Source organism: Ornithinimicrobium sp. F0845 (assembly GCF_023015765.1).
Classification (GTDB): Bacteria; Actinomycetota; Actinomycetes; order Actinomycetales; family Dermatophilaceae; genus Ornithinicoccus.
Window position 1 is genome coordinate 1 of sequence record NZ_JALKAL010000005.1, and the last position, 57,671, is coordinate 57,671.

Annotated in this window: 46 protein-coding genes (1 of these 46 running past the window's edge); 24 read left to right on the top strand and 22 right to left on the bottom strand. The window is 71.8% G+C overall.

Annotated features, from left to right (window positions below; genetic code table 11):
• From MWU75_RS08900 to MWU75_RS08930, 7 genes are all read right to left on the bottom strand, one after another.
• Positions 1-925 (bottom strand): hypothetical protein (locus MWU75_RS08900; protein WP_247089779.1); only part of this gene is annotated, 925 nt, incomplete at its 3' end.
• Between the two features lie 289 nt (positions 926-1,214).
• Positions 1,215-2,438 (bottom strand): acetyl-CoA C-acetyltransferase, encoded by a 1,224-nt coding sequence (locus MWU75_RS08905; protein WP_247089781.1) that lies wholly within the window; start codon positions 2,436-2,438, stop codon positions 1,215-1,217.
• Between the two features lie 77 nt (positions 2,439-2,515).
• Positions 2,516-3,169 carry a hypothetical protein gene (locus MWU75_RS08910; protein ID WP_247089782.1) on the bottom strand — a complete coding sequence of 218 codons (654 nt, stop codon included), beginning with the start codon at positions 3,167-3,169 and terminating at the stop codon, positions 2,516-2,518.
• On the bottom strand, positions 3,166-4,365 hold the full coding sequence (locus MWU75_RS08915) for an SGNH/GDSL hydrolase family protein (protein WP_247089784.1): 1,200 nt from the start codon (positions 4,363-4,365) through the stop codon (positions 3,166-3,168). Before MWU75_RS08915 ends, MWU75_RS08910 begins: the two co-directional genes overlap by 4 nt.
• A gap of 101 nt (positions 4,366-4,466) precedes the next feature.
• The gene (locus tag MWU75_RS08920) at positions 4,467-5,462 is read right to left on the bottom strand and encodes an NAD-dependent epimerase/dehydratase family protein (RefSeq protein ID WP_247089786.1); all 996 of its coding nucleotides are present in this window, start codon (positions 5,460-5,462) and stop codon (positions 4,467-4,469) included.
• A 33-nt stretch (positions 5,463-5,495) separates the two neighbouring features.
• On the bottom strand, positions 5,496-8,219 hold the full coding sequence (locus MWU75_RS08925) for an alpha/beta fold hydrolase (protein ID WP_247089788.1): 2,724 nt from the start codon (positions 8,217-8,219) through the stop codon (positions 5,496-5,498).
• Complete coding sequence (locus MWU75_RS08930) at positions 8,216-9,238, bottom strand: 3-oxoacyl-ACP synthase III (RefSeq protein WP_247089790.1); 1,023 nt, start codon at positions 9,236-9,238, stop codon at positions 8,216-8,218. The genes MWU75_RS08925 and MWU75_RS08930 overlap by 4 nt, the downstream gene beginning before the upstream one ends.
• 120 nt (positions 9,239-9,358) lie before the next feature.
• Between MWU75_RS08930 and MWU75_RS08935 the strand changes: the two genes are divergently transcribed.
• Both MWU75_RS08935 and MWU75_RS08940 read left to right on the top strand, forming a co-directional pair.
• Positions 9,359-10,249, top strand: a complete 891-nt coding sequence (locus MWU75_RS08935; protein WP_247089792.1) for a hypothetical protein — start codon at positions 9,359-9,361, stop codon at positions 10,247-10,249.
• Between the two features lie 322 nt (positions 10,250-10,571).
• Complete coding sequence (locus MWU75_RS08940; RefSeq protein WP_247089794.1) at positions 10,572-16,205, top strand: carboxyl transferase domain-containing protein; 5,634 nt, start codon at positions 10,572-10,574, stop codon at positions 16,203-16,205.
• A gap of 177 nt (positions 16,206-16,382) precedes the next feature.
• On the opposite strand, the gene MWU75_RS08945 is transcribed toward MWU75_RS08940, so the two are convergent.
• A complete protein-coding gene (locus MWU75_RS08945) occupies positions 16,383-17,270 on the bottom strand; it encodes a fructosamine kinase family protein (protein ID WP_247089796.1) in 888 nt (295 codons plus the stop codon).
• Between the two features lie 124 nt (positions 17,271-17,394).
• On the opposite strand from MWU75_RS08945, the gene MWU75_RS08950 reads away from it, so the two are divergent.
• From MWU75_RS08950 to hrpB, 3 genes are read left to right on the top strand one after another with little or no spacing between them, the layout of a single operon-like run.
• Entirely contained in the window at positions 17,395-18,384 is a 990-nt protein-coding gene (locus MWU75_RS08950; protein WP_247089798.1) for a DUF3387 domain-containing protein, read from the top strand.
• A gap of 12 nt (positions 18,385-18,396) precedes the next feature.
• Positions 18,397-19,026: a class I SAM-dependent methyltransferase gene (locus MWU75_RS08955; RefSeq protein WP_247089800.1), complete on the top strand. Its 630-nt coding sequence runs from the start codon at positions 18,397-18,399 to the stop codon at positions 19,024-19,026.
• Positions 19,023-21,728 carry an ATP-dependent helicase HrpB gene (gene hrpB / locus MWU75_RS08960; protein WP_247089802.1) on the top strand — a complete coding sequence of 902 codons (2,706 nt, stop codon included), beginning with the start codon at positions 19,023-19,025 and terminating at the stop codon, positions 21,726-21,728. The genes MWU75_RS08955 and hrpB overlap by 4 nt, the downstream gene beginning before the upstream one ends.
• Positions 21,729-21,746: 18 nt before the next feature.
• On the opposite strand, the gene msrA is transcribed toward hrpB, so the two are convergent.
• Entirely contained in the window at positions 21,747-22,433 is a 687-nt protein-coding gene (gene msrA / locus MWU75_RS08965; protein ID WP_247089804.1) for a peptide-methionine (S)-S-oxide reductase MsrA, read from the bottom strand.
• Positions 22,434-22,572: 139 nt separating this feature from the next.
• On the opposite strand from msrA, the gene MWU75_RS08970 reads away from it, so the two are divergent.
• Entirely contained in the window at positions 22,573-22,863 is a 291-nt protein-coding gene (locus MWU75_RS08970; RefSeq protein ID WP_247089806.1) for a hypothetical protein, read from the top strand.
• A gap of 586 nt (positions 22,864-23,449) precedes the next feature.
• On the opposite strand, the gene MWU75_RS08975 is transcribed toward MWU75_RS08970, so the two are convergent.
• Positions 23,450-24,889: a helix-turn-helix transcriptional regulator gene (locus MWU75_RS08975; RefSeq protein ID WP_247089808.1), complete on the bottom strand. Its 1,440-nt coding sequence runs from the start codon at positions 24,887-24,889 to the stop codon at positions 23,450-23,452.
• A gap of 137 nt (positions 24,890-25,026) precedes the next feature.
• Here MWU75_RS08975 and aceA point away from each other — a divergent pair, with 137 nt between their 5' ends.
• The 3 genes from aceA (at position 25,027) to ilvA (ending at position 29,625) form a co-directional block, all read left to right on the top strand.
• The gene (aceA, locus tag MWU75_RS08980) at positions 25,027-26,346 is read left to right on the top strand and encodes an isocitrate lyase (RefSeq protein ID WP_247089810.1); all 1,320 of its coding nucleotides are present in this window, start codon (positions 25,027-25,029) and stop codon (positions 26,344-26,346) included.
• Between the two features lie 118 nt (positions 26,347-26,464).
• Positions 26,465-28,168, top strand: a complete 1,704-nt coding sequence (gene aceB, locus MWU75_RS08985) for a malate synthase A (protein WP_247089812.1) — start codon at positions 26,465-26,467, stop codon at positions 28,166-28,168.
• A 212-nt stretch (positions 28,169-28,380) separates the two neighbouring features.
• Positions 28,381-29,625 (top strand): threonine ammonia-lyase, encoded by a 1,245-nt coding sequence (gene ilvA / locus MWU75_RS08990; RefSeq protein WP_247089814.1) that lies wholly within the window; start codon positions 28,381-28,383, stop codon positions 29,623-29,625.
• A gap of 68 nt (positions 29,626-29,693) precedes the next feature.
• Here the strand turns inward: ilvA and greA are convergent, their stop codons facing one another.
• Positions 29,694-30,194: a transcription elongation factor GreA gene (gene greA / locus MWU75_RS08995; RefSeq protein ID WP_247089816.1), complete on the bottom strand. Its 501-nt coding sequence runs from the start codon at positions 30,192-30,194 to the stop codon at positions 29,694-29,696.
• Positions 30,195-30,451: 257 nt separating this feature from the next.
• Positions 30,452-30,823, bottom strand: coding sequence for a DUF4307 domain-containing protein (locus MWU75_RS20275; RefSeq protein WP_247089817.1), 372 nt, complete (start codon positions 30,821-30,823; stop codon positions 30,452-30,454).
• A gap of 114 nt (positions 30,824-30,937) precedes the next feature.
• Here MWU75_RS20275 and mca point away from each other — a divergent pair, with 114 nt between their 5' ends.
• Together mca and MWU75_RS09010 are read left to right on the top strand one after the other, a co-directional pair.
• Positions 30,938-31,996 (top strand): mycothiol conjugate amidase Mca, encoded by a 1,059-nt coding sequence (mca, locus tag MWU75_RS09005; RefSeq protein ID WP_247089819.1) that lies wholly within the window; start codon positions 30,938-30,940, stop codon positions 31,994-31,996.
• The gene (locus tag MWU75_RS09010) at positions 31,993-32,241 is read left to right on the top strand and encodes a hypothetical protein (protein WP_247089820.1); all 249 of its coding nucleotides are present in this window, start codon (positions 31,993-31,995) and stop codon (positions 32,239-32,241) included. Before mca ends, MWU75_RS09010 begins: the two co-directional genes overlap by 4 nt.
• 31 nt (positions 32,242-32,272) lie before the next feature.
• On the opposite strand, the gene MWU75_RS09015 is transcribed toward MWU75_RS09010, so the two are convergent.
• On the bottom strand, positions 32,273-33,049 hold the full coding sequence (locus MWU75_RS09015) for a hemolysin III family protein (protein WP_247089821.1): 777 nt from the start codon (positions 33,047-33,049) through the stop codon (positions 32,273-32,275).
• Between the two features lie 104 nt (positions 33,050-33,153).
• Here MWU75_RS09015 and MWU75_RS09020 point away from each other — a divergent pair, with 104 nt between their 5' ends.
• The 4 genes from MWU75_RS09020 to MWU75_RS09035 all read left to right on the top strand — a co-directional run bounded on the left by MWU75_RS09020 (position 33,154) and on the right by MWU75_RS09035 (position 38,429).
• Entirely contained in the window at positions 33,154-33,918 is a 765-nt protein-coding gene (locus MWU75_RS09020) for an isoprenyl transferase (protein WP_247089822.1), read from the top strand.
• A gap of 353 nt (positions 33,919-34,271) precedes the next feature.
• Entirely contained in the window at positions 34,272-35,630 is a 1,359-nt protein-coding gene (locus tag MWU75_RS09025) for a PhoH family protein (RefSeq protein WP_247089823.1), read from the top strand.
• A gap of 300 nt (positions 35,631-35,930) precedes the next feature.
• A complete protein-coding gene (locus MWU75_RS09030) occupies positions 35,931-36,812 on the top strand; it encodes a lytic transglycosylase domain-containing protein (RefSeq protein ID WP_247089824.1) in 882 nt (293 codons plus the stop codon).
• A 186-nt stretch (positions 36,813-36,998) separates the two neighbouring features.
• Entirely contained in the window at positions 36,999-38,429 is a 1,431-nt protein-coding gene (locus MWU75_RS09035; RefSeq protein ID WP_247089825.1) for a class II fumarate hydratase, read from the top strand.
• A 117-nt stretch (positions 38,430-38,546) separates the two neighbouring features.
• Here the strand turns inward: MWU75_RS09035 and coaA are convergent, their stop codons facing one another.
• Positions 38,547-39,500, bottom strand: a complete 954-nt coding sequence (gene coaA, locus MWU75_RS09040) for a type I pantothenate kinase (protein ID WP_247089826.1) — start codon at positions 39,498-39,500, stop codon at positions 38,547-38,549.
• A 75-nt stretch (positions 39,501-39,575) separates the two neighbouring features.
• Here coaA and glmS point away from each other — a divergent pair, with 75 nt between their 5' ends.
• Genes glmS through MWU75_RS09060 form a run of 4 tightly spaced genes read left to right on the top strand, consistent with a single transcriptional unit; the run spans position 39,576 to position 43,769 of the window.
• Positions 39,576-41,432 carry a glutamine--fructose-6-phosphate transaminase (isomerizing) gene (gene glmS / locus MWU75_RS09045; RefSeq protein ID WP_247089828.1) on the top strand — a complete coding sequence of 619 codons (1,857 nt, stop codon included), beginning with the start codon at positions 39,576-39,578 and terminating at the stop codon, positions 41,430-41,432.
• A 33-nt stretch (positions 41,433-41,465) separates the two neighbouring features.
• Complete coding sequence (locus MWU75_RS09050) at positions 41,466-41,816, top strand: holo-ACP synthase (RefSeq protein WP_247089829.1); 351 nt, start codon at positions 41,466-41,468, stop codon at positions 41,814-41,816.
• Positions 41,813-43,288, top strand: coding sequence for a bifunctional ADP-dependent NAD(P)H-hydrate dehydratase/NAD(P)H-hydrate epimerase (locus tag MWU75_RS09055; protein ID WP_247089830.1), 1,476 nt, complete (start codon positions 41,813-41,815; stop codon positions 43,286-43,288). The genes MWU75_RS09050 and MWU75_RS09055 overlap by 4 nt, the downstream gene beginning before the upstream one ends.
• 52 nt (positions 43,289-43,340) lie before the next feature.
• Positions 43,341-43,769 (top strand): VOC family protein, encoded by a 429-nt coding sequence (locus tag MWU75_RS09060; RefSeq protein WP_247089831.1) that lies wholly within the window; start codon positions 43,341-43,343, stop codon positions 43,767-43,769.
• Between the two features lie 95 nt (positions 43,770-43,864).
• Here MWU75_RS09060 and panB read toward each other — a convergent pair whose 3' ends face one another.
• The 4 genes from panB to MWU75_RS09080 form a co-directional block, all read right to left on the bottom strand.
• Positions 43,865-44,749 (bottom strand): 3-methyl-2-oxobutanoate hydroxymethyltransferase, encoded by an 885-nt coding sequence (gene panB / locus MWU75_RS09065; RefSeq protein ID WP_247089832.1) that lies wholly within the window; start codon positions 44,747-44,749, stop codon positions 43,865-43,867.
• A 16-nt stretch (positions 44,750-44,765) separates the two neighbouring features.
• A complete protein-coding gene (gene panC, locus MWU75_RS09070) occupies positions 44,766-45,635 on the bottom strand; it encodes a pantoate--beta-alanine ligase (protein WP_247090155.1) in 870 nt (289 codons plus the stop codon).
• Positions 45,635-46,390, bottom strand: a complete 756-nt coding sequence (locus tag MWU75_RS09075; RefSeq protein WP_247089833.1) for a Rossmann-like and DUF2520 domain-containing protein — start codon at positions 46,388-46,390, stop codon at positions 45,635-45,637. Before MWU75_RS09075 ends, panC begins: the two co-directional genes overlap by 1 nt.
• A gap of 133 nt (positions 46,391-46,523) precedes the next feature.
• Entirely contained in the window at positions 46,524-47,828 is a 1,305-nt protein-coding gene (locus MWU75_RS09080) for an MFS transporter (RefSeq protein ID WP_247089834.1), read from the bottom strand.
• Positions 47,829-47,899: 71 nt separating this feature from the next.
• Between MWU75_RS09080 and MWU75_RS09085 the strand changes: the two genes are divergently transcribed.
• On the top strand, positions 47,900-48,928 hold the full coding sequence (locus MWU75_RS09085; protein WP_247089835.1) for a helix-turn-helix domain-containing protein: 1,029 nt from the start codon (positions 47,900-47,902) through the stop codon (positions 48,926-48,928).
• On the opposite strand, the gene MWU75_RS09090 is transcribed toward MWU75_RS09085, so the two are convergent.
• Positions 48,891-49,871 (bottom strand): hypothetical protein, encoded by a 981-nt coding sequence (locus MWU75_RS09090; RefSeq protein WP_247089836.1) that lies wholly within the window; start codon positions 49,869-49,871, stop codon positions 48,891-48,893. The genes MWU75_RS09085 and MWU75_RS09090 overlap by 38 nt on opposite strands.
• The gene (leuA, locus tag MWU75_RS09095; protein ID WP_247090157.1) at positions 49,868-51,550 is read right to left on the bottom strand and encodes a 2-isopropylmalate synthase; all 1,683 of its coding nucleotides are present in this window, start codon (positions 51,548-51,550) and stop codon (positions 49,868-49,870) included. The genes MWU75_RS09090 and leuA overlap by 4 nt, the downstream gene beginning before the upstream one ends.
• A gap of 554 nt (positions 51,551-52,104) precedes the next feature.
• Here leuA and MWU75_RS09100 point away from each other — a divergent pair.
• Positions 52,105-53,058, top strand: coding sequence for a hypothetical protein (locus tag MWU75_RS09100; RefSeq protein WP_247089837.1), 954 nt, complete (start codon positions 52,105-52,107; stop codon positions 53,056-53,058).
• 195 nt (positions 53,059-53,253) lie between these two features.
• On the opposite strand, the gene leuD is transcribed toward MWU75_RS09100, so the two are convergent.
• Positions 53,254-53,853 (bottom strand): 3-isopropylmalate dehydratase small subunit, encoded by a 600-nt coding sequence (leuD, locus tag MWU75_RS09105; protein WP_247089839.1) that lies wholly within the window; start codon positions 53,851-53,853, stop codon positions 53,254-53,256.
• Complete coding sequence (gene leuC / locus MWU75_RS09110; RefSeq protein WP_247089841.1) at positions 53,853-55,319, bottom strand: 3-isopropylmalate dehydratase large subunit; 1,467 nt, start codon at positions 55,317-55,319, stop codon at positions 53,853-53,855. Before leuC ends, leuD begins: the two co-directional genes overlap by 1 nt.
• A 118-nt stretch (positions 55,320-55,437) precedes the next feature.
• On the opposite strand from leuC, the gene MWU75_RS20280 reads away from it, so the two are divergent.
• The 3 genes in view from MWU75_RS20280 to alr are tightly spaced (at most 46 nt apart) and all read left to right on the top strand, a layout consistent with a single transcriptional unit that may run on beyond the window.
• Positions 55,438-56,325 carry a peptidoglycan-binding domain-containing protein gene (locus tag MWU75_RS20280; RefSeq protein ID WP_247089843.1) on the top strand — a complete coding sequence of 296 codons (888 nt, stop codon included), beginning with the start codon at positions 55,438-55,440 and terminating at the stop codon, positions 56,323-56,325.
• Between the two features lie 24 nt (positions 56,326-56,349).
• Positions 56,350-57,519 (top strand): 3-isopropylmalate dehydrogenase, encoded by a 1,170-nt coding sequence (locus tag MWU75_RS09120; protein WP_247089844.1) that lies wholly within the window; start codon positions 56,350-56,352, stop codon positions 57,517-57,519.
• Between the two features lie 46 nt (positions 57,520-57,565).
• On the top strand, positions 57,566-57,671 hold the beginning of the coding sequence (alr, locus tag MWU75_RS09125) for an alanine racemase (protein WP_247089845.1). The gene runs 1,097 nt beyond the window's last position; only the first 106 of its 1,203 coding nucleotides appear in the window; it begins with the start codon at positions 57,566-57,568; its stop codon lies beyond the right edge, outside the window.

A 57,671-nucleotide genomic window follows, 5' to 3' on the forward strand; every position in this document is an offset into this window, starting at 1 on the left:
TGTCCAGGTCGGCGCAGGCGCGGTGGTAGCGGCGCACCAGCGTCCAGCCCGCTTCCCCGGCGGCCATCGCACGCTCGACCGGGCCGGTCACCGCGGCCGGGGCGGTGGCCAGGGACACCAGGTCGGTGATCTCGCCGGTGGCCCGCCCGGTCGCAGCCATCAACTCGGCCCGGGTGCGGGACTTGGCCTTGGCCCTCCACTCCTCCCGGGCGGTGGCCGACAGCTCCTGGGGGTCGGCCACGCCCTTGTCGACCAGCAGCACCCGCCCCACCGCCATCGTCAACAACGTCGTCCCGGCCACCGCGACCGCCTCCAGCTTCGCGGTCGCGGCCAGCAGTGTCTCCACACTGGACAGCAGCACCCGGCCCCGGGCCACCGCGGCACCGACCTCACCGGGCCCCTCCTCCTCCTCGTCGGCCGGCGCCCCGGACTGACCGCTGGAACTGTCCCTGCCGGCCTCCAGGTCGGTCCCCGTGACCTCGTGCGCGGCCCGTGCCGCCCGGACCTGCGGGTTGGTCACCGTCGCACACGCGAGAGCGACCTGGCTCAGTGCCTCGACCATCCCCTCGGCCACACCGACCTCGGCCAGGACCGCCCGCAACCGGGCCGCCACGTCCCGCTCGTCCACGGGAGAGTCAGCGGCGCAGGGACCGGTGCCGCAGGAGTCGGTGCCAGCAGGGTCGTTGGCTTGGGCGTCGGTGGCGGCGGCGTCCTGGCCCCGGGCGGTGGCGCCGGGCCCGTCCAGGACCACCCGGACCGGGACCTCGGGAGAGTACCGGTGCACCCGGACCCAACGGGCCACGTCCTGACCAGGGGCCGGCACGATCCGCCCCGAAGGAGCCACGTTCGGGTCGGAAATCCCCAGAGAGGCCAGGTGGTGGCTCAACCGGGTCTCCAGACCACGCTCCAGCGCCCGAACGGTCATTGACCCCACACCCCTTCCCCGGTGTTGTCCCTTCGTTGTCGGTCTCGCTGACCAACAACCCCAGTCTAGAACAGATGTACGACAATCGGCGGGCGACACGCCCACCACTGTGGAAAAGCCACTGCTCTCAACCAGTGGTCCCCACCCTGACACCCACCGCCGACAGCGGGTTCGCGCTGTCCACAGAGCAGCGAGCCGAGAGCAGGACTGGCCGACCCGGCATACTGCCCGAGACAGCGAAGCGCCGGCACCCACCCGGGGTGCCGGCGCTCGTCGCGTCAGGAGAGCGTCAGCTGAGACGCTCCAGGATGACGGCCATGCCCTGGCCGCCGCCCACGCACATCGTCTCCAGGCCGAACTGGCCGTCCCGGGTCTGCAGCGCGTTGATCAGCGTGGTGCTGATGCGGGCGCCGGTGGAGCCGAACGGGTGGCCCAGGGCGATCGCGCCGCCGTGGACGTTGAGCTTGTCGAAGTCCATGCCGAGGTCGTCGGCGCTGGGCAGCACCTGCGCGGCGAAGGCCTCGTTGATCTCATACAGGTCCATGTCCCCGATCGACATGCCCGCCCGGGCCAGCGCCTGGCGCGATGCCTCGACCGGCCCCAGGCCCATGACCTCGGGGGAGAGCGCGGAGACGCCGGTGGACACGACACGGGCCAGCGGGGTCAACCCCAGCTCCTTGGCCTTTGTGTCGCTCATGATCACCAGGGCAGCGGCCCCATCATTGAGGGCGCAGCAGTTGCCGGCGGTGATGGTGCCGTCCTCGCGGAAGACCGGCTGCAGCTGGGAGACCTTCTCCAGCGTCACACCGGGGCGGGGACCGTCGTCGGTGCTCACGACCGTGCCGTCGGCCAGGGTGACCGGGGCGATCTCCCGCTCGAAGACCCCGGATGCGATGGCGGCCTCGGCGCGGTTCTGGCTGGTGACACCCCACTCGTCCTGGCGCTCCCGGGAGACCCCGCGGGACGTGGCGACGTTCTCGGCGGTCTGGCCCATCGCGAGATAGATGTCGGGCAGCAGCCCCTCCTCGCGCGGGTCGGTCCAGGTCTGGTTGGTCTCGGCGATCTTCGCGCTGCGCTCGATCGCGTCGGCGAACTTCGGGTTCTGCCACTCCGCCTTGCTGCCGCCGGCTCCGGAGAAGTCGGCATAGCGCGACACCGCCTCGACACCCGCGCTGACGAAGATGTCGCCCTCACCGGCGCGGATCGCGTGCAGGGCCATCCGGGTGGTCTGCACGGAGGAGGCGCAGAACCGGTTGATGGTGGAGCCGGGCAGGGTGTCATAACCGAGGAGCACCGACACCACGCGGGCCATGTTGCTGCCGTGCTCGCCCCACGGCTCGGCGCACCCCAGGTAGAGGTCGTCGATGGTGGTCGGGTCGAGCGCGGGCACCTGGTCCAGGGCCGCGCGGATCACGCCGGCGGCGAGGTCGTCGGGACGCACGGTGGTCAGGGACCCCTTGAAGGCGCGGCCGATCGGGGTGCGGGCGGCTGCGACGATGACGGCCTCGGGCATGTTTCCTCCTGTGGTTCGGTGTCACCGAGTCTAGGAGCACCGCCCGACCAGATCACCGTCGGTGTCCCCCGTGACGCTCAGCGCGCCAGCCGTGCCAGCCACGGATGGGCGGGCTCGGTGGTGAGTATGGCCTGCGCCAGCCAGTCCCGCTGGGGTCCGGAGAGGTGGGGGAGAGCGACCTCGAGATCCTGCTCGTCCTTGGGTCGCCGGCCGCTGGCCTTGTAGAACAGCTGCACCTCCGGCGCGAGGAAGGGGATACCGTCGGCGGCAGTATGCCGGAGCTCACCGAGCGGACGCCTCACCTGAGAGTTGCGCCGGGAGACCCAGGTCTGGCAGTCGGCCTCGTCCAGCATGAACTGCACCCGCCACGGCTCGTCGGCGGACGGTCGGCACCAGATGTCGTGCACGCCGGCGGGCAGGGTTTCGCCGGCCAGCCAGGTCCGCAGGTGACCGGGTGGGTCCGCGGCGTAGATCTCCCACCCCGGGAGGGACTCGTGGACCACCTGCTGGTCCCGGCGCAGGAGGAAGACGTCGAGGTCGGCGTGCTCCCGGGTCCGTCGACCCACGAACAGGTCGATGGCGAAGCCGCCGGCGATCAGCCACGGACGGCCGGTCGCGTCCAGCAGGGGTGCCACCTGCTCCGGCTCCCAGGGTCTCCACGGATGGCTGAGCAGGCCACCTTGGTCCAGATCCTGCGGGGCCGGGTCTCCCGCCGCGCGCTCCCTCGTCATCCGGAGCCGTGCTCCGCTGCACCTGCGTCCACGTCATCTGAGGTGGGTGTGTCTGCCCTGACTTGCCCAGATGCGTTGGCATCGCTCGCGCCCGGTCTGGCTGCCCCGGAATCGTCGGCATCGATCGCGCCCGGTCTGGCTGCCCCGGAATCGTCGGCGTCGCTCGAGTCGTGGCTAGCTGTGTCGGCGCTCCCGGGGCTGTCGTCCGCGGTCTCGTCAGGTGCCGGATGGCGATGGCGTCGCAGCAGTTGTGCCCAGCGGCCCCGCTCGCCGCGCGACCGCCCGTCCACGTCGACCGCGCTGACCTCGCTGCCGGGGTCGAGGACCGCGCGCTGGGCGGCCTCCGGGAGCGGCTCGACGTGCTCGCCTCGCCGGTGGTCCGGGATGCGCCCGGTGTCCAGGGTGTGGAGGCCGAGGGCGTCCACGACGCTGGGCAGCAGGGCCGCTGCGGCCCGGGCGTAGCCGGCCGACGAGGGGTGCAGACCGTCGGCGCTGAACATCTGGGTGGGGGACTCCCGGAAGGTCGGGCCCAGCAGGTCGCCGGTCGACACGGTGCGCCCGCCGGCCTCGACCACGGCCACCGTCTGTGCCGCGGCCAGGTCGCGGCTCCACCGCTGGACCAGGGCCCGTAGCGGCTGGGGGATGGGTCGGACGGTGCCCAGGTCGGGGCAGGTGCCGACGACGACCCCGACGCCCAACTCCACCAGCCGGGTCACTGTCTCGCTCAGGGCGCGGACCGACGCGGCACGGTCGAGTCGTTCCTTGACGTCGTTGGCCCCGATCATGATGATCGCCACATCCGGCTCGGGCATCTGGGTCAGGCCGTGCTCCAGCTGGCCGAGCAGCTGCGGTGAGGTGGCTCCGCTGCGCGAGGCGTTGCAGAGCTCGACCGGGTGACCGGTCAGGGCGGCGACGCCCGTGGCGACGATCGCGCCGATGGTCTCCTCGGACCGGGTGGCGCCCACCCCGGCGGCGGTGCTGTCGCCGAGCATCAGGATCCGGTGGGCCTCCCCGAAGCCCGCGCCGTAGGTGCCGTCCGCTGGTCGGGGTGTCCCCGCACCCTCACCGATGATTCGCTTGGCGATCAGCACCTCGGCGCGCAATAGGGCGAGACCGGCCAGGCCGGCTGCGGCCATGCCTCCGCCGCCGTACGCCGCGGCAGCGGCCACCCGGCGCGCTCGTGATGCCCTACTCATGCTCCCTCGACCCCAGTTCCTCGTGTCCTGCGACGTCTGTCACCACGTCACGGGAGCGCCTGCGCAGTCGTCTGTGCCGACGCCCTTCGTCAGGGACAACGCTAGCCGTCCGCAGAGTGTGCCGCAGCCAGTTCTCTCAGTCCCTCGTCCAGGGTCACGGCCGGGGTCCAGTCCAGCACCGCGCGGGTGTGCCGCTGGTCGAACCAGTGGGCGGTCGACAACTGCTCGGCGAGGAACCGGGTCAGCGGGGGCTCGGTGATCTCCGGTAGCCCGGGGACCGTGGTCGAGAGTGCCATCGCACCCTCGACCGCTGCGCCCGCGACCCAGGCCACACGGGCCGGGATGCGCAGCCGCGGTGGCGGCGCCCCGCCCGCCCGACAGATGTCGCCGATCAGCTCACCGATCGGTCGCGGCTCCCCGTTGGTCACGACCAGCGCCTGCCCACGCGCGACGTCGGCGCGGTCGAGCGCGGCCACCAGAGCGTCCGCGGCGTTGGTGACGTAGGTGGTGTCCACCAGGCTGGTGCCCCGCCCGAGCAGCGGCAGGCGTCCGGACCGGGCGCGTGCCAGGATGCGGCCGATCAGCTGGGTGTCGCCCGGGCCCCACACCAGGTGCGGCCGGACCGCGGTCACCGTGAGGTCGTCCCCGTCGGCGTCCAGCGCGATCAGCTCCGCGGCCGCCTTGCTCCGGGCGTAGTTGCCGCGGGCGCGCTCCGGGTCGGCCGGACCGGCGCCGACGCCGGCCAGCGAGCTGCCGGCGTGCGCCACCGAGGGCGAGGACACCTGCACGAAGCGCGCGACGCTGCCCGCCCGGGCCGCCTCGACCAGGGTCCGGGTGCCGTCGATGTTGGTGCGGCGGTAGTCCTCCCACGCCCCGACCACGTCCACCTTGGCGGCCAGGTGGATCACCGCGTCCTGCCCGGCGAGGGCGTCCGACACGGCCACCGGGTCGGCGACGTCCCCGAGCACCTCGCGGTGGGGGCTGCCGGAGGGGCGACGCTGGAGCACGGTCACCTCGTCGCCCCGCGCGGCCAGGGTGTCCGCGACGGCACGGCCCAGCATCCCGCTCGCTCCGGTGACGAGGACTCTGCTGCGCATCAACGACTCCCGCGCATCAACGACTCCCGCGCATCAACGACTCCTGCGGCTCGGCGCCTTCGGGTGGCGACGGAAGGCCTCCCGCGCGGCGGCCCGACCGTGCAGGAGCGCGGTCGCCCAGCGGGCGAGCTCGGTGCGGTCGACCTTGGCGGCGTGCCGGATGTCGACCGGCAGCCAGTCGCGCCGCAGCACCGCGGCGACGGGCACCCTCGCGGCGGCCCGCACCTGGCGCGCGATGTCCGGTGGCACGCTGGTGTCCGTCCGGGACGTCCTGGCCAGGCGACGGTCCGGCCGCGCGCCCTGCGGCACGACGACCGCCACGACCTGCTGCGTCCCGACCGGCCCGACCCCGACGACGGCCGCGCGCCGCACCCCGGGGACGGACTCGATGGCCTGCTCCACGGCATACGGGGGGAGGGGGCCCTCGGGAGTGGTCAGGACGTGCGCGAGCCGCCCCTCGACCCACAGCCGGCCGCGGTCGTCCAGGTGCCCGACGTCGCCGGTGCGGTGCCAGCCCGCCGGCCGGGCGCTGGCCCGCTGGGTGGCCCACAGACGGTCGTAGCGCTCCTTGACGTGCGGCGCACGGACGACGATCTCGCCGGTCACGCCGGGATCGCCCGTGAGCTCCTCCACCGCGGTCCCGTCGGGCCGCAGGGCGGCGAGGCGCACGGTGACCCCGGGCAGGGGCAGGCCGACGCAGACGCCGCGGTCGCGGTCCGCGGGGTCGGCCGGATCGAGGGTGGTCGGGTCCAGGGTCGCCACGGGGAGGGCCTCGGTCATGCCGTAGGGCGTGTGCGTCGCCGCGCCAGGCAGGAGCTCCTTGAGGCGGCGGAGCAGCGCCGCGGGCACCGGGGCACCGGCCGACAGGATGAGGCGGGGTCGCCGCAGCTGCTCGAGCTGGGCGCGCGACAGCTGGTCGGCGGTCGCCACGACGTTGTCCAGCGCTGCGGGGGAGGCAAAGACGACCGTGGCGTCGATCGCCGCCACCGCGTCGGCCAGGGCGCCGGCGCTCAGCGTGTCCGGTGCCGTCACGTCCATGTCGGGCACGGCCGAGGCCATCCCAAGCGCCGGGCCGTAGAGCGCGAACGGCGCGAAGGCCGCGACGAACCGTGCCCCGGGCCGGAAGCCGAAGGTGTCGCGCAGCAGCGCCACCTGGGCGCCGACCTGGCGCCGGGTGTAGACCACGCCCTTGGGTGGTCCGGTGGCGCCGGAGGTGAAGAGTACGGCGCCGTCCTGGTCGAGGGCGGAGGTGGCGCTCACCAGGTCGTGGGCGGGGACCTGGTGGGCTGCGCCCTCGGCGATGAGCGCCGCGACGTCACCCTCGCCCAGCCGGATCCACTGCCCCGGCACCCCTGCGGCCACGACGATCGCGCGCGCTGTGGGGAAACCGATGACGTGCTCCGGGGCCGCGCCCCGCAGGGCGGCCCCGAGCCGCCGCAGACCCAGCCCCGCGTCAGCGACGACGGCGACAGCACCCAGCCGCCACACGGCATACAGCACGCTGGTCAGGTCGATGCCCGGGCGGACCAGCAGCGCGACCCGCTGACCGGGGCGCACCCCGCGGGCGTGCAGGCCGCGGGCCAGGCCCTCCACCCGCCGGTGTAGGGCACCGAAGCTGATCTCGCCGCCGGTGCCGGTGAGCTCCACGATCGCGGTGTCGTCGGGAGCGGTCGTGTCCACCCGGATCGGCACGACCGGGGCCGGCGCGTCCGCGACCGGGGGCTGCCGGGAGGTGAGCCAGTCCCAGATCACGGCGACCCCCTCGGGCCGGTCCTCGAGCACCAGGTGCGAGGCGTCCGGGTAGGCGTGCACGTCGGCGTGCGGGAGGCGGCGCTGCAGGTCGGCCAGGTAGCGGCCGCAGAACACCGGGTCACGCATGCCCCAGACCATGAGCGTCGGCACCTCGGCCAGCGAGTCCAGGCCGCGCGCGATCCGGTCCAGCTCGGCATGGCTGGGGTGGTCCGGCGTGGTCGGGATGTCCTGCACGAAGTCGCCGATCGCCTCCCGGCGGGCCGTCGTGGAGTATGGCGCGGCGAACGCCCGGCGCACCGGTGCCGGGAGGGCGGGGCGCACGGTGGCGGTGGCGGCGAGCACGAAGCCGGGGGTGCGGCGGCACACCAGGTCCAGCAGCGGGGGCGTGCGGACCGCGGCGATCGCCGCGGGCCACGGGGAGCCCTCGGGCTGGTGGACGGCGGTGTTGGTGAGCGCGACCTGCGTGAGCTGGTCGCGGTGGGCCAGCGCCCAGCCCAGGCTGATCGGGCCGCCCCAGTCGTGCGCGAGCGTCGCGACCGGGCCGTCGAGGCCCAGTGCGTCGGTCAGCCGGGACAGGTCCTCGACGCGCTGGGCGAGCGTGCGGGGGGCCTCGGTGCGCTCGGAGTAGCCCATGCCGAGGTGGTCCACGGCGACCACGCGCCAGCCGGGGGGAGCGGTCTGCAGGACGCGGCGCCACAGGTAGGACCAGGTCGGGTTGCCGTGCACGCACAGCAGGGTGTGCTCGACGGGGACGCCGGTCGCCTCGAGCAGGGGCCCGTTGTCGAGCACGTGCCAGGTGCGGGTGACGCCCTCGGCGTCGGGAGCCTCGACGATGCGGGACCAGGCGGGGTCGACCCCAGGGAGAGTCTCGACGGTGCGGGACCAGGTGGGGTCGACCCCCGGGGGCGTCTCGACGGTGCGGGACCAGGCCGGGTCCACCCCCGGGAGGGCCGCGCCGGTGCGGGGGCCGGCCTGGTCCTGGGCCGGGGGCGCCCCGGCGGTCACCAGGCCAGTTCCAGGCAGGTCATGTTGAGCCCGGAGCCGATGCCCATCATCAGCACCCGGTCGCCCGGGGTCAGGTGCTCGACCTGCTTGGCCAGCGTCACCGCCACCGCGGCCGGGCCGATGTTGCCGAACGTCGGGAAGGTCAGCGGGATGCGGTCCTCGGGCAGGCCCAGGACCCTGGCGGTGCGTCCGGTGTGGACCGTCGAGACCTGGTGCACGACGTAGCAGTCCATGTCGGCCCAGTCGAAGTCGTCGGCGGCGTCCCTCCACAGGTCGCCGGCCAGCTGCATGCCCGCGACCAGCAGCCCCTTGGTGTCGGTGCTCATCTTCTCGTAGTCGCCGATGCACAGCTCGTGGTGCTGGGTCGCGGCGCGGGAGGCACCACCGATGATCCGGTGACCCTCCGGGTGCTCGCTGGCCCGCCCCAGGACCATCGCGGCGGCACCCGACCCGAGGGTGAGGGTGGCGAACTCGCTCTGCAGGTCCTCTGCCGTGGCCTCCGGGCTGGACAGCCGCTGCAGCGCGCTCTCCTGCGCGGGACGCGAGCCCTCTCCGTCGACGATCACGGCGTAGTCGATCTGGCCGGCGTCGATCATCGTCGCGGCCAGCTGCATCCCGTTGACGAACCCGAGGCAGGCGTTGGTCAGGTCGAAGTTGAGGCAGCTGGACGGCAGCCCCAGCTCGGCGTGGATCTTGACCGCGATCGAGGGCTCCAGGTGCTCCCGCGAGACCGAGGTGTTGATCATCAGGCCCACCCGGGCCGGGTCGACCCCGGCCTCGGCGATCGCCTTGGCGCCGGCCTCGATGGCACCGTCGACGAAGGTCGTGCCGTCGGGCCACCAGCGACGCTCACGGATCCCGGCCAGCTTGGTGAGCATGCCGGGGCGCATGTTGGTGCGCTGGTAGGTCTCCGCCAGGCGCTCGTCGAACTCGGCCGAGGTGACCACCACCGGCGCGTCGACTGCCGTGACGGACAGCACAGCGGTGTCGTGGTGCCGGAAGATGGTGTTGCCGTTCATGGAACCTCTGGGCTCTGCGAGTCGTCTGTCAAGTGAATCAATGAGAACACAGCCCGCCTCGAGGTTGTGAAACGATGGGGTGCTGACAGCACCACGACCGCACTCAGGGAGAAGGTCATTATGCGCAGGAACACCACGACGTGGGGGATGATTGCAGCGAGCGGGGCCCTTGTGCTGACGCTGGCCGCATGTGGGGATGACTCACCGGAGGTTGAGGAGCCGGAGACCACCAGCGCCGAGGACACCGGCAGCGACGAGGGGGCTGAGACCGAGGGCACCGACGAGGGCACGGACACCGGCGAGGAGACCGAGGCCGCCGACGGTGGCGAGCAGACCGAGGGTGGCGACACCGGCGGCGAGGCCGCGGCGGGTGAGGAGATCGACCCGGCCGACTTCGTCGCGCAGCTGAAGAGCCCCGGCATGGAGAACATGACCACGTTCACCATGAACATGGACATGCAGGTCGAGGGCCAGGCGGTCACCATGGCAGGCAAGGCCGACCTGAGCGGCGACGCCCCGGCTATGGACATCACCATGGAGATGCCCGGCATGGGCAATATCCACATGATCATGGTCGACGGTAGCGCCTACATCGCGATGCCGGGCCTGACCGAGGAGGGGCAGTTCATCCAGATGCCTCTCGAGGAGGTCATGGGCGAGGACGCCGAGGAGTTCACCAACCAGGTGGACATGACCTCGCAGTGGGACGAGTGGGAGGCGGGCGCCCAGACCGTCACCTTCGTCGGCCCGGAGGACGTCGACGGCGAGACGCTCAACAAGTACGAGCTGCTGCTGGACACGACCGCGATCGAGACCGAGGACATGGCCGGTATGCCCTCCGAGCTCACCTACAACGTGTGGCTGGACGACCAGAACTTCATGCGTCAGGTCACCTTCGACCTCGCGGGAGCCGAGACCGTCATGAAGATGGAGGGATGGGGCGAGCCGGTGGACATCACCGCTCCGACCAACGTCATGGAGATGCCCGGCGGGATGCCGACCAGCCCGTGACGAGCAACCTGTGACGACCAGCCTCTGACGTGAGGTCCGGGGAGACCCGGCCCGTCGACATACTGCCTCCGCAGCCCCCGTGGCCGCGGGGGCAGTATGTCGTGGGGGAGGGTGCCGCGCCGCCTGCGGCCAGGCGCGGGCCCGGGTGTGCGGTGCGTGGAGGGTGCCGCGTGGCGGGCGCGGGAGTACGGTTGGCGTCCAGTGGCCACGGACCCAGTTGCCCGGTCAGCGGGGCGTCGACTAGCGAGTAGTCGCCCGGACATGGCAACGTCAGGAGGCACCCCCACCGCCGGCCCCCGCCGCACGACACAGTTGGAGACGGATGTTCTCTCGTATCGCCATTGTCAACCGTGGTGAGGCCGCGGTCCGGCTGATCCACGCCGTGCGGGACCACAACGCCAGCGGCGGCCCACGGCTGCACACGATCGCTCTCTACACCGACGTCGACCGGACCGCGATGTTCGTCCGGGAGGCGCACAGCACCTACCTGCTCGGACCCGCCTCGGCGCGCCCGTATCTCGACCTCGCCGTCCTGGAGCGGGCGCTCGTGGAGACCCGTGCCGACGCCGTGTGGGTCGGGTGGGGGTTCGTCGCCGAGGACCCGGCCTTCGTCGAGCTGTGCGACCGGTTGGGCGTGACCTTCATCGGGCCGAGCGCCGAGGCCATGCGCAAGCTCGGCGACAAGATCGGCTCCAAGCTGATCGCCGAGGAGGTCGGGGTCCCCGTCGCGCCGTGGAGCCGTGGCGGCCTGGACACCCTCGAGGACGCCGTGGCGTCCGCGGCCGACATCGGCTATCCGCTGATGCTCAAGGCCAGCGCCGGCGGGGGAGGGCGCGGCATCCGCAAGGTGGCCGACGAGGCCGAGTTGCGCGAGGTCTACCAGCGGACCCGGGACGAGGCCGAGCGGGCCTTCGGCAGCGGCGTCGTGTTCCTGGAGAGCCTGGTCACCGGTGCCCGGCACGTCGAGGTGCAGGTGATCGCGGACGGTCACGGCACGGCCTGGGCGATCGGCGTCCGGGACTGCTCGGTGCAGCGCCGCAACCAGAAGATCATCGAGGAGTCGGCCTCGCCGCTGCTGACGCCCGAGCAGGCCGAGGACCTCAAGGCCTCGGCGGAGCGGCTCGTCCTCGCGGTCGGCTACCAGGGCGCGGGCACCGTCGAGTTCCTGTATCACCCGGGAAGCAGGCAGTTCGCCTTCCTGGAGGTCAACACGCGACTACAGGTGGAGCACCCCATCACCGAGGCCACCACCGGCGTGGACCTGGTGCGGGCGCAGCTGCACGTCGCAGCCGGTGGCCGGCTCGAGGGGGAGCGGCCGGTCGAGACCGGGCACGCCGTCGAGGCGCGGCTCAACGCCGAGGACCCGGACCGCGACTTCGCGCCCGCCCCCGGTCGCATCACGCTGCTGGAGTTTCCGACAGGCCCGGGCATCCGTGTCGACACCGGCGTCGGGGAGGGCGACAGCATCCCGGCCGACTTCGACTCGATGATCGCCAAGATCATCGCCCACGGCCGGGACCGTGGCGAGGCCCTCGCCCGGCTGCGGCGGGCCGTGGCCGAGACGACGGTGGTCATCGAGGGCGGTGCCACCAACAAGAGCTTCGTCCTGCAGCTGCTGCGGGAGCCCGAGGTCGTCGGCCCGGATGGCGGGACTGCCGCCCCTGAGGGTGTGAGCAGCACCCCCGAGTGGGGAGAGGTGCAGGGGGGTCTGGGGGCGGAGCCCCCAGCGGGGGTGCACGGGGGCAGCGCCACCGTGTGGGCGGACACGGGGTGGATCGACCGGGTGCGCGCCGAGGGCCGCCTGGTCAGCCACCAGCACTCCGGGGTGGCCCTGGTCGCGGCCGGCATCGACGCCTACGTCGACGAGCTGCAGGTCGAGGTCTCTCGCCTCATGGAGACCGCACGGGGTGGCCGCCCGCAGGTGCAGCACCAGGTCGGGCGCCCGGTCGACCTCAAGCTGCGCGGCGTCCCGTGGCAGGTGACCACGGTGCAGACCGGGCCGCACCGCTTCCGGGTCACCGTCGCCGGTGCCGGGCAGGAGCAGACCGTCGACGCCGAGGTCGAGCGGCTCGGTGAGTTCCACGGCCGCCTGACCGTCAACGGCCGCCGGCACCGCATCGTCAGCGCCATCCACGGCCCGACCCACCTGGTCGAGGTCGACGAGGTCATCCACCGGGTGAGCCGCGACGAGGGCGGCGTGCTGCGTGCACCGTCCCCGGCCCTGGTCGTCGCCACCCCGGTCGCCGTCGGTGACGAGGTGGCCTCCGGAGCCCAGATCCTGGTGCTCGAGGCCATGAAGATGGAGACGGTGCTGCACGCCCCGTTCGCCGGGCGCGTGCGCGAGCTGATGGTCCGCACCGGCAGCCAGGTCGAGACGGGGGCGCCGCTGGTGCGGCTGGAGCCCACCGCGGAGGCCGGGGCGGCCGAGGGCGCGGCCGCGGAGGCGGAGTCCGGTCCCGACCTGGACCTGCCCAGCGAGTCCGCGGCGGCCTCCCCGCAGAGCCGCGCGGACAGTCTGCGCGCCGCCCTCGTTTCGCGGGTGCTCGGCTATGACCTGCCGCCGGAAGACGACCGTGACCTGCTGGCCTCCTACCTCGGGGTGCGCGCGGAGTTGCGTGCCCAGGGCGTCGACCCGCTCGAGGGCGAGATGGAGATGTTGGCGACCTTCGCCGACCTCGCCGAGCTGAGCCGTAACCGCCCGAGCGAGGCCGAGGTGCGGACCGAGCTGCGGGTGCACAGCCCCCGGGAGCACTTCCACACCTACCTGCAGAGCCTGGACGTGGAGCGCGACGCGCTGCCCGAGGCGTTCAGCGAGCGGCTGCGCACAGTCCTGTCCCACTATGGCGTGACCGAGCTGGAGCGCACCGAGGCCCTGGAGGAGGCCGTCTTCCGGGTCTTCCTGGCGCAGCAGCGCAGCAGCAAGGACCTCCAGGTCGTCACCGCGCTCCTGCAGGCCTGGCTCGCGGACCCCCCGCCACCCAACGGCCGCGCGACCGAGGCGCGCGCTGTGCTCGAGCACCTGGTGCGGGCCACCCAGTTGCGGCACCCGGCGATCAGCGACATGGCCCGGAGCATCCGGTTCCGGTGGTTCGACGAGCAGATGGTCGACGCCGTCCGTGAGGCCGCCCTGGCGGGGCTCGCCGAGGAGGTGGCCGAGCTCGCCGCCGCGGAGGACGTCCCCGACCGACCGGCGCGGATCGAGGCCATCGTGGCGATCCCCGTGCAGATCGCCGGGATCCTGGCCGACCGCCTGGAGCAGGGCGTGCCGAGGTGGGAACCGCTGCTGGAGGTCCTGGTGCGTCGGCACTATCGCGAGTTCGACCTGCACGACGTGCAGCGGGTGAGCGTCGCGGACCGCGAGCTGGTGACCGCCGACTACGTCCTGGACGACCGGCCCACGCGGCTGATCACCACGGTCGGGCGGCTCGACGAGCTCCGGGACCCGGGCTCGGCCCTCGTCGCAGCCCTGACCGAGCAGGTCGCGCGAGGCCGAGAGCTGGGCGAGGTCGTCATGGACCTCTACCTGCACTGGCCGGGCATGCCGGAGAGCTCGGACCGCGCCAGCGAGGAGCTGGCCGCCGTCCTCGCCGGCCTGGGATTCCCGCCGGACTGCCGGCGCGTGGCCGTGGGCGGGTGCCCCGACGGCGGTCGCGAGGTGGACTACCTGACCTTCCGACCGGACGGCGCGGGCGGCACCCAGGAGGACACCCTGGTGCGCGGTGTCCACCCCATGGTGGGTCGCCGCCTGGACCTGTGGCGCCTGCGCGAGTTCGACATCACCCGCATCGAGGCGCCCGACGACGTGCTCCTCTACGAGTGCGTGGCGCCCTCCAACCCGGGTGACCGGCGACTGGTGGCGCTGGCGCAGGTCCGCCAGCTGTCCGTCATACGGGACGAGAGCGGTGCGGTCGTGAGCATCCCCCAGGGCGAGCGGGCGGTCGAGAGCTGCCTGGAGGCGATCCGCCGGGCGCGCACCGCCCGCGGCGCCGAGGGGGTCAAGCTCGACCTCAACCACGTCTGGGTGCACGTGTGGCCGGTCATCGAGGCCAAGCCGGAGGAGCTGGCCGCGCTGCAGCACAAGATCACGCCGCTGACCGAGCGCGCCGGGCTCGAGGAGGTCGTGGCCCAGGGACGGGTCGCGCGTCCCGACGGTGCCCCGGTGCCGGTCGCGATCCGGTTCCATGCCAAGTCCGGGGGTGGCGTGGTCGCCTCGTTCGAGGCCCCGCCGGAGGAGCCGCTGCAGCCGCTCGACGACTACGCCGGCAAGGTGCTGCGGTCGCGGCGTCGCGGGCTGGTCTACCCCTACGAGCTGGCCGAGGTGATCACCGGTCCCGGCGGCAGCCTCGTCGAGCACGACCTCGACGAGACCGGTCGGCTGGTGCCGGTCGACCGGCCGCGCGGACTGAACAGCGCCGCGATCATCGTCGCCGTCGTCACGACGCCGACCGACCTGCACCCGGAGGGGATCACCCGCGTCGTGCTCTGCGGCGACCCCACCAAGGCGCTCGGGGCGCTGTCCGAGCCCGAGTGCACCCGCATCATCGCCGCGATCGACCTGGCCGAGGAGAAGGGCGTCCCGCTCGAGTGGTTCGCCCTCTCGGCCGGGGCCCGAGTGTCGATGGACTCGGGCACGGAGAACATGGACTGGGTCGCCGAGGCGCTCAAGCGCATCGTGGAGTTCACCCAGGACGGCGGCGAGATCAACGTGGTCGTCGCCGGGATCAACGTCGGGGCCCAGCCCTATTGGAACGCCGAGGCCACGATGCTCATGCACACCAAGGGCATCCTGGTCATGACGCCGGACAGCGCGATGGTGCTCACCGGCAAGCAGTCGCTGGACTTCTCCGGCGGCGTCTCGGCCGAGGACAACCACGGTATCGGCGGCTACGACCGCGTCATGGGACCCAACGGGCAGGCGCAGTACTGGGCCCGCGACCTCGCGGGCGCCGTGGACACCCTCATGGCGCACTACGAGCACACCTACAGCGCGCCCGGCGAGGACGGCCCGCGCCGCGCCCGGACGACCGATCCCGCCGAACGGGACATCACGACCTACCCCCACGTCCACCCGGCATCACCCGACTTCACCACCGTGGGCGACATCTTCTCGGCGGAGAAGAACCCGGACCGCAAGAAGCCGTTCGACATCCGCACGGTGATGGCTGCGCTGGTCGACCAGGACCACCAGACGCTGGAGCGGTGGGCTGGCATGGCGGACGCCGACACCGCCGTGGTGCAGGACGCCCACATCGGGGGCCATCCCGTGGCGTTGGTGGGCATCGAGTCGCGGCCGGTGCCGCGGCACGGCTTCCCGCCCACCGACGGGCCCGACACCTACACCGCAGGCACGCTCTTCCCCCGGTCGTCCAAGAAGGTGGCGCGCGCGATCAACGCGGCCAGCGGCAACCGGCCGCTGGTGGTGCTGGCCAACCTCTCCGGCTTCGACGGGTCCCCCGACTCAATGCGGCACCTGCAGCTGGAGTACGGTGCCGAGATCGGCCGGGCGATCGTCAACTTCGACGGGCCCATCGTGTTCTGCGTCATCTCCCGCTATCACGGCGGCGCGTTCGTCGTCTTCTCCAAGCGGCTCAACCCGCGCATGACGGTGCTCGCCATCGAGGGCTCGTTCGCCTCGGTCCTGGGCGGTGCCCCGGCGGCGGCGGTCGTCTTCGCCGGGGAGGTGGACAAGCGTGCCGCGGCCAGCCCCGAGGTCCGCGACCTCCAGGAGCGCATCGCGGCCGCACCGCAGGAGGAGCGCGCCGCGCTCATGGTCGAGCTCGCGGACGTACGGGCCGGGCTGAGGGCCGACAAGATCAGCGAGATCGCCGCCGAGTTCGACAGCGTGCACAGCATCCACCGCGCCGTCGAGGTCGGCTCGGTCGATGCGGTGATCGCCGCCGCCGACCTGCGTCCGGCCGTGATCGCCACGCTGGAGGGGAGTCCCCCACGGGGTTGAGGTAAGTCCTGGGTGCGCGGGGCTGGCCCGCCACCCATCACCGGCTCGGCCACCCACGTCCTGATGCGTCCGGTCCGGTGACCGGGCACGCCGCGGGCCACTGCGTGGGGTTGTGTCCACCAGAGGGAACAAGACCCACGCAGTGAGCGTCGCGGGCCAGCACAAGCGGTGCGTGGGCTAGCGGTAGCGACTGAGCGCCCGCAGCGCCGCCGCACCGTAGCCGCCGCCGAACAGGATGGCGTGCACGAGCAGCGGCGCCAGCTGGTACCACGCCACCCGGTCGCGCCAGCCGTCGGCCAGCGGGCTGACGTCCTGGTAGGCGTCGAGGCACTCCGGCCCGAAGCCGCCGAAGAGCTGCATCATTGCCAGGTCCACCTCCGGGTGCCCCCAGAAGCAGGCCGGGTCGATGAGCCAGTTGCGACCGTCGGTGTCCACGAGCCGGTTGCCGGCCCATAGGTCGCCGTGGAGCAGGGCCGGGTGGGAGATCGGGCCGCACAGCTCTGCTGCGCGAGGCTCGAGCTCGGACAGTATGCCGATCGCCGCCGGGTCCAGACGTCCCTCACCAGCAGCTCGGATCACCAGGGGCTCAAGACGCCGGTGCAGGTAGAACTCCGGCCAGTCCTGCGTCGGGGTGAGGTCGACGGCGCCCGAGCCGAGGTAGCCATGAGTGGCGCCGTCCGCGTCGCCCTCGAGCCCGCCGTAGTGGGTGCGGCCGGTGCGCGAACCGGCCCCGTGGAGGTGAGCCAGGGCTGCGCCGAGGGCGACCTCGGTCCGGCCTGACGGCATACTGCCCTCGTCGACCCACTCCAGGACCAGGCCGCGGCAGGACTCACGGAGCACCTCCGGGACCCCGAGCTCGGCGGGGGTGTGCTCGCGCAGGGCACGTAGGCCTGCGGCCTCGCGCTCGAACATGCCGGGGGAGGGGGTCGGGTGGGTCTTGGCGAACAGCGGGCCGTCCGGCGTCTCGAGGCGGTAGGCGTGGGCGATGTCGCCACCGCTGACGGGCGTGGCCCGCTGGACGTCGAGGCCCGCGACCAGGTCCGCGGGGAGCGTGCCGTCATCCATCGTGGTCCCTTCGTCGCGCTCGGCTGTCTGGCACCACCCTGTCAGCCGCTCGGCGATCCGGGAGCGTGAGGAGCAGGTCTAAACCTGAAGCCTTCTGTCCTCATTGCGTCCTACCGTCCCGTCCATGGACGACAACGAGGTGATGGACTGGCTCCTGGCAGGTGACCCGGCGATCCGCTGGCAGGTGCTGCGCGACCTGAGTGGCTCTCCGACCCAGGAGGTCGCGGTGGAGCGTGCCGGGGTGGCCCGCAGCGGGTGGGGCAGGCGGCTGCTCGACCTGCAGAGCGAGGGGCAGTGGGCCGGGGGTGCGTGCTTCCCCGGCCAGGGCTGGCGTCCGCCGGGGCCGGTGGTCGGTGACCCGGACGGGCAGCCCTGGGTGGCGACCCTGCCGACGCTGCGGCTGCTGCGGGAGTGCGGGGTCGATCCTGCCGACCCCGAGGTGCGCGCCGCGATCGACGGGGTCCGAGAGCACTGCCGCTGGGAGTATGCCGGCGAGCCCTTCTTCGAGGGCGAGGTCGAGCCCTGCATCAACGGGGGCACCGTCGCCATCGGTTCCTACTTCGGGCAGGACGTGGAGGGCGTCGTGGCGCGCCTCCTCGGGGAGCAGCTGGAGGACGGCGGGTGGAACTGCGAGGCGGAGAACGGCTCGACCCGCTCCTCCTTCCACACCACCATCTGTGTCCTGGAGGGACTGCTGGAGTGGGAGCGGGCGCAGACCGGGCCTCCCTCCGACCGTGCCCGGCAGGTGGCCGAGGCGCGACGGCGCGGTGAGGAGTACCTCCTGGCGCGCCGGCTGTGCCGCCGGTTGAGCACCGGCGAGGTCGTCGACCCGCGCTGGCTGGAGTTCTCGTTCCCGCCGCAGTGGCACTATGACGTGCTGCGCGGGTTCGACTACTTCCGTGCCGTGGGAGGCACACCGGACCAGCGGCTGGCGGAGGCCGCCGACCACGTCCGGGGCCGACGCCAACCCGACGGGACATGGCTGCAGGAGAACACCCACCCCGGCCTCGTGCACTTCGAGCTGGAGTACGGGGACGGCGCACCGAGCCGGTGGAACACGCTGCGTGCCCTGCGGTCGCTGCGCTGGCACGACGCCGGACTAGGCACGCCCTGACACACTGGGCGCGTGGGATGGTGGAGCGAGCGGGTGGTGCCTCGGCTGACGCACGCCACCCTGGACAACCCGGAGGTGGCGCGCTACAGGGCACGGGTGTGTGCCGGACTGAGCGGTGACGTCCTCGAGATCGGGTTCGGCAGTGGCCTCAACCTGGCGCACCTGCCTGACCCGGTGCGGTCGGTGACCGCCGTGGAGCCCTCGGACCTGGCCTGGGAGATGGCGCAGCACGCGGTGGCCGCCTCGCGGGTCCCGGTGACTCGTGGAGGGCTCGAGGCCGAGTCGCTGGCGCAGCCCGATGACCGCGTGGACGCGGTGCTGGTGACCTTCTCGTTGTGCACGGTGCGGGACCCGGCGGCCGTCCTGAGCGAGGCGCGCCGGGTGCTGCGCCCCGCTGGGCGGTTGCACTTCCTGGAGCACGGGTTGTCGCCGGACGAGGGGGTGCGTCGTTGGCAGCACCGGCTGAACTCGCTCCAGGGACGAGTCGCCGGTGGGTGTCATCTGACGCGTTCTGCCCCCGCTCTCGTGGAGTCGGCAGGGTTCGAGCTCACGGAGGTCGAGCACTGGTATGTCCCCGGGCCCGCGGTGTCCAGGCCGTGGGGCTACCTGTCTCTCGGGGTGGCGCAGCCCCGTCCGGCGTGAGCGTCGACCTAGCCCGGATCGGCCGGGGGCTGCCGTTCGCCGAGGCACTCGACGACCTGAGTTTCGCGGTCCGGGCGCGCGGCGTGGCGGTGGTGCAGGCCCCGCCGGGGACTGGCAAGACGACCCTCGCGCCGCCGACCGTGGCGGAGGAGATCGGCCGGGCAGAGGCGTCGGTGTCCGCTGGTCGGGGAACGGTGTCGGCGTCGCGTGGTCGGGTCGTCGTGGTCCAGCCGCGTCGGATCGCCGCGCGGGCGGCCGCGCGACGCCTCGCCGCCCTGACGGGGACGCCGCTGGGTGGCTACGCGGGGTTCACCGTGCGTGGGGAGCGGCGGGTCTCGGGCGACACACGGGTGGAGTTCTGCACCCCCGGGATCCTGTTACGCCGCCTGCTGGCCGACCCCGGCCTGCCGGGCACGGGCGCCGTGGTCCTGGACGAGGTGCACGAGCGCGGGCTGGAGACCGACCTTCTGGTGGGAATGCTGGCCGAGGTCCGCGAACTGCGGGAGGACCTCGTGCTCGTCGCGATGTCCGCCACGTTGGACGCCACGCGGTTCGCGGCGCTGCTCGGCGACGAGCAGGGACCGGCGCCGGTCGTGGACTGCCCCTCCGCACTGCACCCGTTGGAGGTCCGGTGGGTGCCGCCGGTCGGCCCGCGCACGGATGCCCGTGGGGTGGCGGACGCCTTCCTGGAGCATGTCGCGCGCGTCGTGGCGGACGTGCACGGGGAAGCGGCGGACGCGCTGGGACTGGCCTCGACCCCGGACACGCTGGTCTTCCTGCCGGGGGTTCGCGAGGTGGATCGGGTCGCCCACCGGTTGCGGGCGCTGCTGGCGCGCGTCGAGGTGCTGGAGCTGCACGGGCGGCTCGACGCTCGCGCGCAGGACCGCGTGACGGCGGGGTCCGGTCCCGACGATCCGCCGCGCATCGTCGTCTCCACCGCGTTGGCGGAGTCCTCCCTCACCGTGCCCGGCGTGCGCGTCGTGGTGGATGCCGGCCTGGCGCGGGAGCCGCGCCGCGACGCCGCGCGCGACATGTCCGGGCTGGTGACCGTCGCGGCCTCGCGGGACGCGGCCGTGCAGCGGGCAGGACGGGCTGCGCGTCAGGGGCCTGGGCTCGCGATCCGCTGCTACGACGAGACGACCTACGCAGCGATGCCCGCCCACGTCACGCCGGAGATCGCCGTGGCCGATCTGGTCGGTCCCGCACTCACCCTGGCGTGTTGGGGAGCCCCGCGCGGCGAGGGTCTCGCGCTGCCCCAGTCGCCACCGTCTGCGGCGATCGCCGACGCGGAGGCGGTCCTGCGTCGGCTCGGAGCCTTCGACGAGGAGGGCCGCGCGACGACACTGGGACGACGGCTGGCCGAGGTGCCCGCGGACCCGCGCCTGGCTCGCGCGCTGCTCGACGGGGCCGCCCTGGTGGGTGGTCGGACCGCGGCCGAGGTGGTGGCCGCGCTCTCCGACGACCACCGGCCGGACGGGGCCGATCTCACGGCACTGCTACGAGCACTGCGCCGGGGCCAGGCACCGGCGGCTGGCCGCTGGAAGGAGGAGGTGAGGCGGCTGGAGAGCCTGGCCTCACGGCATACTGCCGCCCCTGATGCTGGTGTCGGGGCCGCACCCGCCGGGGCCGCATCTGCCGAGAGCGCTCCCGCCTCGGCTGCTGCCGCCGCCGAGAGCGCTGCGGCCGCCACCGCCGAGATTGCTGCCGCCACCGCTGTCGTCTCCGGCGCCGACGCGACCGGCCTGGTCGTCGCGCTCGCCCACCCGGACCGCGTCGCCCGACGGGTCGGTGGAGCATACCTGCTGGCCTCCGGCACCCGGGCCGCCATTCCGCCGGGTGGTCTGCAGGGCCACGAGTGGCTGGCGATCGCGGACGTCGCGCGGGCCGAGGGACGGGTGGCAGCGGGCACCGGCGCGGTGATCCGCTCGGCCGCACCGCTGAGTGTGGAGGCGGCCGAGGTCGCGGCGGCCGGCCTGCTGACGGACACCACCAGCGCGACCTTCCGCGACGGCCGGGTCCTCGCGCGTCGCGTGCGGGCGCTCGGGGCGATCGAGCTGTCCTCCGTCGCGGTGCGCGCGGCACCCGAGGACGCACGCCGGGCCGTTGAGCAGGCTCTGGGCGAGCGCGGGCTGGGGATCTTCAGCTGGTCGGTGGCGGCGGACGGGCTCCGTCGTCGGCTGGCGCTCCTGCACCGGCGGCTGGGTGACCCCTGGCCCGACGTGGGTGACGCGGCGCTCGCGGCACGGTGGCCGGAGTGGCTCGGCCCGGAGGTGGACCGCCTCGCGGACGGAGGACGGGCGGACCGGATCGACCTGGTGGACCCGTTGCGACGACTGCTGCCGTGGCCCGAGGCGAGCAGGCTGGGGGAGTTGGCGCCGGAGCGGCTGGCCGTGCCCAGCGGGCGTGACGTGCGGATCGACTATCCGGCCGTCGACGACCCGGACGGCCGGCCGGTCGTGGCCGTGAAGCTCCAGGAGTGCTTCGGCTGGGCGCAGACACCGCAGGTCGCGGGGGTGCCGGTGCTCTTCCACCTGCTCTCGCCGGCCGGCCGCCCGCTGGCGGTCACCGACGACCTGGCCTCGTTCTGGTCCGGGCCCTACGCGCAGGTGCGGGCCGAGATGCGCGGGCGCTATCCCAAGCACCCGTGGCCGGAGGACCCGTGGTCCGCCACCGCAACCGCGCGGACCCGCGGTCGCACGTAGATGGCCCCTCCGGACGCGTCACTCCCGGCCGAGCACCGACTCCTGGCTCGGCAGCTGGTCCTGGCGCAGCAGCCCGACCGGACAGGTCATGCCGTTGGGTCCGTGGTTGCAGTAGCCCATCGGGTTCTTGTGCAGATACTGCTGGTGGAAGCGCTCGGCGTAGTAGAACGGGCCGACCTGCGAGGCGGGCGCCAGCTCGGTCGTGATCGTGCCGTAGCCGTTGTCGGTGAGCACCTCCTGGAACGCGTCGTGGGTGGCCAGCGCGGCCGCCTCCTGCTCCTGCGTGGTCCAGTAGATCGCCGAGCGGTACTGCGTGCCCCGGTCATTGCCCTGCCGGTCCTGGGTCGTCGAGTCGTGGTTCTCCCAGAACTCCTTCAGCAGCGTTTCCGGGTCGGTCTGGGAGCGGTCGTAGACGACCATGACGGCCTCGGTGTGTCCGGTGCGACCCGTGCAGACCTCCTCGTAGGTGGCGTTCGGCGTCAGCCCGCCCATGTATCCCGCAGCCGTGGTGATCACGCCCGGCTGCCGCCAGAAGATCCGCTCGGTGCCCCAGAAGCAACCCATCCCGACATACAGGATCTCGGCATGGTCGCCCCAGGGGCCGTGCAGGGACGTGCCGAGCACCTCGTGGGTCTCGGGGATGTCCGGCAGCACATCAGGCCGGCCGGGCAGCGGACGGTGGACCTCGGGACGTGAAGTGCGCATGCCTCCAGTATGCGCCGGAGGCTCCTCACGAACAGCCTGGGATCGGTGCTCGGGTCGGCGTGGTGACCGGCGGCGGCAGTATGCCGTGTGCTCAGCCGTCGGGTGGCGACCGGTCAGTGGTTGTGGCAGGTTCCTCCCCATGGATGTTGCGCTGCGGTTCGGGTTGCCCGTGCTCCTGATCCTCATCGGGGTGGCCCTGTGGCTGTGGGGGCGCCGTGAGCAGGATGCCGCGCGTGCTCAGATCGGGCAGAAGGGGGGCTTCGGTGGACCGCCCGGCACGCTCGACATCGGCACGGAGATCGGGTTCGGCGTCGAGGGGCCCGGGCCGAACCCCGCGGCTGCGCGCCCCAAGATCGTCGGTGGCCTGGTGCTCGTGGCGGTCGGGGTGCTGCTGCTCATCATCATGACGATCATGCAACTGGTGGGCTGAGCGGTCACTGGAGTGGAGAAGGTGATCCGGTGGCTCCCCGAGGGGCCACCGGATCACCAGATCGCGTGGACCGGCAGGTCGGCCGCTCCAGACCTTGACGTCGAGTCCGACATCCGCCAAGGGGTGAAGGGGACGAGCAGCGTTCCCCTCCTTCACACGAGTCCTGCAATGGAGGTCTCCGGAGAAGTCGCTCCCGCCAAGATGCAGTCAACGTAAGGCAAAGAGTTCACAAAAGAAAGAGGGAACTTCGACGAGTCTGCGTCGCCTTCGCAGACTCTTCTCAGCAGCGTCGCAGGCGTCTGATAGGGCAGGCTGAGGCGGCAGAGAATGGCGGGAACCGTTCGGAGCCAAGCATTCTCGGTGTTGCTTCGCGGTGCTCATCCGTGCTCAGTCCGCCCGTGGGCAGCTGACGGCGACTCCCTTGGGTAGCAGGTGTGTGATAAGAGTCACATCAATGCCGCACGTTTGAACTATTTGGAGCACCTTAATGCTGCAGCGCAAGAACCGCTTGGTGTGAACCCCCGGACGTGGCCACGGACTTGCGGGCTATTTCGAACCCAGTGAAATTACTGACGAAGATGATGCGCTATACCTGGGCCTCAAGGAAATTCAGGACTTCCGTGTCGTCGACGCCGGGAAAGACGCCAGGAGGCATGGCAGCGAGCAGGTGCGAGTGGACGCGGGCGCTCGGCCAGGCCTGGCCGGCCCACCGGGCGGCGAGCTCTGCGGGCGGCTGTGCACAGCACGCGGGGTCCGGGCAACGGGACCTCGACCGGGCCGTCGTCTCGCGACCGCGCATCCACTTCACCTGGGCGAAGGGCACCCCGACGCTGACCGAGAAGGTGCCGTTGGCGGTCCGGTCCACCATGGCCGTGCACCAGTAGGTGCCGGACTTGGTGTCGGTGTACTGCTGATAGGCGCTGGAGCGGTCCGGCTGCTCGAAGACGACCCGAGCCGTCCAGTGCTTGCAGACCCGCTGCCCCTCGATCGCTCCGGTCGCGTCGCTGGGGAAGCGGACCCCGTCGTTCTCGTAGGCCTTGTAGATCAGGCCCGCCTCGGAGATGCGCATGAAGTGCACCTGCAGGTCCAGGTGGCGGGTGGCCAGGTTGGTGAACCGGTGGGCCGCGGTCTCGTACGACACGGCATACGCATCGCGCAGGTCCTCGATGGCGATGTCCTTGGCCGACTTGGCCCGGCTCAGCAGCGGCACGGCGCTGCTCTCGGGGATGAGGAGCGCGGCGGAGAAGTAGTTGATCTGCACCCGCTGGGACAGGAACTCGGCATAGTCGGCCGGCACCTCGTGACCGAGGACCACGTGACCCAGGGCCTGCAGCGCCAGCCAGCGTGAGTCGCTCTGACCGGCGTCCGGCTGCGGCAGGTAGATCCGGCGGTTGGCCAGGTCGGTGACCGACCGGGTCGAAGTGGGCAGGTCGTTGGTGTGGACCAGGGAGAAGCCGAGGTGGCCGGCGAGCTTGTCGACGGCGGTGCGGGTGATCGGTCCGCCGCGGTGGTCGATGGCGTTGAGGAGCTGCGCAGCGGTCTCCTCGATATCCGGGAAGTAGTTGTCCGCCGCGCGCATCTGGGTGCGGAGCTCGGCGTTGGCCCGCCGAGCGTGCTCCGGCGTGGCGGCCCGCTCCGCCTGCACAGCGGCGAGCGCCTCGTGCATGCCGACCAGCGCCTCGAGGGCCTCGGTGGGCAGTCGCGGTCCGATCTTGACCGCAGGGAGACCGAGAGCCTCGAAGGAGTCGGCGCGCTGCGCCTTCTCCAGCGCGATCTCCAGGGCCGCCCGACGGCTCGGCGGGCGGGCCTGCAGGAGCTCGGACAGGTCCGTGCCCAGGGCGGCGGCGAGGGCGGCCAGCGTGGAGAGCTTGGCCTCGCGCTTGCCGTTCTCCAGCAGCGAGAGCGCAGACCCGGAGATGCCCGCCTGGCCCGCGACGTCATCCAGGGTGCGCCCCGTGGAGCGGCGGATGTGCCGCAGCTGCCTGCCGATGGTGATCGGGTCGGGAGCGGTCGCGAGATCGGTCATTGCGCCACGATAGCGCAAGAAGTGCAGAAATTGACCACGCCAATCGCCTCAAAGCAGTGCCTTCTTGACCCAATGATGGGTCATCGCACCAGAACGGCACTTCTTGCGGAGGGCCCACCGAACCGAAGGGACGTCTCATGACCGTCACGCTGAACAACCCCGACGCCACCACCACCGAGCCTGGCACCCAGCTCTCCGCCGCAGAGGCGCTGCGCACCGAGTGGGCAGCCAACCCGCGCTGGTCCGGCATCGAGCGCACCTACTCCGCCGAGGACGTCGTGCGGCTGCAGGGCAGCGTGGTGGAGGAGCACACCCTGGCCCGCCGCGGCGCCGAGAAGCTCTGGGAGCAGCTGCAGACCAAGCCGTTCACCCGCGCCCTCGGCGCCCTGACCGGCAACCAGGCCGTCCAGCAGGTCCGCGCCGGCCTCGAGGCGATCTACCTCTCCGGCTGGCAGGTCGCCGCGGACGCCAACCTGTCCGGCCAGACCTACCCCGACCAGAGCCTCTACCCGGCCAACTCCGTGCCCGCCGTGGTCCGCCGGATCAACAACGCGCTGATGCGCGCCGACCAGATCGACTGGTCCAACGGGGAGAACGGCACCGACTACCTCGTGCCGATCGTCGCCGACGCCGAGGCCGGCTTCGGCGGCCCACTCAACGCCTTCGAGCTCATGAAGTCGATGATCATCTCCGGCGCTGCCGGCGTGCACTGGGAGGACCAGCTCGCCTCGGAGAAGAAGTGCGGCCACCTCGGCGGCAAGGTGCTGGTCCCCACGGCCCAGCACATCCGCACCCTCAACGCGGCCCGTCTGGCCGCCGACACCCTCAACGTGCCCAGCCTGGTGATCGCCCGCACCGACGCCCTGGCCGCCGACCTGCTGACCAGCGACGTCGACCCGATCGACCAGGAGTTCACCACCGGTGAGCGCACCAGCGAGGGCTTCTTCCGGGTGCGCAACGGCATCGAGCCGGTGCTGGCCCGCGCCAAGGCCTACGCCCCCTACTGCGACCTGATCTGGGTCGAGACCGGCACCCCGGACCTGGGCCTGGCCCGCGAGTTCGCCACCGAGCTCCACCGGGAGTTCCCGGGCAAGATGCTGGCCTACAACTGCTCGCCGTCCTTCAACTGGAAGGCCGCGCTGTCCGACAGCGAGATCGCCGCGTTCCAGGACGAGCTCGGCGCCCTCGGCTACAAGTTCCAGTTCATCACCCTGGCTGGCTTCCACGCCCTGAACCACTCGATGTTCAACCTGGCCCACGGTTACGCCCGCACCGGCATGAGCGCCTACGTCGAGCTCCAGGAGGCGGAGTTCGCCGACGCCGGGCGCGGCTACACCGCCGTGAAGCACCAGGCGGAGGTCGGCACCGGCTACTTCGACAAGGTCTCCACCGCGATCAACCCGGCCAGCGGCACCCTCGCCCTGACCGGCTCCACCGAGGAAGAGCAGTTCCACTAAGAAACGCCCCGGCCCAGCAGAGCTGGTTCACCTCGGCAGGGCAGTGACTCCCACCAGAGGTCCGCCCACCGGGGTGAATCGGCCGACCGGCCACACGACATACGAGAAGGAGATTGACATGACCACCACACACACCCGGGGCACCAACGGCGCCGTCCAGGTCCGCGGCCCCGAGCACCCCCGGTTCGAGCAGATCCTCACCCCCGAGGCGCTGGACTTCGTGCGTCAGCTGGACGGTGCGTTCGCCGGCCGCCGCGCCGAGCTGCTGCAGGCCCGTCGCGCCCGACAGCACCAGATCAGCGCCGGGCGCGAGGAGCTGGGCTTCCTCCCCGAGACCCGCGGGATCCGCGAGCACAAGTCCTGGCGCGTCGCCGAGCCGGCGCCGGGCCTGACCGACCGCCGCACGGAGATGACCGGGCCGGCCAGCCGCAAGCTGACCATCAACGCACTCAACTCCGGTGCCCGGGTGTGGATGGCCGACCTCGAGGACGCGACCGCGCCCACCTGGTTCAACGTCATCGACGGCCAGATCAACCTGTATGACGCGATCCGCGGCCAGATCGACTTCACCGACGAGAACGGCAAGGAGTATGCCGTGGGGCAGGAGACCCCGACCATCGTCCTGCGGCCGCGTGGCTGGCACCTGTGCGAGAAGCACCTGTCCGTTGACGGCCGGCCGCTGCCGGCCTCGCTGGTGGACTTCGGGCTCTACCTCTTCCACAACGCCCAGGAGCTCATCGACCGCGGCGCGGGGCCGTACTTCTACCTGCCCAAGCTGGAGTCGCACCTGGAGGCGCGCCTCTGGAACGACGTCTTCGTCCTGGCGCAGGACCTGCTGGGCATCCCGCAGGGGACCATCCGGGCCACCGTGCTCATCGAGACGGTGACCGCAGCGTTCGAGATGGAGGAGATCCTGTATGAGCTGCGCGACCACTCCTCGGGTCTGAACGCCGGTCGCTGGGACTACATCTTCAGCTACATCCGCACCTTCGCCCAGCGCGGCCCGGAGTTCGTCCTGCCCGAGCGTGCCCAGGTCACGATGACCACGCCGTTCATGCGGGCCTACACCGAGCTGCTGGTGAAGACGTGTCACAAGCGGGGCGCGCACGCGATCGGCGGCATGGCGGCCTTCGTGCCCGACCGCACCGACGAGGCGGCGACCGCTGCCGCGCTGGAGAAGATCCGCGCGGACAAGGAGAGGGAGGCCGGCGACGGCTTCGACGGCTCCTGGGTGGCGCACCCCGCGCTGGTGCCCACGTGCACCGAGGTGTTCGACCAGGTGCTGGGCGAGCGCCCGGACCAGCGGGACCGTCAGCGGCACGACGTCGAGATCACCGTGGACGACCTGCTCACCGGCGTGCCGGACCCCACGGTCACCGAGGCGGGTGTCCGCACCAACATCACGGTGTCGCTGCGCTATCTCGCGGCCTGGACCTCAGGCACGGGCGCCGTGGCCATCGACAACCTGATGGAGGACGCGGCGACCGTCGAGATCTCGCGCGCCCAGCTGTGGCAGTGGATCCGCAACCGCACACCGCTGGAGGACCTCCGGGTCGTCACCCGCCAGCTGGTCGGTGACCTCATCGAGGAAGAGGCCGGACGGCTGGCCGCCGAGCTCGGGCCCGACGCCTCCGAGCCGCTGGCCCGGGCGCGCGAGGTGCTGGAGTACGTCGCGCTCGGTGAGTACCTGCCCGGGTTCTTCACCAACTACGCCTACGTCCGCTACCTCATCGACAAGCCGATGACCGGTCCGCTGGACAAGGAGGACCTGCGGATGTCCGAGCGCGTCCCCGGTGCCGGCCAGTCCGAGGACGCGGCCTGACCTGAGCGCGGCGCCCCGCCGGCCCGAGCCGTGCGACCAGATGTGCGCGGTGCGACGCCCAAGACGTCGCACCGCGCACAGTCCGTCGCATGGCCCGCTGCGTGTGATCGCACAGCACGCCGTACGGCACACAGCCGCGGACCAGCCGCACGCGAGCGCACGGCGCGACCGCACGGCATACTGCACCTGCCGTCGCGACTAGGGTGACCCCTGTGCCAACGACGCCATCCGTGACCCCCGCCGACATCGACGCCGCCCGGGAGCTCCTGGCCGGGGTGATCAGCCCCACGCCGATGGAGTTCAGCCAGGCGCTGAGCACGCTCGCCGGCGTCCCCGTTCACCTGAAGTGCGAGAACATGGGCCGTGCCGGCTCCTTCAAGATCCGCGGCGCCTACACCCGCATGGCTGCGCTGTCCGAGGAGGAGCGGGCCCGCGGTGTGGTGGCAGCCAGCGCCGGCAACCACGCCCAGGGCGTCGCGCTCGCCGCCCAGCTGCTCGGCATCGAGGCGACGGTCTTCATGCCCAACGGTGCCTCGATGCCCAAGCTGCGGGCGACCCGTGGCTACGGCGCCACGGTCGAGCAGGTCGGCAGCACCATCGACGACTGCATCGAGCGGGCGCGCGCCTTCGAGCAGGAGACCGGGGCGGTCTTCATCCCGCCGTTCGACCACCCGGGCATCGTCGCAGGCCAGGGCACCTGCGGGCTGGAGATCCTCGAGGAGGTCCCCGACGTCGGGACCATCCTGGTGTGCCTCGGCGGCGGCGGGCTCCTGGCGGGGATCGCGACCGCTGTGAAGGCCGTCCGTCCCGACGTGCGGGTGATCGGCGTCCAGGCCGAGGAGGCCGCAGCCTGGCCGGGGTCGCTGGCCGCGGGCCACCCCGTGCCGGTCGAGCGGATGAGCACGATGGCCGACGGCATCGCGGTCGGCCGTCCCGGGGACGTGCCGTTCGAGCTCGTGCGCGACCTGGTCGACGGCGTCGAGACGGTGGGGGAGGACTCCATCGCCCGGGCGATGCTCTTCCTGCTCGAGCGCGCCAAGCTGGTCGTCGAGCCCGCGGGGGCGGCCGCGGTCGCACACCTGATGGACCGGGCCGCGGCAGGCCAGGGGGAGCCGGCCTTCGACCTGGACCGGCCAGTGGTCGCGGTGCTCTCCGGCGGCAACATCGACACGCTCCTGATGCTGCGGATCATCCAGAGCGGGCTCGGCATCGCCGGCCGCTACCTGCAGTTCCGGGTGACGGTGCCTGACCGGCCGGGCTCGTTGTCGACCCTGCTGGCCCACCTGGCCGAGCAGCGGGCGAACGTCCTGGAGGTGCAGCACGGCCGCACGACCGCGTCGCTGCACGTGCACGAGGTGCAGATCGGGATCACCGTGGAGACCGACGGCCCGGAGCACTCCGCGTCGGTCATCGAGGCCCTCCACGAACACGGATACCGCCCCGTGCTGGCCGGCTGAGCCGAGCGCACGGGGCGGCATCGTGGTGCTGCTGAGGTCCGGTCACCCCCGGACATGGGGCGTCCGGGTCAGGACGAGTACGGGGTTGCGGAGAGGACCTTGACCTCGATGGACTTCCCGTTGGGGGCGTTGAACGTGGTCACGTCGCCGGGCACGTGGCCCAGGATGGCCGCACCCATCGGGGACTTCTCGCTGTAGACCGTCAGGTCCTCGTCGTCACCGATGATCTCGCGGCTGCCGAGCAGGAACTTCTCCTCCTCGCCGAACATCTCGATGGTGACGATCATGCCGGGCTCGACCACGCCGTCGTCGGCCGGCGCGTCGCCGATCGTGACGTTCTGGAGCAGCTGCTCGAGCTGGCGGATGCGGGCCTCCATCTTGCCCTGCTCCTCCTTGGCCGCGTGGTAGCCGCCGTTCTCCTTGAGGTCACCCTCCTCGCGAGCCTCCTCGATGCGCTGCGAGATCTCGGTGCGACCCTCGCCCTTGAGGTGAGCAAGCTCCGCCTGCAGGCGGGCGTGCGCCTCAGGCGTCAGGTAGGTCGCCGTCTGCTTCGTGGTGGTGTCGGTCACTTCAGTCACTCCTCGGGTCACGCGTCAGCGCACCGCAACTCTCACGGATGCGTCCCTGACACGATCAAACAATGAGGCCCGGGCGGTGGGAACTGCCTGAGCTTTCGGGTGCTCAGCGCTGTCCGGCCCGGACCTTCGCGATATGCAAGTTTAACAAGGAAAGCGCGAGTGGTCACATGTCAAGGTCACGATCAGGTCACGAGTATGCCGGGTGCTCGCCTGGGCCGGAGAGGTTCAGTCCGCGTAGGTGCAGTTGATCAGTCCGCGTAGGTGCAGTTGTCGACGTAGCCCGTCGTCGCCCGGGCGACCGTGCGCAGCGACTCCACATGCCGGCTCGGGGACGATTCCGCGGGCCCCACCGTCACCCGGCCCGTGCCGACCCGGGCGTGGTGGGTGTCCAGCGCGTGCAGGTCGCACACGACGGTGCGGGTCGGGTCCCGGCGCAGGTCGAAGCGGATGTCGACCTGCTCGTCGGAGACGATGTCGAAGCCACCGTTGTACCAGTGCACCTTGCCGGCGGTCGCCGCGATCCCGAACCAGATCGCCAGGGCGGTCATCGCGACCACGCCGAGGGTCCCGACGATCCACCAGGTGCGCTTGCTCACCGTGGTCGGTGCGGGGCTGCTCACGGGTGGTACTCCGTCCAGGGTCGGGTCTGTCCTCGGGAGGTGAGAGGATAGGGGGCGCTGTCGCGCCGGGGTGCGACACCATTGTCCGTCACACCAGATCACGAGGAGCGCAGGGTGTCCCAGGAGCTTCGCCTCATGGCCGTCCACGCACACCCGGACGACGAGTCCAGCAAGGGTGCCGCCACCACCGCCAAGTATGTCGCCGAGGGGATCCAGGTGATGGTCGTCTCGTGCACCGGGGGCGAGCGCGGGGACGTCCTCAACGAGAAGCTCAAGGGTGACCCCCACATCGAGCGGGACCTGACGCAGGTCCGCCGCGACGAGATGGCCCGCGCCGTCGAGATCCTCGGCATCCAGCACACCTGGCTCGGCTTCGTCGACTCCGGTCTGCCGGAGGGCGACCCCCTGCCGCCGCTGCCCGAGGGGTGCTTCGCGCTCGAGCCGGTCGAGGTGACCGCCGAGGCGCTGGTGCGGGTGATCCGCGAGTTCCGCCCCCACGTGCTCACCACCTACGACGAGAACGGCGGCTACCCCCACCCCGACCACATCATGACCCACGTGGTGTCGATGGCGGCCTTCCGCGCCGCCGGCGACCCCACGGCATACCCCCACGCAGGTGAGCCGTGGCAGCCGCAGAAGGTCTACTACTCGGGTTGGTCCATCAAGCGGATCCGGGCCATCCACGAGGCGATGCTGGCCGAGGGGCTGGAGTCGCCCTACGAGGACTGGGTCAAGGGGCTGCGGACCCGGGCGGAGCGCGACATCCAGACCCATGTCGAGTGCGCCGAGTTCTTCCCGGTCCGCGACGACGCCCTGCGTGCCCACGCGACGCAGGTCGACCCCGACGGCTTCTGGTTCCAGGTGCCGATGGAGCTGCAGCAGCGGGTGCACCCGACCGAGGACTGGGAGCTGGCGGTCTCGCTGGTCGAGCCGTCCTTCCCCGAGGACGACCTGTTCGCCGGGCTGCGGGAGCTGGATCTGGAGGCAGTATGCCGTCGCGCCCCTGAGCGCGACGCCGACGGTGAGATCGTGGCCGCCTACCGCTCCGTCCCGCCGCCCCCGGTGGACGCCGACGCCGACGGCGTGGACGACGCCCGGCAGACCGAGGACCTTGACGACGAGATCACCGAGCTCGAGGGTCACCACGACCGTGAGGATGACCAGGCGTCGTGAACAGCACCGGCGTCGAGATCACCGCGGGCCTGGGCGGGTTCCTGGTCCTCTTCTTCCTGGCCGTCGCGCTCATCCTGCTCGGCATGGACCTCAACAAACGGCTCCGCCGGCTCAAGCACCAGGAGGAGCTGCGCCTGGCGGAGGAGCGGCTCAAGCAGGAGCGCCGTGCGCAGGAGTCCGGCGAGGGCCCCAGTGAGGGCCTGGGTGAGGACAAGGGCAACCCGGACGACGAGCCGACGCCCTGACCGGGCGGTGGACGGGCGACGTCTCGACGGGTCAGCCTGACCCAGGCACCGCGCCGTAGACCGAGAAGGAGACGGCCACGTAGTGCGCCGCGAAGGCGAGGATCGTGAACGCGTGGAAGATCTCGTGGAACCCGAACCATCGCGGCGAGGGGTTGGGCCGCTTGGTGCCGTAGACCAGGGCCCCCAGGGTGTAGAGCAGCCCGCCCGCGGCGATGAGGATGACCACGGCGGCACCGCCGTTGCGCCAGAAGCCCGGCAGGTAGAAGACCGCCACCCAGCCGAGCGCGACGTAGACGGGGGTGTAGAGCCAGCGGGGCGCGCCGACCCACAGCACCCGGAAGAGCACGCCCGCGACAGCGCCGCCCCAGACGAGCCAGAGCAGGGTGCGGGCCTGGCCCGGGGGCAGCAGCAGCACGGCGAACGGTGTGTAGGTGCCGGCGATGATCAGGAAGATGTTGGCGTGATCAAGTCGCTTGAGGACCCGACTGGTCCGTTCGCTGAAGTGGCCGGTGCCGCGGTGATAGATGGCCGACGTGCCGAACAGCAGGACAGCGGTGACCGCGAAGATCGCGGCGGCGATGCGCGCCGGGGTCGTCGGTGCCAGGGCGACCAGCACGATGCCGGCGGCCAGCGCCAGGGGGGTGGTGCCCAGGTGCAGCCAGCCACGCAACTTCGGCTTGATGACCGCGACGGCCTCCCGGGCAGCGTCCTTGACCTCGCCTGCGGTCTCCCGGACCTCGTGCACTGCCGACTGCGTGGCTCGCTGGACGCGGGCGCGGCTCGCGGACTGCGGCACGTTCGGTTCCATGGGGTAACGATAACCTACGGAGGCGTAGGTTACCAACTAGTAACGATGAACTCTCGGCAAAGGTACCCCGACTCCTGGGTGTTGCGGCGAGTAGGTTAGGCGCTATGCGTTCTCCCCGTGACCTGCTCTATCGGGTGTACAACCGGTCGCTGACCAGGCACCTCCCGGCCGAGCGGATGCCACGTCATGTGGGTGTCATGCTCGACGGCAACCGGCGGTGGGCCAGGCAACGCGGTGCGGACACGGCGCACGGACACCGAGCCGGCGCCGACAACATCGCACCGCTCCTCGACTGGTGCGAGGAGGCCGGCGTCGAGGTGGTCACGCTCTGGCTGCTCTCGACCGACAACCTGCGGCGCGACGCGCGTGAGGTCGAGCCGTTGCTGCGGATCATCCAGGACGTCGTCACCCAGTTGGCGCAGGCCCGGCACTGGCGGATCAACCTGGTGGGCGCCGCGCACCTGCTGCCCGAGGAGACCGTCCAGGTGCTGCGTGCCGCCGTCGAGCGCACGGCCGACGTCGAGGGCATGGTGGTCAACGCTGCCATCGGTTACGGCGGCCGCCAGGAGATCGCCGATGCCGTCCGGTCGCTGCTGGCCGAGGCCGCCGAGCAGGGGACGCCCATCGAGGAGCTCGCCACCACGGTGCAGGTGGAGGACATTGCCGAGCACCTCTACACCAAGGGCCAGCCGGACCCGGACCTGGTGATCCGCACCAGCGGGGAGCAGCGGCTGGGTGGCTTCCTGCTCTGGCAGAGCGCGCACAGCGAGTTCTACTTCTGCGAGGCGTACTGGCCCGACTTCCGCAAGGTGGACTTCCTGCGGGCACTGCGGGCGTATGCCGAGCGCGAACGGCGCTTCGGCAGCTGACGGGCGTCTCTGGTCGCCACTGCGCGCGCTCGGTGGTCCTGAGAGTCAGCACCCGTGCGCTCGGTGGGCCTGACGTCGCCATCCCGTGCGCCGGGTAGCCGGGGAGTGAATCCTGCGTGACGACCAGACGGACCTTCGCGCCACGCCACGGCCAATACCGCACAGTCGGCGGTTCTGGTCCTACGGTCGGAAGTGACGCAGGACACCCGTCCTCGTTCGGGAGGCCCACCAGATGGAGCGACAGCTCTGGGCGGGGGGCCGGCACCGGCACCTCGGCCACCTGGTCAGGGTCCGGTCCCGGTCAGCCCACCGCCACCACGCGTAGCGTCAGCGCGCGTGCAGGGAGAGTCGACATGGCATCAACCACCAGCCGATCCGCTACCCGTTCCACGCGCGCCCGTGCCGCACAGCCCGTGCAGACCAAGACCTACGTCCTGGACACCTCGGTCCTGCTGTCCGACCCGCGGGCCCTGCTGCGATTCGCCGAGCACCAGGTGGTGCTGCCGATCGTCGTGATCACCGAGCTGGAGGGCAAGCGGCACCACCCGGAGCTGGGCTACTTCGCCCGGGAGGCGCTGCGGCAGCTGGACGACCTGCGTGTCAAGCACGGTGGACTGAGCGAGCCGGTGCCGGTCGGTGCGGCCGGGGGCACGCTGCGGGTCGAGCTCAACCACACCGACCCCGCCTCCCTGCCGGCCGGCTTCCGCCTCGGCGACAACGACTCCCGGATCCTGGCCGTGGCCTGCAACTTCGCCAGCGAGGGTCACGACGTGACGGTGGTGAGCAAGGACCTGCCGATGCGGGTCAAGGCCTCCGCGTGCGGCCTCGACGCCCAGGAGTACCGCGCCGAGCTGGCCGTCGAGTCGGGCTGGACCGGCATGGCCGAGTTCGAGGTGGACGACACCCAGATGTCCACGCTCTATGAGACCGGGCGGCTGGAGCACGACGGCGCCAAGGACCTCATGGTGCACACCGGGCTGACCGTGCTCGGGCCCTCCGGCAGCGCCCTGGGTCGCGTCGGACCCGACCACGCGATCAAGCTCGTCCGCGGCGACCGTGATGCCTTCGGGTTGCACGGGCGGTCCGCGGAGCAGCGCATCGCACTAGACCTGTTGCTCGACCCGGACGTCGGCATCATCAGCCTCGGCGGCCGGGCCGGCACCGGCAAGTCGGCCCTGGCCCTGTGCGCCGGTCTGGAGGCCGTGATGGAGCGGCGCCAGCACCGCAAGGTGATCGTCTTCCGACCCCTGTATGCCGTGGGAGGCCAAGAGCTCGGCTACCTCCCGGGCACCGAGAACGAGAAGATGGGGCCCTGGGCCCAGGCGGTCTTCGACACCCTCGGCGCGGTGGTCTCCCGGGAGGTCGTCGAGGAGATCATCGACCGCGACATGCTCGAGGTGCTGCCGCTGACGCACATCCGCGGCCGGTCGCTGCACGACGCGTTCGTGATCGTCGACGAGGCACAGTCGCTGGAGCGCAACGTGCTGCTCACCGTGCTGTCCCGGATCGGCCAGAGCTCCCGCGTCGTCCTCACCCACGACGTCGCCCAGCGGGACAACCTGCGGGTGGGCCGCCACGACGGCGTCGCCGCGGTGATCGAGACGCTCAAGGGGCACCCGCTGTTCGCGCACGTCACGCTGCACCGCAGCGAACGCAGCCCGATCGCGGCACTGGTGACCGACCTGCTCGAGGGCGGGGAGGCTCTCGTCTGACGGGCGGGCGGTCCGCGCGATGTCCGGGAGGCACGCGCGGACTCGGCCTGCACGGTCAACTGGGCACGGGTCGCGGGGCTCGGCCGTCCCGCCGACCCATGACCCACTCCTGTCACAGCAGCCCCAGAACGACGCCTCGCCGGTGATGTGACGTTCACCACGGAACAGGTGGTTGAATTTGCGATCTTGTGATGTGGCCTGTCACGGTAGACCGAGTCAGATCACGAATTGATAACGCTCGTGACCGTTGCCCCCGCTGCGCATCGCAGCTGACGGTGCCCCGGGCGTGGAGGAACTCCCTTGTCCAATGCCCCTGAGATTTCCGTGCTGCCCAGCAGCGAGGAGGCCGACTCCGGCCGCCACCGTCCCGGTCGTCGGTTGCACCGCGGCGCGACCGCGCTGACCGCGGTCATCGCCGCCGGCGCCATGGCCATGGCCGCCTATGCCGCGGTCCCGTCGTCCACCACCCCCACGATGGACGCCGACGGCCTGGCCAACTCCATCGCCGAGACCAGCCCCTTCGTGGGCGACGCCGCGCTGCGCAACGTCGCGGACGGGACGCAGTCCCCGCTGGCTGAGGCGGTCGCCAAGGTGGAGGAGCAGATCTCCGCCTCGTCGCTGCACTTCTCCACCTGGAGCGCCCGCAAGGCCGGCGACGTCGCCACCGAGAAGTCGGAGGAGATCGCCGCCGAGCGCGCCGCGGCCGAGCGCCGTGCCGCCGAGGAGGCTGCCGCTGCTGAGGCCGCCGAGCGCGCCGCCGCCGAGGAGCGCGCTGCCGAGGAGGAGGCCCAGCAGGCCGCCGCCCGGTCCCAGGAGCGCGCCGAGGCCCCCGCCGAGGAGGCCGCCCCGGCCCCCGCCCCCGAGCCCGCCCCGGCACCGTCTGGTGACCCCCGGTCCATTGCCCGCAACATGCTCGGCAACTACGGCTGGAGCCAGGACCAGTTCGGCTGCCTCGACTCCCTGTGGATGCGCGAGAGCGGCTGGAGCCACACCGCGACCAACCCGTCCTCCGGCGCCTACGGCATCCCGCAGTCGCTGCCGGCCAGCAAGATGGCCAGCGCCGGAGCCGACTACCGCACCAACCCGGCGACCCAGATCCGCTGGGGCCTGGGCTACATCCAGGGCCGCTACGGCAGCCCCTGCGCCGCCTGGGCGCACTCGCAGTCCGTCGGCTGGTACTGAGCCGCACGTACTGAGCCGCACGCCACGCGAGCACCGGCCCGCCGGTGACGCATCTCCTCAGAGCAGACCCCGGTCCGCCCCTCACGGGCAGGCCGGGGTCTGTCGCGTCAGCCCGGCAGGTCGGGGGCTGTCGTGTCCGCCGGGGGCGCCTGGCGATCCCCCGGGCCGCGGGGGAGACTGGGGGGCATGACCGACGAGCCCAGCACCCCGGCAGGATCCACCGTCCCGATGCGCACCGAGCGTGACTCCATGGGGGAGGTGCAGGTCCCGGCGGACGCGCTCTATGCCGCACAGACGGCACGGGCCGTGGAGAACTTCCCCATCTCGGGTCAGCCGGTGCCGGCCGCCATCGTGCACGCGCTCGCACTGATCAAGTCGGCCGCTGCCCAGGTGAACTCCCAGCTCGGTGTCATCGACTCCGCCCGTGCCGACGCGATCACCGCGGCCGCGGACGAGGTCGTGGCGGGGCGGCACGACGCCCACTTCCCGATCGACGTCTACCAGACCGGATCGGGCACCTCGACCAACATGAACGTCAACGAGGTGGTGGCGACGCTGGCCAACCAGGCCACGGGCGGTGAGCCGACGGTGCACCCCAACGACCACGTCAACGCCGGCCAGTCCAGCAACGACACCTTCCCCTCCGCCATCCGGGTCGCGGCCGGGCGTCTCGTGCACGACGAGCTGCAGCCCGCCCTGGAGCATCTCGAGCAGGCACTGTCCGCCAAGGCGGAGGAGTTCGCCGATGTCGTCAAGGCGGGCCGCACTCACTTGATGGACGCAGTCCCCGTGACGCTCGGCCAGGAGTTCGGCGGTTACGCCCGCCAGATCGCCCTCGGCCGTCAGCGGGTCGCCGAGTCCGCTGTCGCCGCGGCCGAGCTGCCGCTGGGCGGCACCGCCGCAGGCACGGGCCTCAACGCCCAGCCCGGCTTCGCGGCCGCCGTGATCGCGGAGGTGTCCCGCCGCACGGGCGTGGACTTCGTCGAGGCCGAGGACCACTTCGAGGCGCAGTCCACCCAGGACGCGCTGGTAGCTCTGAGCGGCTCCCTGCGGGTGGTCGCGGTGTCGCTGACCAAGATCTGCAACGACCTGCGGTGGATGGGCTCGGGCCCGCGCGCGGGTCTGCAGGAGGTCCAGCTGCCCGACCTGCAGCCGGGCTCCTCGATCATGCCCGGCAAGGTCAACCCGGTGCTGCCGGAGGCGGCGCTGATGGTGTGCGCACGCGTGATCGGCAACGACGCCACCATGACGGTCGGCGGAGCGAGCGGGACCTTCGAGCTCAACGTGATGCTCCCGGTGATGGGACAGGCCCTGGTCGAGTCGATCACCCTGCTGGCGAATGTCTCCCGGGTCCTCGCCGACCGCTGCATCACCGGGATCACCGCCAACGTGGAGCACAACCGCGAGCTCGCGGAGAGCTCGAGTGCGATCGTCACCCCCCTCAACAAGTACATCGGCTACGAGGCCGCGGCCGCCGTCGCCAAGCAGTCGCTGGCCAACCGACAGACCATCCGGGACGTGGTGATCGAGCGTGGGCACGTGGAGCGCGGCGAGCTCACCGAGGAGCAGCTCGACGCCGCCCTCGACGTTCTGGCGATGACCCGCCCCAACGCCTGAGGGATCCGGGCTGGGAATCCCGCGGGAGGCGCGCCGTACAAAACCACTACAAAGTGAGGGCCTACAAAACCACTACAAAGTTGCGTAGAGGGCCTACAAAACCACTACATTTTTGGGTCAGAGACGGCGCAGCCGCACCCGGTTCACCGCGTGGTCCTCGCCCTTGCTCAGCACCAGGGTCGCGCGGCCGCGGGTCGGCAGGATGTTCTCCACCAGGTTGGGCGCGTTGATCGCGTCCCAGATGCTCTCGGCCATGTCCACCGCCGCCTCGTCGTCCAGGTTGGCGTAGCGGCGGAAGAAGGACTCGGGCTGGCTGAAGGCCGTATGCCGTAGCTCCTGGAAGCGGTCGACGTACCACTTCTTGATCAGGTCCTGCTTGGCGTCCACGTAGACCGAGAAGTCGAAGAAGTCCGAGACGGACAGGCCGGAGCGGCCGTCGCTGTGCTGGCGTGGCGCCTGCAGCACGTTGAGCCCTTCGACGATCAGCACGTCCGGTCGCCGGACCACGATCTCCTCACCGGGGACGATGTCGTAGGTCAGGTGGGAGTAGACCGGTGCCCGCACCTCGGCCTTGCCCGACTTGACCTCCATGACGAAGCGCAGCAGGGACCGGCGGTCATAGCTCTCCGGGTAGCCCTTGCGCGCCATCAGGTTGCGGTCGGTCAGGACCTTGTTGGGGAAGAGGAACCCGTCCGTGGTGACCAGCTCGACCGTCGGCTCGGACTCCCAGCGCTGGATGAGGGCCTGCAGGATGCGGGCGGTGGTCGACTTGCCGACCGCCACCGACCCGGCGACCCCGATGACGAAGGGGGTCCGCTCGTGGCGCTCGCCGAGGAAGTCGCTGGTCACCTGGTGCAGCTGCTCGACCTCGCGCTCGTAGAAGGACAGCAGCCGGGACAACGGCAGGTAGACCTCCTCGATCTCGCGCATGTCGAGGCGCTCGCCCAGGCCGCGTAGACGGGTGACGTCCTCCTGCGACAGGAGCATCGGGTGCTGGTCGCGCAGGGCAGCCCACCCGGCGCGGTCCAGCTCCACGTAGGGCGAGGTCAGGCTGGCGCCGTTGGATGCCATGGGGGCCATTCTGCCCAACGCGGACACCGACGGCGCATGCGGCTCCCGACCCCGGCACGGATTAGGCTGCCTGGCATGTGTGGAATCGTGGGATACGTCGGCCCGGACGCCAGCGGCAAGGCACTCGACGTCGTCATGGAGGGCCTGACCCGCCTGGAGTACCGCGGCTACGACTCGGCCGGCGTCGCGCTGGTCGGTGACGGCGAGGTCGTGGGCGCCAAGCGGGCCGGCAAGCTGACCAACCTGGTGCAGGCGCTGGAGGACCAGACGCTCCCGGAGACCGCGACCGCGATCGGGCACACCCGGTGGGCCACGCACGGCGGCCCGACCGACCAGAACGCCCACCCGCACCGCGGTGGCACCGACCGCAAGCTGGCGCTGGTCCACAACGGCATCATCGAGAACTTCCACGCGCTGAAGAAGCAGCTGCTCGCCGAGGGGGTCGAGTTCACGTCCGAGACCGACACCGAGGTGGTGGCCCACCTCGTGTCCCGGGCCTTCGCACAGACCCACGACCTGACCCAGGCGATGCGCGAGGTGGTCAACACCCTGGAGGGCGCGTTCACCCTGCTCGCGGTGCACGCCGACCAGCCGGACGTGGTCGTCGGGGCACGCCGCAACTCCCCCCTCGTGGTGGGTCTGGGCGAGGGGGAGAACTACCTGGGCTCGGACGTCGCCGCCTTCATCGGCTACACCCGGCACGCGCTGGAGCTGGGACAGGACCAGATCGTCACGATCACCCCCGACAGCTACTCCGTCATCAACTTCGACGGCACCCCCAGCGACGGCAAGGCCTACGAGGTCACCTGGGACGCGGCAGCCGCGGAGAAGGGCGGCTACGACACCTTCATGGAGAAGGAGATTAACGAGCAGCCGCACGCGGTCGCCGACACCCTGCTCGGGCGCACCGACGAGACGGGCCGCCTGGTCCTGGACGAGATGGGCATGTCCGAGGAGGACCTGAAGGCCATCAACAAGATGGTCATCGTGGCCTGCGGCACCGCCGCGTATGCCGGGATGGTCGCCAAGTACGCCATCGAGCGCTGGGCGCGCATCCCGGTCGAGGTCGAGCTGGCCCACGAGTTCCGCTACCGCGACCCGGTGATCGACGAGCAGACCCTCGTCGTCTCGATCAGCCAGTCAGGCGAGACGATGGACACGCTGATGGCGGTGCGTCACGCCAAGGAGCTCGGCGCCCGCACGATCTCGATCTGCAACACGCACGGCTCGACGATCCCGCGCGAGTCCGACGGCGTCCTCTACACCCACGCCGGCCCGGAGATCGCGGTCGCCTCCACCAAGGCCTTCCTGGCGCAGATCACCGCCAGCTACATCCTCGGCCTCTACCTGGTCCAGGTCCGCGGTGGCCACGACGAGGGCGTCGTGCAGGTCATGCAGGAGCTGCACCGCATCCCGGAGAAGATCCAGGAGGTCCTGGACGGCATGGACCGGGTCAAGGAGATCGCGCGGTTCATGGCCGACACCCGGGCGGTGCTCTTCCTCGGCCGCCACGTCGGCTACCCGGTCGCCATGGAGGGGGCGCTCAAGCTCAAGGAGCTGGCCTACATCCACGCCGAGGGATTCGCTGCCGGCGAGCTCAAGCACGGCCCGATCGCGCTGATCGAGCCCGGTCAGCCGGTCTTCATCGTGGTGCCCTCGCCCGACTCCGAGCACGGCCTGCACGGCAAGGTGGTCTCCAACATCCAGGAGATCCGGGCGCGCGGCGCCAGGACCCTGGTGATCGCCGAGGAGGGCGACGAGGACGTCGTGCCCTTCGCCGACGAGGTGATCAGGATCCCGCAGAGTCCCGCACTGCTGGCGCCGCTGCTCTCTGTCGTGCCGCTGCAGGTCTTCGCCCTCGAGCTGTCCTCGGCCAAGGGGCTGGACGTCGACCAGCCGCGCAACCTGGCCAAGTCGGTCACGGTTGAGTAGGTCCGGCGTGGGTACGCCCGGAGCAGGACGAGCATGATCATCGGCGTCGGCATCGATGTCGTGGACATCCCGCGCTTCGGCGCCACGCTGGAGCGCACCCCGCGACTGCTGGACCGGCTCTTCACCGCCGAGGAGAGGACGCTGCGGCTGCCGTCGCTGGCGGCCCGCTTCGCGGCTAAGGAGGCCCTGGCCAAGAGCCTGGGAGGCCCGGTCGGCCTCAGCTGGCAGGACGCCAACGTGGTCAAGGACGAGTGGGGCCGACCCGAGTTCGTGATCCGCGGCAGCGTGCAGGCCCGTGCCGACGAGCTGGGGGTCACCACGATCCACGTGTCGTTGTCGCACGACGCGGGGATCGCCTCGGCGATGGTGGTCGCGGAGGGATGATCCGCGCCTTCAGCGTCCCCGACGTGCGCTCGGCTGAGGCCGCGGCCATGGCCGACCTCGAGCCCGGCATACTCATGCAGCGCGCGGCAGCGGGTCTTGCCGAGGTCACCCTCGCCCGGGCCCGGGAGCGGGCTGTCGAGTCCCTGGTCGTGCTGGTCGGTCCCGGTGACAACGGCGGGGATGCCCTGTATGCCGCAGCGCACCTCAGCGAGCACCTCGCCGTGGTTGTCGTGCAGGTCGGTGACGTCGTCCACGAGGGCGGACTGCAGGCGGTCCTCGACGCAGGCGTGCCCAGGCTCCGCGTGGCCAGGACACGACGCGCCCTCACCGCACCGATCCACGATGCGCTCGCGGGGGCCGAGATGGTCGTCGACGGGCTGCTGGGGATCGGTGGGCGCCCAGGGCTCACGGGTGCGATGGCGGGTCTGGCTGAGTCACTGCCCGAGTCGGCCTGGGTCATCGCCGTCGACCTGCCCAGCGGTGCCGACCCGGCGGGGGTGACGCCGCTCGCCGCCAGCGTGCGCGCGGACGAGACGGTGACCTTCAGCCTGGCCAAGCCGGTGCACCTGCTGCCGGCCACGTCACCGGCGGTCGGGTGGCTGACGGTCACGGACATCGGGGTGCCCGAGCCGCAGGACGCAGCGGTCGAACGGCTCACCGTGGACGACGTGCCGGCGCTGTGGCCCGTCCCTGGACCGTCGGACGACAAGTACTCCCGCGGGGTGCTCGGCGTCGTGGCCGGCAGCGCCCGCTACCCCGGTGCCGCGGTGCTCGCGGTCAGCGCCGCCGCCGAGTCCGGTGCGGGCATGGTCCGTTATGTCGGACCCGACGCCGCGTCCCAGCAGGTGCTCAAGGCCGTGCCCGAGGCCGTCCCGGGGCAGGGGCAGGTCCAGGCCTGGCTCGTCGGGCCCGGCATCCCGGTCGACGAGACCACCCCGGACGTCCGTCGTCAGCTGGACGCCTGCCGCAGTGCCCTGGCCAGCGACCTGCCCTGCGTCGTGGACGCCGGCGCGCTGGACCTCATCGAGGGACCCCGGGAGGCACCGACGCTGCTCACCCCGCACGCGGGAGAGCTGGCCCGGATGCTGAGCCGGCTGGAGGAGGGGCGGGTCTTCCACCGCAACCAGATCAGCGCCGCACCCCTGGGGCACGCGAGGCGAGTGGCCGAGCTGACCGGTGCGGTCGTCATACTCAAGGGAGCGACCACCCTGGTCGTCGCACCGGAGGCCGACCGTTCGGTGCGCTCCCAGGCGGACGCGCCGCCCTGGCTGGCGACGGCTGGCGCAGGCGACGTCCTCGCGGGACTGGTCGGTGCCCTGGTGGCCTCCGGACTGGACCTGCTCGACGCGGGCTCGCTGGCCGCACTGGTCCACGGCCTGGCGGCACACCGGGCGAACCCCGGCGGGCCGGTGCGTGCCCTCGCCGTGGCCCAGGCGATCCCGGGCACCGTCGCGGATCTGCTGCGGTCCTGACGCGCGGACGACCGGGAACGGGTCGCCCGCGCGGGGCCGATAGTGTGCCGGTATGGATCAGAGAGTGAGTGTCGTGACGCTCGGCGTGCGCGACCTGGACCGGGCCGTGGCGTTCTATCAGGCCGTGGGGTGGGAGCCGGCCGCCTCGCCCGAAGGGGTGGTCTTCTTCCAGGCGGGTGGCCTCGTCGTCGCGCTCTGGGACCGGGCGGCGCTCGAGGTCGACTCGTGCGCCGAGGACTCCGGTGGGTGGGGCGGTGTCACCCTCGCCTACAACGTCAACAGCCGTGAGGAGGTCGACGACGTCCTCGACGAGGCGGAGGCCGCCGGGGCGACGATCGGCCGCCGCGGCGGCGGGACGTTCTGGGGCGGCTACTCCGGGGTCTTCACCGACCCCGAGGGGCACCCGTGGGAGGTGGCGCACAACCCGTTCTGGAGTGTCACCGAGGACGGCCAGACGATGCTGGGCGACGGTCGCGGCTGAGGTGCCCTGCTCACGGCGGAACGCCGTGGCGCCGGTGCGCCGCCCTGGGTGAGGGGCGCGCCGGTGGTGCGCGCTCGGCATACTGCAGCCCGGGCTCACCGACCCGAGCGGAACTCCGCGAGCTCCTCGTCGCTGATGCCGTAGCAGTGCTCCGGGGCCGGGTAGCTGCCGTCCCGCACCTCGGCGGTGTAGGCGCTCAGGCCCGCGACGACCTGGGTGCCGATCTCGGCATAGCGCTTGACGAATCGGGCGCCGCCGCCAGAGGTCATCCCGAGCAGGTCGTGGAAGACCAGGACCTGGCCGTCGGTCGCCGGGCCTGCGCCGATGCCGATGACGACGGCCTCCATCGAGGGCATGATCTCCTCCGCGAGCTGTGCGGGGATCGCCTCGAAGACGATGGCGAAGCACCCGGCGTCCTGGAGCGCTCGCGCCTCGGCAGCGACCTTGTGGGCCGCTGCCGCGGTCCGGCCCTGGGCCTTGAAGCCGCCCAGGGCGGTGGCCGTCTGGGGGGTCAGGCCGACGTGGCCCATGACGGGGATGCCAGCGTTGACGATGGCCGTGGCGCGGGCCACCGAGGTTGGCCCGCCACCCTCCAGCTTGACCGCCTCACAGCCGGCCTCCTTGACGAAGCGGAACGCGGTCGCCACGGCCTGCTCGTCGCTCACCTCGTAGGAGCCGAAGGGCAGGTCGCCGACCAGCAGCGGTGTGCGCAGCCCGCGCCGGACGGCCTTGGTCAGGACCAGCATCTCCTCGACCGACACCGGGACCGTGCCGTCATAGCCGAGCACGGTCATCGCCGCCGAGTCGCCCACGAGCACCAGGTCCACCCCGGCCTCCTCGGCGGCCAGGGCACCGGGGTAGTCGTAGGCGGTGACCATGACGATCTTCTGGCCGTCGCGCTTCATGGTCGCCAGGCCGGGGAGGGTCACCGGGGATCGCGTCGTCGCGGTCTCGGCCTCGGGGCGGGGACGGGAGGACATCGTCGGTCAGTTCCTCTCAGGGGTGATCGGTGCGACCTGCGTCCCGGGGTGGGATCGGCAGGTTGTCGATGAGCCGGACGTCGCCGACCGGGGCCGCGACGACGGCCAGGGCCGGCTTGGTGAGGTCCTCGGCGGGCAGGAAGGTCGCGGGGTCGACGACGGCGAGGTACTCCGGCTCCACCCCGAGCGTCATCATCGTGGCCGTGCCCTGACGCTCCGCCTCCCGGGGGGCCGAGCCGGCGGTGATGGCCGCGGCCGCCCGGTCCAGGCCCACCTTGAGCGCGAGGGCACGCTGCCGGTCTGCAGGGTGGAGGCGCACGTTGCGGCTGGACATCGCCAGGCCGTCGGGCTCCCGCACCGTGGGGCAGACCTCGATGGTGACCGGCAGGGCGAGGTCGGCCACGAGCCGCTGCACGACCGCCACCTGCTGGGCGTCCTTCTGCCCGAAGTAGGCGACGTCCGGACCCACCGCGATGAACAGCTTGGTGACGACCGTGGCGACGCCGTCGAAGTGCCCGACGCCGCGCTGTGCGCCCTCCAGCGGCTCGCTGACCCCGCGCACGCTGACGGTGGTCGAGTCACCCGGTGGATACATCTGGTCGACGTCGGGCACGAAGAGCAGGTCCGCGCCAGCCCGGGACGCCAGGTGTGCGTCACGCTCCTCGTCGCGGGGGTATGCCGCGAGGTCGCCCTGGTCGTTGAACTGCGTCGGGTTGACGAAGACCGAGACCACGACGACGTCGCAGTCGCGTCTGGCGGCCCTGATGAGCGAGAGGTGCCCCTCGTGGAGAGCTCCCATCGTGGGCACAAGACCGATCCGCCGGCCAGCGTGATCGGGTGTGGTCAGCGCCTCCCGGATGCCCTCGATCGTGCGGACCCGGTGCATCACGGGGTGTCTCCTGCGCCGTGCTCCCGGCCGGACCGGCGTGCCAGGTGCTGGGTCGCTGTCACCAGCGCGTCGAACAGGGGGAGGTCGTCGGGGATGGCCTCGCTGACGGCGGCGCGCTGCCGGGCCACCGTGTCGTGGTCGCCGCGGGCGATCGGTCCGGTCAGGGCGACCGCGGACCCGGTGGCCACCCAGTTGTCGACGGCCGCCTGCACGATCGGCACCAGCTGGGCCCGCTCGAGCCCGACGGTGGCACCGAGCCGCTCCGCGAAGTCGGTGATGGTGAGCAGGAAGTTCGAGGCGACCGTCGCCGAGGCGTGGTAGGCGGCCCGGAGGTCGTCGCGGACCTCGACCGGCGACATACTGAGGCCGGTTGCGAGGGCCGTGGAGGTGGCGAGCGCACGGGGGGACGAGCCGGCGACCGCGGCGGTCGCGCCCGTCAGATCGGCCCCGGCCTCGGGGACGGTCATGAACGGGTGCAGGCTGAAGGCCTCGTGCTCGCCGAGCACGCCCAGACCGGTGGCCCCGGAGCAGTGGCCCACGAGCTGACCCGGGCGGACGGTCACGGCGGAGGCCGCAGCAGGGATCTCCCGGTCGGGCACGCACAGCAGCACGATGTCGCCGTCGGGGTCGGCCCCGCGGCCCAGCGGTCCCTCCACGTCGAGTCCGATGTCGCGCAGAGCGGTCGCCAGGGCGGTGCCGACGCGGCCCCGCCCGATCACGGCGATGCGGGCGTGGGCCAGCGAGTCATCCACGGGCGGCTCCCTTGCTGCGTGCGAGGCCGGACGACGCTAGCCTCTCACGGCGGCCGAGTGTCGTGCGGGCGGCACGGTTCGCCTCAGGGCGCTGGAACCGCCTCCGGCTGGCGCTGTGGCGCCCGGGGGATCATCAGCGAGAGCACCGTGGCACCCGGGGGACCATCAGCGAGAGCACCGTTGCCCCCAGGCACAGCGCCCCGGCGGTCAGCCAGGCGTAGGTGTAGGAACCTTGCGTGTCCCGGATCAGGCCGGCGCCGGTGGCCGCGACCGCGGCACCTACCTGGTGGGAGGCGAAGACCCAGCCGAAGACCATCGGTGCCCGCTCCCCGAAGTGCTGCTGGCACAGCGCCACGGTCGGCGGCACCGTGGCCACCCAGTCCAGGCCGTAGAAGATGATGAACGCCCACATGCTCGGGTGCACGTCAGGACCGAAGAGCGCGGGCAGCGCCATCAGCGACAGCCCGCGCAGGGTGTAGTAGACGGCCAGCAGGATCCGCGGGTCGACCTTGTCGGTCAGGTAGCCGCTGCCGATCGTCCCCACGATGTCGACGAGGCCGATCACGGCCAGCAGGCTCGCCGCCGCCGTCAAGGGCATCCCGTGGTCGTGGGCCGCCGGCACGAAGTGGGTGCCGACCAGGCCGTTCGTGGAGGCGCCGCAGATCGCGAAACCGCCCGCAAACAGCCAGAAGGTGCGCGACCGGGCGGCCTCGCGCAGGCTGGTCAGCGCCAGCGCGGCCGCGTTGCCGGTGCGCTCGACGGGAGCGGTCGTCGGGTGCTCGGCGTCCGCTCCGTAGGCCTCGAGCCCCACGTCGTGCGGATGGTCGCGCACGACGAGGAGCACGAGGGGGAGCACGGCCATCGCGCTGACGCTGACCAGGATCGCCGGTGTCCGCCAGCCGTGGTGCGTCGCGAGCCACGCAACGGCCGGGAGGAAGATGAGCTGACCGGTGGCCCCTGCCGCGGTGAGGACACCGCTCACCAGGCCGCGGCGCGCGACGAACCACCGGGTCACCAGGGTGGCCATGAAGGCCATCGAGATGGAGCCCGCGCCGACCCCCACGACCACGCCCCAGAGTAGCCAGAGCTGCCAGACCTGCGTCATCAGGACGGTGAGGCCGCTGCCGGTGGAGAGCAGGGGCAGCGCCACGGCCAGCACGGGTCGGATCCCGAAGCGGTCCATGAGTGCCGCGGCGAACGGGGAGAACAGGCCGAAGAGCACCAGGTTGATGGAGACCGCCACCCCGATGGTGCCGTGCGACCACCCGAACTCGGTGTGCAGCGGGTCGATGAGCACTCCGGGCACGGACCGGAAGCCGGCGGCGCCGACCATCGAGACGAAGCCGGCGAGGGCGACCCACCAGGCGCGGTGCACCCGCGGTCGCCGAGGTGAGTCAGGGCCGCGGCGAGGGGCTCGCAGGTCGGGAGCGATCGTCATACTGGAAGTGTGTGGTGCCGGACCCACGCAGGACGAGTGGCGAATAAGCCACTATGTGTAAACTTTCGGCCGTGTCTCACCGCCGCCGTCCCCACCGGGTCGTCGTCCTGTGCGTCGACCCGCTCGTCGGCTTCGACATGACCATCGCCCCGCAGGTCCTCGAGGCGGCGCGGGATGCCGAGGGCGAGCGGCTGTATGACGTGCGGGTCGCCTCCCTCGACGGGGGACCGGTGCGCACCCACAAGGGCTATGCCGTGCTGCCCGACCACGGTCCGGAGGCGCTGTCCTGGGCGCAGACGGTGATCGTCCCGGGCATGAAGGACCCGACCATCCGTGAGGAAGGGCGGGCCACGCCCGAGCTCGAGGCCGCGTGGGCGCGGCTGCGGCCGGGGACCCGGCAGGTCTCGGTGTGCACCGGCGCCTTCGTGCTGGGTGCGCTCGGGGTGCTCGACGGCCTGCGCGCGACCACGCACTGGGAGTATGTCGACGACTTCCGCCGCCTGTTCCCTCGCGTGCGGCTGGACCCCGACGTGCTCTTCGTCGACGAGGGCGACGTGCTCACCTCGGCCGGGCTGGGGGCGGGGGTGGACCTGTGTCTGCACCTGATCCGGCGGGACTTCGGCGTCCGGGCGGCCAACCACGCGGCCCGGGGCTGTGTGGTGCCGCCGTGGCGGGAGGGCGGGCAGGCCCAGTTCATCGAGCACCCCGTCCCTCGCCGGTCGGACCAGTCGACCTCGGCGACCCGCGTGTGGGCGCGCGCCAACCTGCGGACGGTCGCGCGGGTCGAGGACCTGGTCAGGCACGCGCGGATGAGCGAGCGCACCCTCAGCCGACGGTTCCGCGAGGAGACCGGGATGTCCCCGCAGCAGTGGCTGCTGCAGGCGCGGCTCGACCGCGCGCTGGAGCTGCTCGAGCGGAGCGACCTGCCGGTCGACCGGGTCGCTGAAGAAGCCGGCTTCGGCACCGCCGCGGCCTTCCGGCAGCGGATGCGCGCCAGCCTGGGCACGACACCGCAGGCCTACCGGCGGACCTTCGCCGGGCCCGGTCACCAGGCCGAGCGGCTCAGCCCGGCGGCCGGATCTCCCGACCCAGGGCGCTGAGCTCACGCCGGAGGTTGGGGGCGCGGACGAGAGCCCGAACCCGTTTCAGGGTTGCCTCTTCGGCGATGAGCGGCCAGAGCCGTACGAACTGCCAGTCGCGGACCCGGATCGTCGCGCGGTCGCCGTCGATCGCCCCGAGCCGCTCGGCGAGGGCCAGGACCCGGGAGTCCTCCGGGGGCAGTGCCACGCGGTGGCTGCTCGGCTCCACCTCGCGCAGCAGCTCGTCGACCAGCAGCTGGGCCTGCTGGACCTCGGTGAGCCGACCGCTCAGGTCACCGTCGAGCAGGCCCAGCAGCACGTCATACTGCGCGATCGGACCGGCGCCCAGCGCAGAGAACAGGTAGCGATCACCCAGGCGCGGGTGCGTGTCGACCAGCTCCACGGCAGCCCGCCACCCGCCCGTGCGGGCCACCGCGGCCACCAGCTCCTCCCGCAGCTCCACGAGCTCCGCGGTCGCGCGGCGCGGCTCGAGCCGGGGCCACGTCGCGAAGAAGCCCTCGACGTCACCCGCACGCGCCAGGTGCAGCCCAATGTCCCGGTGCCCGCGCAGCGGATCCTTCAGGGAGTCCGCCACGGCGTGGGCCTCCTCCAGGTGCCCGGCGGTGACCAGCCGGTGGATGCGCTGCCGCAGGAGGCCCCCGTGCGCGATCGGGGGCAGGGCAGCCAGGATCGCGTCGACGTCGTCCTCGCTGAGCAGTCCCACGGCGTCGGCCAGTCCGGCCAGCTCCGCGGGTCCCGGCGGGTGGGCCTGCCTCGTGAGCATGGACCGGTGGTGCTCCAGCCGCGCCACCGGAGTGAGCAGCTGCGGGATGAAGAGCGTGTCGTCGGGTGCCGCCTCGACCGCCGGCTCGAGGGCTGCCAGGAGTCGAGCACGGGCACCTTCTGCGGGCCCTCCGTCGATCAGTGCGAGGAGGAGGGTGGCGATCTCGGACCGGCCGGTCACGCCTGCGGGCGGTTGAGCGCGCTGCACACGGCGTTGAGCGAGGCGGTGACGATGCTGGGGTGGATGCCGACGCCCCAGCGGACCTGGCCGTCCACGGCGCACTCGACGTAGGCCGCGGCTGTCGCGTCGTCGCCTGCCGACATGGCGTGCTCGGAGTAGTCCAGGACCCGCACGTCCACCCCAACGCTCTCGAGCGCGTGGACGAAGGCGGACACCGGGCCGTTGCCGCGGCCCTCGACCTGGTGCTCGACACCCTCCACCGAGATCGTGGCGGTCAGCACGTCCTGCTCGTGCTCGCCGGACTCGTGGATGATCGAGAAGTCCCTGATCGCGACGGGTCCGGTCTGCTCGAGGTACTCCTGCTCGAACTCGGCCCAGATCGCGGCCGGGGACATCTCACCGCCCTCGGAGTCGGTGCGGCGCTGCACGACCTGGCTGAACTCGATCTGCATGCGGCGTGGCAGGTCCAGCTTGCGCTCGGTCTTCATGACGTAGGCGACGCCGCCCTTGCCGGACTGGCTGTTGACCCGGATGACCGCCTCGTACGTGCGGCCGACGTCCTTGGGGTCCACCGGCAGGTAGGGGACCTCCCACCGGAAGTCGTCCACCGGCACGCCCGCCTCGGCCGCGTCCGCCTCCAGCGCCTCGAAGCCTTTCTTGATGGCGTCCTGGTGCGACCCGGAGAACGCGGTGAAGACCAGGTCGCCACCCCACGGGTGGCGCTCGTGCACCGGCAGCTGGTTGCAGTGCTCGACGGTCCGTCGGATGTCGTCGATGTCCGAGAAGTCGATCTGCGGGTCGATGCCCTGGGTGAACAGGTTCATCCCCAGGGTCACCAGGCAGACGTTGCCGGTGCGCTCGCCGTTGCCGAACAGGCAGCCCTCGATGCGGTCCGCGCCAGCCAGGTAGCCCAGCTCGGCCGCCGCCACGCCCGTGCCACGGTCGTTGTGCGGGTGCAGGCTGAGGATCACGTTCTCGCGGTGGTTCAGGTGACGGCCCATCCACTCGATCGAGTCGGCATACACATTGGGCGTGGCCATCTCCACCGTCGCCGGCAGGTTGATGATGACCGGCTTCTCCGGGGTCGGGACGAAGACCTCCATCACCGCGTTGCAGACGCGCGCGGCAAACTCCAGCTCGGTGCCGGTGTAGGACTCGGGGGAGTACTCGTAGAAGATCTCCGTGTCGCCCGGCAGCTGCTCCTCGTACTTCTTGCAGATGCGGGCGCCCTGCACCGCGATGTCGACGATCTCGTCCTCGTTGGCGCGGAAGACCACGCGGCGCTGCAGCGTCGACGTCGAGTTGTAGAGGTGCACGATGGCCTGCTTGGCCCCGGCGATCGCCTCGTAGGTGCGCTCGATGAGGTGCTCGCGGGCCTGGGTCAGCACCTGGATGACGACGTCATCGGGGATCAGATCCTCCTCGATGAGCATCCGGACGAAGTCGAAGTCGGTCTGGCTGGCGGCCGGGAAGCCGACCTCGATCTCCTTGTAGCCCATCTGCACGAGCAGCTCGAACATGCGCTTCTTGCGGTCCGGGGTCATCGGGTCGATCAGGGCCTGGTTGCCGTCGCGCAGGTCGACCGCGCACCAGCGCGGGGCCTGGGTGATCGTCTTGCCCGGCCAGGTGCGGTCCGGCAGGTCGACGGCGGGGTAGGCAGGGTAGCGTCTGAACGGCATCCCGCTCGGCTGCTGGGGGTTGCGCTCGCTGGGGCTCGTGGGCGTGATGGTGCTCGTTGGCGTGACGGTGCTCGTGGACGCGATCGCGCCCGCGGCCGTGGTGGTGCTGGTCGACGCAGAGGTCGCTGTGGTTGGGGTGGCGGTCATGCTCGGTTCCTCGCTGGGGGCTGTCGGGGTGTCCGGGACAGCAGAGACTCCGCAGCGAGGGCCGGACCTAAGAGGTCTCGCTGCGGCGACTGAGGAGGAGCATGCGTGCCATTGCGCAGAACTGTAGCCGATCGCCCTGCCGTCACGTCAAGCGGCCGTCCTCCCAGCACCGCGCGCCTCCCGTCCGCCCGCCTCGCCTCCGGCCCGCCTCGCCTCCCGCCCGCCTCGCCTCCCGTCCGCCCGCGCGCCTCCCGCCCGCCTCGCCCCGCTTATGTCCTGCATCTGCAGGCCCCTGGCCCTGGGGATGCAGGACACAAGATCGCGCCCTCGTCCGGGGTCGGCCCCGTGCTGACGCTCTGTCCACAGGGCGTCAGCGCTATAGGCGCGAATGAGCAACGATGGCGGCCATGCGCGACCCACAGCAGGAGGTCAGGGCACTCGCTCCTGCCGAGCGGCGGGAGATGGTGGCGCGCGAACTCGGTGCCCGGCACCACGGGGTCGCGCGTCTTGACGAGTTGTATGACCTCGGACTGACCTACGACCAGGTGCTCGCGGAGACCTCAGCCGGACGCTGGCACCGCCTGGGTCGACGATCCATCAGCCTCTCCGGACCCGAGCCAGGCCGAGAGGCGTCATGGTCCGTTGCCGTCTGGGAGTCCGGGTCGGGAGCTGTGCTCGACGGACCATCGTCGCTGCTCGCCGCCGGGCTGCGGTCCTGGGAGGAGCGCGTGGTGCATATCAGCATGCCGCGCGGCGCTCGGACGTATCCGCGTGACGGGGTGCGCGTCCATGAGCAGCGTCGGATGGGCCGGACCCTTACCACCGACCCGCCTCGCACCGCCCCGGAGGTCGCGGTCGTGCGCGCGGCGGGGTGGGCGACGTCGGACCGGCAGGCGCTGACCGTCCTGGCGATGTCGGTGCAACAGCGCATCGTGCTGCCACGTCGCCTCCTCGGGGAGTGGGAGTCGACCCAGCGGCACCGGCGCGGTGCGCTGTTGGCCGAGGCCATTCCCCTGGTCTGCGACGGCGCGCATGCACTCGGTGAGCTGGACTTCGCCCGGGCATGCCGACGGCACGGGCTGCCGGAGCCATCACGCCAGACGCCGCGGCGCACCTCCCAGGGGCTGATCTACCTGGACGTCTGGTTCGACGACTACGACGTCCACGCCGAGATCAACGGTGCACAGCATTACGCAGGCCTCGGCCCCGTCGCCGACGCGCGACGCCGCAACGACCGCACGCTGGCCAGCGATCTGACGATCGAGATTCCCGTGCTCGGCCTGCTGGTCGATGAGGCCGCGTTCCTCGCGCAGATAGCCGAGGCTCTGCGCCAACGCGGCTGGGGCGGACGCACCGCGTGATGTCGCCGTCCGCGGTCACGCACTATGTCCTGCATCCCCAGGGTCAGAGCCCCGAGGATGCAGGACATAAGCAGCGGGACGCGACGGGCGGGCGGCGGCGGGACGCGACGGGCGGCGACGGGCGGCGAGCAGCGGGCAGGGACGCGGCAGCGGGCGGCGGCGAGGCTGCTGGAGGCAACCCGCCGCCCCCGGGCCTCAGTCGGTCGCGGCGGTGACGACCGGCTTGTAGGCCGGCCGGCCCGCCTCGAAGGCGGTGATGTCGTCCTCGTGCTGCAGCGTGAGGGAGATGTCGTCCAGGCCGTTGAGCAGGCGCCAGGCGACGTAGTCGTCGACCTGGAAGGTGGTGACGATGTCGCCGGCGGTGACGGTGCGCGCCTCCAGGTCGACGGTGACGCTCGCGCCGGGCTCGTTCTCCAGGTACTTCAGGATGAGCTCGACGTCGGGCTGGGCGACCTGGGCGGTCAGCAGGCCGCCCTTGCCGCTGTTGCCGCGGAAGATGTCGCCGAACCGGGAGGCGATCACGACGCGGAAGCCGAACTGCTGCAGCGCCCAGACGGCGTGCTCGCGGCTGGACCCCGTGCCGAAGTCGGGGCCGGTCACCAGGACCGAGCCCCCGGCATACTGCTCCTGGTTGAGCACGAACGAGGGGTCCTCGCGCCAGCGGCTGAACAGGCCCTCCTCGAAGCCGGTGCGGCTGACCCGCTTGAGCCAGTGGGCCGGGATGATCTGGTCGGTGTCCACGTTGCTGCGGCGCAGCGGCACGCCGACGCCGGTGTGGGTGGTGAACTTCTCCATCAGGCCGACACCCCCTCGTGCGTGGAGGGAGTATGCCGGGCGCGCCGGTCAGCGGTGCCGCTCGGGTCCGCGGGGGGCAGGTCCGTGGGGGAGGACAGGTGACCGGTGATGGCGGTGGCCGCCGCGACGGAGGGGCTGACCAGGTGGGTGCGTGAGCGGGCGCCCTGCCGGCCCTCGAAGTTGCGGTTGGACGTCGAGGCGCAGCGCTCCTGCGGGGCGAGCTGGTCGGGGTTCATGCCCAGGCACATCGAGCAGCCCGCCAGGCGCCACTCGGCGCCGGCGTCGAGGAAGACCTGGTCCAGGCCCTCGGCCTCGGCCTGCAGCTTGACGGCGTGGGAGCCCGGGACGACCATCATCCGCAGGCTGTCGGCGATGGTCCGTCCGCGCAGCACGTCGGCCGCGGCGCGCAGGTCCTCGATGCGGCCGTTGGTGCAGGACCCGAGGAAGACCGCATCCACCGAGATGTCGCGCATCCGCGTGCCAGGGGCTAAGTCCATATACTCCAGCGCCCGCTGCGCGTTGCCGCGGGCGTCGTCGTCGCCGAGGGCGGCCGGGTCGGGCACGACGTCGTCGAGGGTGACGGACTGACCCGGGTTGGTGCCCCAGGTCACGTAGGGCGTCAGCGTGGCGGCGTCGATGACGATCTCCTCGTCGAAGACCGCGTCGTCGTCGGTGCGCAGCTGCCGCCACGCCTCCACCGCGGCGTCCCAGTCGGCGCCGGTGGGGGCGTGCGGGCGGCCCTTGACGTAGGCGAAGGTCGTCTCGTCCGGGGCGACCATGCCGGCGCGCGCCCCGGCCTCGATCGACATGTTGCAGATCGTCATGCGGCCCTCCATGGAGAGCGCCTCGATCGCCTCACCGCGGTACTCCAGCACGTAGCCCTGCCCGCCGCCGGTCCCGATCCGGTTGATCACCGCCAGGATGATGTCCTTGGCCGTGGCGCCCTCGGCCAGCTGGCCGTTGACCGTGATCGCCATCGTCCGGAACGGCTTGAGCGGCAGCGTCTGGGTGGCCAGCACGTGCTCCACCTCGGAGGTGCCGATGCCGAACGCCAGCGCCCCGAACGCGCCGTGGGTCGAGGTGTGGGAGTCGCCGCACACGATCGTCATCCCCGGCTGGGTCAGCCCCAGCTCCGGGCCGATCACGTGCACGATGCCCTGCCCGAGACGCCCCCGGCGGTGGTGCACGATGCCGAACTCGGCGCAGTTGGCGGTCAGCGCCTCCAGCTGGGTCTTGCTGATCAGGTCCAGCACCGGACCCGGCGTCGTGGGCACGTTGTGGTCCTCGGTGGCGACCGTCAGGTCGGGGCGGCGCACCGTCCGGCCGGCGGCCTTCAGCCCCTCGAACGCCTGCGGGCTGGTCACCTCGTGCACCAGGTGCAGGTCGATGTAAAGGAGGTCTGGTTCACCCTCCGCCTGTCGCACCACGTGCGAACGCCAGACCTTCTCAGCCAGCGTGTGTCCCATTGCTCCTCCTCCACAAACAGATCACGGCCGTGCACCCCTGTCGGTGCCGGCCCTCGTGGGTCACACTGTATCCATGCCACCTGACGTGGCGGAAAGCGCTCCTCGGAAAGGGGTCGTCGTGGCGACTGCGAAGTCCTTCAACGGCCTGGCGGTGCTGGCGGACTATCCAGAGGCCAGCTTCACGGCGCCGGGCTGGAAGGTGGTCTACGGCCGCTCGCGTGCGGTCTGCGTGATCCTCGAGGCCTGGGCCCGGCGCTGGCACGAGGAGGTCGAGCCCATCGCCACCTCGCACCGGGACAACTGGTTCAAACCCCGGGAGCGTCGGTCGAAGACCAAGTCGGGGGCCTTCGACCTCATCGGGATCCACGCCTACCGGCCACCCGGCACCACCGTCGGCACGGGCGACCAGAGCAACCGCCGATCCGGCTCGGCGATCGACATCAACGGTCACCTGCACCCCTACGAGGCGACTCACAACGGCCCCTACAGCGACGGGTTCACCCAGGCCGAGCGTGACCGGGTGCGGGCCATCGCGGACTCGGCCCGCGACGCGGAGGGACGCAGCATCGGGCGCTCCGGCCTCGACTTCGCCCGGGGCAAGCGGGACGGTATGCACCTGGAGATCGCCCCGGGGAGCACCACGGCGCAGATCACCCAGGCCGCCGCGGCCTTCGAGGAGGAGATCGGGCGCTCCTCGACCGCTGCCGTGTGGTTCCGCAACGCCTTCGGGCACGACGTCGCCCGGTTCCAGCAGTTCCTCGCCGACGGCGGCTTTGCGGTCGGGACCGTCGACGGCAAGGCGGGCAGGAACACGATCGCTGCCGTGGAGGCCTTCCAGACCGCCCGCGGCCTGGAGGTCGACGGGCGCGTCGGGCCCGACACCCGCGGGGCCGCCGGGCTGGACGGCGCGCTGATCGCCGGCGGCGTCGATCTGCCCGACCCGGGCCCCACGGACGCGGCCGCCCAGGGGCTCGAGGGACCCATCGTGCAGACTGACGAGGAATAGGTCGGTGATTCCCAGGAGGACGATGTGTCGCAGTCAGTCGCGCCGAGTGCAGCCGCAGGGACCGGGACGGTGCGCTCGCACCGGCTTGCCGTCATCGGCGGGGACGGGATCGGGCCGGAGGTCACGCAGGCCGCGCTGACCGTCCTCGACGCGGCGCAGGGACGCTTCGGGTTCACGACCGAGCGCACCGAGGTCCCCCTGGGCGCCGACACCTATCTGGCCACCGGCGACCTGCTCACCCCGGACGCGGTCGAGCAGCTCCGTGCGCACGACGCCATCCTGTTCGGGGCGATCGGCAGCCCGCGGGTCACCCCGGGGATCCTCGAGCGGGGCATCATCCTGGCGCTGCGCGCCGAGCTGCACCAGGCCATCAACCTGCGGCCGGTCCGTCTCTACCCCGGCGTCCCGACCCCGGTCGCCGGCCTGACCCCGGACCGGTGCGACCTGGTGGTCGTCCGCGAGAACTCCGAGGGCAGCTACGTCGGCGGCGGCAGCACCGTGCACCGCGGGACTCGCGCCGCCGTCGCCACCCAGGGGTCGACCAACACCTGGTATGCCGTGCACCGGGCCGTGGACTTCGCCTTCCGTCTCGCAGAGCAGCGGCGGGGCCGGGTCACCCTCTGCCACAAGACCAACGTGCTGACCGAGGCCGGGGCCCTCTGGCTGGCGGTCGTCGACGAGGTGGCCGACCGGTTCCCGTCCGTCGAGCACGACTACGTGCACGTCGATGCCATGTGCATGCACCTGCCGGTCTCACCGGAGCGCTTCGACGTGGTGGTGACGGACAACCTGTTCGGCGACATCATCACCGACCTGGGGGCGGTGCTGCAGGGCGGTCTCGGAGTCGCCGCGAGTGGCAACCTCAACATCGAGGGGTCGGCGCCGAGCATGTTCGAGCCGGTGCACGGTTCGGCACCCGACATCCAGGGCAGGGGGTGGGCCAACCCGGCCGGCGCGGCGCTCTCCCTGGCGCTCTGCCTGGCCAGCCTCGGGGAGGGGGCGGCCGCGGCCGCCGTCGAGTCCGTCACCGCGGGCGTCCTCGCCGAGCTGCCGGCGCTCTCCGGCGAGGCGATGGGGGCCTCGACCACAGAGCTGGGCGAGCGGATCGCCGCAGGCGTGGCTCAGGACACCGGGGACGTCGAGAGCAGCCTGATGACACAGCTGGCGGCGGTGCAGGCGGGGCTCGCGGACTGAGGTCCTGTCAGGTTGACGGCCGACCCGCTGGCAGACTGTCCCCACCATGACTGAGCAGCACACCACGGCACCGGTGCCGTTCCCCGCACGGGTCGTCGTCGACCTGGCCGCGATCGCCAGCAACGTCGGGGCCCTCCGGGAGCGGTCCGGCG

Coding starts and splice junctions, on each gene's coding strand:
- MWU75_RS08910 (WP_247089782.1), bottom strand. CDS start 3,169: ATGACGAGGGAGCGCGCGGCGGGAGACCCGGCCCCGCAGGATCTGGAC.
- MWU75_RS09055 (WP_247089830.1), top strand. CDS start 41,813: ATGATCCGCGCCTTCAGCGTCCCCGACGTGCGCTCGGCTGAGGCCGCG.
- MWU75_RS09100 (WP_247089837.1), top strand. CDS start 52,105: ATGCGCGACCCACAGCAGGAGGTCAGGGCACTCGCTCCTGCCGAGCGG.
- MWU75_RS09060 (WP_247089831.1), top strand. CDS start 43,341: ATGGATCAGAGAGTGAGTGTCGTGACGCTCGGCGTGCGCGACCTGGAC.
- MWU75_RS08940 (WP_247089794.1), top strand. CDS start 10,572: ATGTTCTCTCGTATCGCCATTGTCAACCGTGGTGAGGCCGCGGTCCGG.
- panB (WP_247089832.1), bottom strand. CDS start 44,749: ATGTCCTCCCGTCCCCGCCCCGAGGCCGAGACCGCGACGACGCGATCC.
- MWU75_RS09015 (WP_247089821.1), bottom strand. CDS start 33,049: ATGGAACCGAACGTGCCGCAGTCCGCGAGCCGCGCCCGCGTCCAGCGA.
- MWU75_RS09020 (WP_247089822.1), top strand. CDS start 33,154: ATGCGTTCTCCCCGTGACCTGCTCTATCGGGTGTACAACCGGTCGCTG.
- MWU75_RS08930 (WP_247089790.1), bottom strand. CDS start 9,238: ATGAACGGCAACACCATCTTCCGGCACCACGACACCGCTGTGCTGTCC.
- coaA (WP_247089826.1), bottom strand. CDS start 39,500: ATGGCATCCAACGGCGCCAGCCTGACCTCGCCCTACGTGGAGCTGGAC.
- MWU75_RS09050 (WP_247089829.1), top strand. CDS start 41,466: ATGATCATCGGCGTCGGCATCGATGTCGTGGACATCCCGCGCTTCGGC.
- leuA (WP_247090157.1), bottom strand. CDS start 51,550: ATGCCGTTCAGACGCTACCCTGCCTACCCCGCCGTCGACCTGCCGGAC.
- glmS (WP_247089828.1), top strand. CDS start 39,576: ATGTGTGGAATCGTGGGATACGTCGGCCCGGACGCCAGCGGCAAGGCA.
- MWU75_RS08945 (WP_247089796.1), bottom strand. CDS start 17,270: ATGGATGACGGCACGCTCCCCGCGGACCTGGTCGCGGGCCTCGACGTC.
- aceB (WP_247089812.1), top strand. CDS start 26,465: ATGACCACCACACACACCCGGGGCACCAACGGCGCCGTCCAGGTCCGC.
- MWU75_RS08970 (WP_247089806.1), top strand. CDS start 22,573: ATGGATGTTGCGCTGCGGTTCGGGTTGCCCGTGCTCCTGATCCTCATC.
- aceA (WP_247089810.1), top strand. CDS start 25,027: ATGACCGTCACGCTGAACAACCCCGACGCCACCACCACCGAGCCTGGC.
- msrA (WP_247089804.1), bottom strand. CDS start 22,433: ATGCGCACTTCACGTCCCGAGGTCCACCGTCCGCTGCCCGGCCGGCCT.
- MWU75_RS08905 (WP_247089781.1), bottom strand. CDS start 2,438: ATGCCCGAGGCCGTCATCGTCGCAGCCGCCCGCACCCCGATCGGCCGC.
- MWU75_RS09035 (WP_247089825.1), top strand. CDS start 36,999: ATGACCGACGAGCCCAGCACCCCGGCAGGATCCACCGTCCCGATGCGC.
- panC (WP_247090155.1), bottom strand. CDS start 45,635: ATGCACCGGGTCCGCACGATCGAGGGCATCCGGGAGGCGCTGACCACA.
- leuD (WP_247089839.1), bottom strand. CDS start 53,853: ATGGAGAAGTTCACCACCCACACCGGCGTCGGCGTGCCGCTGCGCCGC.
- MWU75_RS08950 (WP_247089798.1), top strand. CDS start 17,395: ATGGACGACAACGAGGTGATGGACTGGCTCCTGGCAGGTGACCCGGCG.
- leuC (WP_247089841.1), bottom strand. CDS start 55,319: ATGGGACACACGCTGGCTGAGAAGGTCTGGCGTTCGCACGTGGTGCGA.
- MWU75_RS08915 (WP_247089784.1), bottom strand. CDS start 4,365: ATGAGTAGGGCATCACGAGCGCGCCGGGTGGCCGCTGCCGCGGCGTAC.
- MWU75_RS09025 (WP_247089823.1), top strand. CDS start 34,272: ATGGCATCAACCACCAGCCGATCCGCTACCCGTTCCACGCGCGCCCGT.
- MWU75_RS08920 (WP_247089786.1), bottom strand. CDS start 5,462: ATGCGCAGCAGAGTCCTCGTCACCGGAGCGAGCGGGATGCTGGGCCGT.
- MWU75_RS08935 (WP_247089792.1), top strand. CDS start 9,359: ATGCGCAGGAACACCACGACGTGGGGGATGATTGCAGCGAGCGGGGCC.
- MWU75_RS09080 (WP_247089834.1), bottom strand. CDS start 47,828: ATGACGATCGCTCCCGACCTGCGAGCCCCTCGCCGCGGCCCTGACTCA.
- MWU75_RS08975 (WP_247089808.1), bottom strand. CDS start 24,889: ATGACCGATCTCGCGACCGCTCCCGACCCGATCACCATCGGCAGGCAG.